The following is a 55,133-nucleotide window of genomic DNA, read 5'->3' on the forward strand; positions in this document are numbered from 1 at the left end:
GGTCAACGCGGAAGATCTCGCACCCGGCGCACAGCCGGGTCGACTGACCGTTTGGACCGAAAGCGCACTCGAGGAGGTGGCAGACCGATGAGCTCGGTTATCGAGCACCCGCTCGTGACGGAGAAGGCGATGAACGACATGGACTTCGAGAACAAGCTCCAGTTCGTCGTCAACCCGGACGCTGCCAAACCCGAGATTCGCGACGAGGTCGAAGAGCGCTTCGAGGTCTCGGTCACTGACATCAACACGCAGGTAACGATGAAGGGCAAGAAGAAAGCAACCGTCAAACTGTCCGAGGACAACGACGCACAGGAAGTTGCCTCGCGAATCGGGGTGTTCTGAGGATGGGACGACGAATTCTTGGACAGCGACGTGGACGCGGGACGCCCACGTTCCGCGCCCCGTCACACCGGTACAAGGCAAAGCTCGAGCACAAGAAGGAAGAAGACGACAACGTGATCCGCGGGACGGTCGTGGATATCGAACACGACCCGGCCCGTTCGGCACCCGTTGCTGCCGTCGAGTTCGAAGACGGCGACCAGCGGCTCGTCCTCGCCCCCGAGGGTATCGGGGTCGGCGAGGAGTTGCAGGTCGGTGTCTCGGCCGAGATCAAGCCCGGAAACACGCTCCCGCTCGCGGAGATTCCGGAGGGCGTGCCGGTCTGTAACGTCGAGGCGAATCAGGGCGACGGCGGCAAGTTCGCTCGCGCCTCGGGGACCAACGCGGACCTGATCACCCACGACCGCAACGCGGCGGTTGTCCAACTCCCAAGCGGCGAGGTCAAGCGCCTCGATCCGCAGTGTCGCGCCACCATCGGCGTCGTCGCCGGTGGCGGTCGCACGGAAAAGCCGATGGTCAAGGCAGGGAACAAGTACCACAAGATGAAAGCGCGGGGCACGAAGTGGCCTCGCGTCCGCGGTGTGGCGATGAACGCCGTCGACCACCCGTTCGGTGGTGGCGGTCGCCAGCACCCCGGCAAACCGAAGTCCGTCTCGCGGGACGCCCCGCCGGGACGGAAGGTCGGTGACATTTCCTCGCGCCGCACTGGTCGAGGTGGAAACAAATGAGTCAGGAGTACCGAACCGGCCGTGAGGGTGAGGAGTTCACCTACCGTGGCCACACGCTCGAGGAGCTGCAGGATCTGGAGCTCGACGAGGTTGCCGAACTGCTGCCCGCACGGAAGCGGCGAAGTATCGAACGCGGACTCTCCGTCGAGAAGCAGAAGCTCCTCGAGGAAGCCCGCGGGAAAGACGAGCAGGAGACGGCGAACGCGCCGATCCGAACGCACCTGCGCGACATGCCGGTGCTGCCGGAGTTCGTCGGACTGACCTTCGAGGTCTACAACGGACAGTCCTTCGAGCGCGTTCGCGTCGAGCCCGAGATGATCGGACACTATCTCGGCGAGTTCCAACTGACCCGAACGTCCGTCGAGCACGGACAGGCGGGGATCGGTGCGACTCGCTCGTCGAAGTTCGTCCCACTGAAGTGATCCACGCATGGGAATCAACTACTCAGTCGACGCGGATCCCGACTCCACCGCGAAAGCGATGCTTCGGGAGCGTCACATGAGCCACAAGCACAGCAAGGAGGTCGCCCGCGAGATCAAGGGCCGAACCGTCGCGAACGCCCAGGCGTATCTCCAGGACGTAATCGACGAAGAACAGTCGGTCCCGTTTAAGTCCCACAACGCCGGTGCGGGTCACCGCTCCGACGTCGACGGCTGGGACGCCGGCAAGTACCCCGAGAAGGTTTCCGGGGAGTTCCTCGACCTGCTCGAGAACGTCACGGCGAACGCGGACCATCAGGGCTTCGACGGCGAGTCGATGGAGATCGTCCACGTCGCCGCCCACAAGGTCGGCGAATCGGTCGGTCGCAAGCCCCGCGCGATGGGGCGTGCCTCGTCGTGGAATACGCCGCAGGTCGACGTCGAGATCGTCGTCGAAGAAGTCGACGAGGAGACAGCAACCGAGGACGCGGAGGGTGACAACTAATGGCTGACGAACAACAGTTCATCGAAAACGGCCTGCAGCGGTCCCAGATCGACGAGTTCTTCCAGGAAGAACTCGGCCGCGCGGGCTACGGTGGCATGGACGTCGCCAAGACGCCGATGGGAACCCAAATCGTCCTCAAGGCCGAAAAGCCAGGGATGGTCATCGGCAAAGGCGGCGAGAACATCCGGAAGGTCACGACGGCGCTCGAAGAGCGCTTCGACCTCGATGACCCGCAGATCGACGTGCAGGAGGTCGACGAACCCGACCTGAACGCACGCATCGTCGCGGATCGCCTCGCCAACGCCCTAGAGCGCGGGTGGTACTTCCGCAAGGCCGGTCACACGACGATCGACCGGATCATGGAAGCCGGCGCACTCGGTGCCGAGATCGTCCTCTCCGGGAAAGTCACGGGTGCACGCTCACGCGTGGAGAAGTTCAACCGTGGCTACATCAAGCACAACGGCGAACCCGCCGCCGAAATCGTCGACGAGGGCCAGGGTGTCGCCGTCATGAAGCTCGGGACGATCGGCGTCACGGTCAAGATCATCCCGCCGAACGCTGAACTTCCCGACGACTTCGAGATCCACGAGGACGCCGATCCGGAAGAACTCGTCCCCGAGGCCGTCGAGGCCAACGAGGCCGAAGGTGTCGAGGAACTTCTCGAAGGCGAACCCGAAGAGCCCGCGGATGCCGAGGCCGCTGACTCCGGCGTCGAAGCGGGAGCCGACGAGACGCTCGAAACCGCAGCCGACGACGACGCCGAACTCGACGAAGAGGTCGTCGAGGAAGTTATCGAAGCGGAAGTCGAAGTTGAAGACGAGTCCGAGACGGACGCTGACGCCGACGATGACACTGACACCGACGACACCGAGGACGATGATGACCTCGATGAACTCGAAGAAGACGTCGAGGCCGAAGCCGAAGAACTCGTCGAGGAGATGGAAGCCGACGCGGACGAAGACGAAGACGAGGGAGGTGACGCCTGATGGCAATCCTCCACGTCAAAGAGATCCGCGACATGACGCCCGCCGAACGCGCGGAAGAACTCGATGAACTCGAGACGGAACTGCTGAACCAGAAGTCCGTTCTCGCCGCCGGTGGTGCCCCGGAGAATCCGGGCCGCATCGGTGAACTCAGTCGCACGATTGCGCGGATCAAGACGATCCAGCGTGAGGAAGGCGACCTGGACGAGGAATAATCGATTACAACGATGGCACTGACACCCGAGACGCTCCCACGACACGAACTCAACGGACTTCCCGTCCGCATCGTCGAGAGTGACGACGCCGAACGGGTTGGCCTCGAGGGCCGCGTCGTCATCGAGACGACCAATACGCTCTCGATCGAGGTTCGAGACGACGGGGAGTCTCGGGTCGTCATGGTGCCAAAATCGGGCTCGGTGTTCGAGTTCACGATCACAGATGACGCCGCCGACGCCGCGAAGGAGTCGGGGACCGCGTCCAAACTGGCCGACACTCAACCTGGTGGAGTCGAGCAATCGGAGACACCAGACGGCGCTGGCGAGGATGTGGCCTACGTTACGGTCGATGGATCACGACTGCTCTCACGACCCGCCCGACGCACGGAAACGAATGGTGACTCACCATGGCAATAGGACTAGACGTTGAAACCCCTCCGGAACCAGAAAACCCGGAGGAATACGACTACGAGAAGTGTCCGTTCTACGGCGAGCTTTCCGTTCGAGGACAGATCCTCGAGGGGACCGTCGTCTCGACGGACATGGACAAGACCGTAGTCGTCGAACGAGAGTATGACGTAGCGGTTCCGAAATACGACCGCTCTATGAAACGTCGCTCGCGCATTCCGGCACACGTGCCGGGCGTGCTCGAGCCGCTCTCGGTCGGTGACACGGTCAAGATCGCAGAGACCCGACCACTGTCGAAGACCAAATCGCACGTGGTCGTCGAAGTAACCGAAGAAGCGACTGCGACAGATATCGCCGAGTTGACCCGCCAGGCAGAGCCTGATCGGGAACTCTCGAGTGGCGATGTCACGCAGGGCGCAGAACCCGAGGCAACCGAGGGTGAGCAGTGATGGAGGCGCTCAAAGCCGACGTCACGCAAGGCCTGAAGAAGGGCTCGCTGATCACGTGTGCCGACAACTCCGGCGCACGCGAACTCAAAGTCATTAGCGTCTCGGGCTACCACGGCACCAAGAACCGCCAGCCGAAGGCGGGTCTCGGTGACAAGGTAACCGTCTCCGTCACGAAGGGGACCCCCGAGATGCGCCGCCAGGTTCTTGAGGCCGTCATCGTCCGCCAGCGGAAGTCGATCCGCCGACCGGACGGTACGCGGCTGAAGTTCGAGGACAATGCGGCGGTCATCATCGACGAGAACGAAGAGCCCCGCGGGACGGAGATCAAGGGACCGATCGCCCGCGAGGTCGCAGAACGCTTCGGAGCAATCGCGTCCACCGCGACGATGATCGTATAGAACCATGAGCAAGCAACCACACAAACAGCGAACGCAGACCGAGCGTGCACCGCTGCACAAGCGACAGAAGCAGCTTCACGCGACGCTCTCCGAGGACCTCCGCGAGGAGTATGACACCCGTCGCACCCGCGTCAACGCGGGTGACACCGTCGAGGTCATGCGCGGTGACTACGCCGGCGACGAAGGCGACGTCATCCGTGCAATCCTCGAAGACGGCGTCATCCACGTCGAGGACGTGACGGTCGAGACGGCAGACGGCGAGGAAGTTCCGCGCCCACTTGACCCCTCGAACGTTCGTATCACTGAACTCGATCTGGAGGACGAGCGTCGCGAGGCACGCCTCGAAGGCGATACAGAAGGTGATAGTGAATGACGAAACACCAGAAGCGACTGTCAGTACCGAAGTCCTGGCCGGTCGAGCGCAAGACCGAGGTCTTCACGGTCAAGGCTGACGCGGGTCCGCATGGCGAGGAGGGTGTTCCCCTCGTCGTTCTCCTGCGGGACGTGCTCGGCTACGTGGACTCGGCGAAGGAAGCGCGGTACGCCCTGTCGGAGGACTCGATCATCGTCAACGGCGAACCGATCAACGACGAGCAGCGACCGATCGGAATCTTCGACATTCTCGCGTTCCCCGGTCGTGGCGAGTTCTACCGCGTCTTCCCCGACGAGGGTGGCCGTCTCGCCCTTACCGAAATCGACGAGGAGTCGGCGGATAGCCGCCTCGGCAAAATCGACGGGAAACAGCAGGTTCCGGGCGGCGACACGCAGCTGACGCTGCACGACGGGACGACCGTCCTCGTCGATGACGAGTTCAGTGCGAAGGACTCGGTCATCGTCGATAACGAAGACAAGTCGATCGTGGCCCACTTCCCCTACGAAGAGGGCGCGCTCGTGACGGCTATCCGTGGCAACCACGGTGGCAAGATCGGCGAGGTCGAATCGATCGACGTCACGCCCGGAAGCGGCTCGAACACCGTTACCGTCTCGACGGACGACGGTGCGTTCGAGACCGTCGAGGAGTACGTTGTCGTCATCGACGAGAACTTCACGGGTGAGGACTCCGACGCGGAGTCCGAGGAACGTCAGGCCGCGTCTGACGGCGGTGATGACGAATGAGCGACGCTGAGACCGGCGAGTTCCACGAGATGCGCGAACCCACCGTCGAGAAGGTCGTCGTCCACATGGGCGTCGGACAGGGTGGTCGCGAACTCGGTCGAGCGGAGGACATCATCGAGGAAGTCACCGAACAGGAGAGCGTCCGCACGCAGGCAAAGCGGACCGAACCTGACTTCGGGATTCGACAGGGCGATCCGATCGGTACGAAGGTCACCCTTCGTGGCGACGACGCCTACGAGTTCCTCGAGAAGTCGCTGCCGCTTGCGGATCTGTCGGCGACGCAGTTCGACGATACGGGCAACTTCAGCTTCGGGGTCGAGGAGCACACCGAATTCCCGAGCCAGGAGTACGACCCGAACGTCGGTATCTACGGACTGGACGTGACCGTTAACCTGGTTCGTCCGGGCTACCGCGTGGCCAAGCGGGATAAGGCGACGCGGCCGATCCCGTCGAATCACCGACTCACCCCCGAGGACGCCATCGCGTACCTCGAGGCGAACTTCGACGTAACCGTCTCCGCGGAGGAAGAAGACGATGAGTGAAAGCGAACAGGAACCGGAACCAGAACCGGACGAAGACGTCGCAAGCGAGCGCACAGGCGAGCACGCGGCAAAGCGAACTGGCCAGATCGAAGAGTGCCAGCGCTGTGGCCGCAAGCAGGGGTTAGTCGGCAAGTACGACATCAACCTCTGCCGGCAGTGCTTCCGTGAGATCGCCCGCGACATGGGATTCAAGAAGTATCGATAATATGACTGGAAACGATCCACTCAGCAACGCGCTCTCGGGGCTCGACAACGCCGAGAGCGTGGGGCATCTCACCCACGAGGTAACACCCGCCTCGAACGAAATCGGCAGCGTACTCGAGGTCTTCTACGACCGCGGGTACATCGACGGCTTCGAGTTCGTCGACGACGGCAAGGCCGGTCAGTTCGAGGTCGAATTGAAAGGAGCGATCAACGAGTGTGGCCCCGTCAAGCCCCGCTACAGCGTCGGTTCCGAGGACTTCGAGAAGTGGGAGAAGCGATTCCTCCCGGCTCGAGACTTCGGTGCGCTGGTCGTCACGACGAGTGACGGCATCATGAGCCATTACGAGGCTCGTGAGAAGGGGATCGGTGGCCAGGTGATCGCATACGTCTACTAACCATGCGAGTCGAACTGGACATCCCTGACAACGTAACCGTCGAGATCGACCACCTCGATGTGACCGTCGATGGACCGGAAGGCACCGTTTCCCGGCGTCTCTGGTACCCCGACGTGACCGTCGACGTGGAGGATGACACCGTGGTCATCGAGAGCGAGGCCGAGGACGCAAAGACGAACGCGACCGTCGGCACCTTCGAGAGCCACGTTTCGAACGCTTTCCACGGCGTGACCGAGGGCTGGGAGTACAAGATGGAAGTCTTCTACTCTCACTTCCCGATGCAGGTCCGCGAGGAGAGCGAGGAGGTCGTCATCGAGAACTTCCTCGGCGAGAAGGCAGCGCGACGTACGACTATCCACGGTGAGACCACCGTCTCCGTCGACGACGAACGAATCGTCCTCACTGGTCCCGACAAGGAAGATGTCGGCCAGACGGCGGCGGACATCGAGCAACTGACGAAGGTCAGCGGCAAGGACACCCGCGTCTTCCAGGACGGGGTCTACATCACCGAAAAACCCGCCACCGAAACCGGAGGTGCCTGATAGATGGCAGACGAACAACCACAGGAACTCGAAGACATCAGTGGCGTCGGTGCGAGCAAGGCAGACGCCCTTCGCGAGGCCGGCTTCGAGTCCATCGCGGACGTCAAGGAAGCCGACCAGGACGACCTGGCCGAAGCCGACGGCGTCGGCAACGCGCTCGCAGCGCGTATCAAGGCCGACGTCGGCGATCTCGAGGTCTCTGAGGAGACCGAGGCCGAGATCGAAGACGAAGGTGCCGAGGAGGAAGCGGAACCTGCCGAAGACGTCGAAACCGAACTGCAGGCCCGCGGCCTGACCGAGAAGACGCCGGACCTCTCCGAGGATGAACAGCGCCTTCTCAACCGCCGCAAGAGCGAAGGTAAGCCGCAGTTCAACCGGCAGGACTACCACATGAAAAAGCGAACGCCGGAGTCCTGGCGACGCCCGCGCGGTCAGCTCTCGAAGCAACGCAAGGGCATCAAGGGCAAGGGCCCGAAAGTCGAAGCCGGCTACCGCACACCCACCGACGTTCGGGGGAAACACCCGAGCGGCTTCGAAGAGGTCTACGTCGAGAACGTCGATGACCTCGAGGGTGTCGACGGCGACACGGAAGCAGTCCGTATCGCCTCCGCCGTTGGCGCACGCAAGCGCGAACGCATCGAGGAGGTCGCCGAAGACGAGGGCGTTCGCGTCCTGAACCCAACCTACGAAGAGGTCGAGGTGGAATCCAATGACTGATCTTTCCGCACAGAAACGACTCGCTGCCGACGTCTTAGACGTGGGCAAGAATCGTGTCTGGCTCGACCCCGAAGCCCAGGCCGACATCGCCGAGGCCATCACCCGCGACGAAATCCGTGAACTCGTCGACGAAGGCCGCATTCAGGCTGATGACGCCAAAGGGAACTCTCGCGGTCGTGCACGCGAACGGAACGAAAAGCGTGCCTACGGCCACCAGAAGGGCCCGGGCAAGCGCCGCGGCAAGAAAGGCGCACGCCAGAACGAGAAAGAAGAGTGGCAAAACCAGATTCGCGCACAGCGACGGAAGCTGCGTGAACTTCGCGACAAGGGCGAACTGACGCCCACGCAGTACCGCGAGCTCTACAAGAAGGCTGGCGGTGGCGAGTTCCGTAGCGTCCGGTACCTGTTGAACTACGTCGACGAGAACTACGGTGACCAATAATGGCGACAGGACCACGATATAAAGTGCCAATGCGGCGTCGCCGTGAGGTCCGGACGGATTACCATCAGAGGTTGCGCCTGCTGAAATCGGGCAAGCCCCGCCTCGTTGCTCGCAAGAGTAACAAGCACACTACGGCGCAGCTGATCGTTCCCGGACCTCAGGGGGACGAGACGCTCGCAAGTGCACACTCGAGCGATCTCGAGGAGTACGGTTGGGACGCGCCCACGAGTAACATCTCTGCAGCCTACCTGACCGGCCTGCTGGCCGGCAAACGGGCAGTCGAAGCCGATATCGAGGAGGCAGTCCTCGACATCGGCCTCAACACGGCAACGCCCGGAAACAAGGTGTTCGCAGTGCAGGAGGGCGCAATCGATGCCGGCCTCGAAATCCCGCACAACGACAGCGTGCTCGCAGACTGGTCGCGTACTCGCGGCGAACACATCGCCGAGTACGCCGAACAGTTAGACGAGCCGCTGTACAGCGGTGACTTCGACGCAACCGAACTCCCAGAACACTTCGACGAGGTACGAGAGGCGATTCTCGAATGAGTGGAAACAACTACAACGACAACGGATGGGAACCCGTTACCCGTCTCGGCCGGAAGGTCCAGGAGGGCGACATCGATACGATGGAAGCCGCCCTCAACTCGGGACTCCCGCTCAAGGAACCCGAACTCGTCGACCAGCTCCTCCCCGGACTGGACGACGAAGTGCTTGACATCAACATGGTCCAGCGCATGACCGACTCCGGGCGACGCGTGAAGTTCCGTTGTGTCGTCGCCGTCGGCAACCGCGACGGCTATATCGGCTATGCGGAAGGCCGAGACGACCAGGTCGGGTCTGCTATCCAGAAGGCAATCGGTATCGCGAAACTGAACATCATCTCGGTCCCGCGCGGCTCCGGGTCGTGGGAGGACCGCTCGGACCGTCCACACTCGCTGACCCGCCAGACGACCGGCAAAGCCGGCTCCGTCGAGGTCGAGGTCATCCCGGCCCCCGAAGGGCTCGGACTCGCCGCGAGTGACACGGTCCGTGCCGTCCTCGAACTGGCCGGTATCGAAAACGCCTGGACCAAGAGCCACGGCAACACGCGAACGACCGTCAACCTCGCGAAAGCGACGTTCAACGCGCTCGAGAACGCCTCGCAGTCTCGACACCCGCGGGCACGCGAGACCACCCGTGACGAAGCGGAGGTGACCGAGTGATGAAGGCAGTCGTTCAGGTCCGTGGCGAAGTAAATCGCCAGCAGACCGTCCAGGACACCCTGGAAATGCTCAACATTCACGGCGTCAACCACTGCGCACTCATCCCCGAAACCGACACCTACCGTGGCATGATCACGAAGGTTAACGACTACGTCGCACACGGGGAACCCGATGCCGACGTGCTCGAAACGGTGCTCGCAAAGCGAGCGGAACCGCTCGAGGGCCGCCAGTCCGACGTCGACGAGGAGTGGCTCAGCGAGAACACCGAGTTCAGCGACTTCGCTGCACTCGCCGAGGCGCTACTCGACGAGGAAACGACGCTTCGCGAGGAGGGACTGTCGCCGACGCTGCGACTGCACCCGCCACGTGGCGGTCACAATGGGATCAAAAAGCCAACCGCGGAGGGCGGCCAACTCGGAAAACATACAACCGAGGACATTAACGTCCTGTTAGAATCGATGCGATAACAATGACGAGCAAAAAACGACGCCAGCGTGGATCGCGAACCCACAGCGGCGGCTCCCACAAAAACCGACGTGGGGCCGGACATCGTGGTGGACGCGGCCGCGCCGGGCGAAGCAAACACGAGTTCCACAACTACGAACCGAAGGGGAAACACGGCTTCAAGCGACCGCAGGACATCCGCGATGATGTTGCCGAGATCGACGTTCAGAAGTTAGACGAGGACGCGATCCTGTACGTCGCCGACGATCTTGCCGAGGAAACCGACGACGGATATGAACTCGACGCTCGCGATATCGTCGAGGACGGCCACGAGGTCGATGTCGTCAAGGTCCTCGGATCGGGACAGGTACGCAACGCACTCGACGTTACTGCAGATGCGTTCTCGGAAGCAGCTCGCGAGAAGATCGAGACGGCCGGCGGTGAGGCGATCGTCTCGGAGCGAGGACAAGAGCGGGCGGAAGCTGACGAAACTGCGTCCGATCAGGAAGCCGAAGAACAGAACGAGGAGTAACATATGGGATGGAAGGAAGCTGCTGAACCGGTCTTAACGCGGATGCCCGCAGTCCGCCGTCCGGAGGGGCACGTTCCCTTTAAACGCAAGCTTGCGTGGACGGCTGGCATCCTGATGTTGTACTTCTTCCTGACGAACATCTCGCTGCTCGGGGTGCAGTCCGGTGGCGCAACCGACCTCTTCGGTGAGTTCCGTGCGATTCTGGCCGGTTCACAGGGGTCGCTGTTACAGGTCGGTATTGGACCGATCGTCACCGCGAGCATCGTCTTGCAACTGCTTGGCGGTGCGAACCTACTCGGTCTCGACACCGACGACCCGCGCGACCAGGTCCTCTATCAGGGCCTGCAGAAGCTGCTGGTCGTCGTTATGGTGGTACTGACCGGGCTGCCGATAGTGTTCGCCAGCGGCTTCCTGCCAGCTCAGTCGTCACTGCAGTTCGGGGGACTCACCCTCGACCATATGCAGGTCCAGCTTCTGATGTTCGCCCAGATCTTCGTCGGCGGTATCCTCATCCTCTACATGGACGAGGTCGTCAGCAAGTGGGGCGTCGGCAGCGGGATCGGGCTGTTCATCATCGCCGGTGTGAGCCAGCGACTCGTTACCGGACTCATCCAGCCAACTGCGGGTGGGTTCTTCTACGACTGGTATCAGATCATCACCGGGCAGGTGGCTGTCGGCTCGGTCTTCGCTGGCGATGGACTGTACACCATCCTGTTTCAAGAAGGGCACATCATCGCGCTGCTAACGACGGTCTTGATCTTCGCGATCGTCGTCTACGCGGAATCGGTTCGCGTGGAAATTCCACTCAGCCACGCCCGCGTCAAAGGTGCTCGCGGTCGCTTCCCAGTGAAGCTCATCTACGCGAGCGTCCTGCCGATGATCCTCGTCCGGGCGCTGCAGGCGAACGTCCAGTTTATCGGACAGATCATGTCCTCGCAGCTGGGAGCCAACATGCCCGAGTTCCTCGGGACCTACAACGCTAATGGACAACCCGTGAGCGGGTTCTTCTACTACGTCGCGCCGATCTACTCACCAAACGACTGGATGTGGTGGACCGGCGAAGTCTCCCAGGCGGCATGGATGGTGATGATCCGCGTCTCCATCGACCTGGTATTCATGATCGCCGGCGGTGCGATCTTCGCCATCTTCTGGGTCGAGACCACCGACATGGGTCCGGAATCCACAGCCAAGCAGATCCAGAACTCGGGGATGCAGATCCCCGGCTTCCGCCAGAACGTCGGCGTCATCGAGAAGGTCATGGAACGGTACATCCCGCAAGTGACTATCATCGGTGGTGCACTCGTCGGCTTGCTCGCCGTCTGGGCGAACATGCTCGGCACAATCGGGTCCATCAGTGGAACCGGTCTACTGCTGGCTGTCTCCATCACCTACAAGCTCTACGAAGAGATTGCCGAAGAGCAGATGATGGAGATGCATCCGATGATGCGCCAGATGTTCGGCAAGGAATAGCAGCTGTCGCCGATCTCCGGTTTTTCTTTCTCGCAGTCCGTGATCGGACCCGTAGTAACAACTGCAACGATTCACATCACTCGCACAACCGTCGTGCGACCGGGTATGCTAACTTGCAGTGGCTACTCGTTCCCTCCGATGGCCGTGGAGGTGAGTCCGAGTGTGAACTCTATGCACCGGCTGTCGAGAACAGTGTGCCTGAGTTGTTTATCCTTCCCCAGCGATAAACGCGAGCTGCGCACGCACCCCTATTTAAACCGGAGATTCAGTTACGTGCGGAGACCGTTCGTCATCCCATGGTACCTGAGAGAAGCCGAACCCGGTAGTCTCTACCACCTGTTTTCGCTTTACTCTCCTTTCGCCTCATCCCACGACCCGACTTCGTACACGTCCGTCTGTTCGTCGACGATGGGAAGGTCCGCAAGCGCCTCCGTATCGAGAGCGTCAGCGTTCTCCGCGGCTGCATCTCCAAGATCGTCGACAGCGACGTACGTTTTTCCGACACCGTCGTCCTGCTTAGTCGTCGGTACCAGCTGATCGAGCAGTGCACCGAGATCTTCGAACGTTGCGCCCCCGTGAACGCGTATCGTCTCCCCGTCGAGTTCAACGTTTGTCCGCGTGAGATCGAGATTCCACTCGTCGAGAGCGGAAACGAATGCAGCCCCGTCCGAACCACCGAGCGGGTCGAACTGGACCGACTTGGCCAGATAGTCCGCAGTCCGATTAGCAACGGTTTCCCGTGGCAGTTCGAACTCTCCTTCGAGATCGACGGCGCTGCGATCGGTTGTGATTTCGAGATCAAAGGCGGTATCCGCTCGTGAATCGAGTCCGCGTGCAGTGCGTTCGTCAACGTAGTCGGTCCAGTTCTCGGTCGCGACGGTTACAGTCGCAGTAACACTGTAGCGCCGATCGGACTGTCCCCGCGTGCTCGTGTCGTGTGCTTGATTCGGTGTCGTCTCTCCTTCCGCGTTCCATTTGAGCACCGTTTGGAGGTCCGCCTCCCGCTGCGCATTGAGTCTCGCCTGGAGGTTCGTCTCGGTGTCGGTTGCGTTCGCGGTTCCGTTCGGGTTCGAGGACGCCCTCTCGAGGCGCTCCGGTTCGATAATCGCACGAAGTGCCCGCTCGTAGTTTGCCAGCTCCACGGTCCAGTCAGTCCGAGTCGTCTGCTCCATTCCCCGGTCCGTCTGTATCGATGTCGTTTCCTGGGTGAACTCGGCAGTCTCGATCTCGAGTTCAGCGAGCGCCGTCGTAAGGACACGCTCGTTTTCCGGGGCGGATTGCTGTATACCCTCCGTCGTGGCCCCGTCACTTCCCGTTAGTGTCGTCGACAGCGCGCGTTCGATTCCCTCGTTGAGTCCCGTATAGGTCACTGTGAACTCGAGGTCGAGTTCGTAGTCTGACTGCGCGGCCGTCGAATCGTCCGTCCGATTCGAGTCAGTCGTCGTATTCGATGCCGTTTCCTCTGCTACCAGTGCGTACTGTTCGAGTTCGACGCTGCTCTCGCCGCCGAACTTAGCCGCAATCGAGCCGAACTCCGTCTCGAGGGTATCACTGGCGTTTGCACGTGTCTGCCAGCGGGAGACGGCACTTGAATTGACCCGGGTACGGCGCTCGATGTGCATCTTGTACTCTCCGTCGGTACTCTCGCTCTCGGCGACAGAAACTGACAGATATCGCGGTGTCCCTGTCCCTGTCCCTGTCGTCGAGGACGTGCTCGTGGCCGTCCCGGTCGTTGTGATCGCATCCGGCGTGAGACGGATCTCACCGTTCGTTGATCCCGAAAGGCGCTCTTCCATATGCTCTGTCGGCCCTGTCGCCGAGAGTGCGGCCTCGAACTCGTTTGTGTCCCGACTGGACTCGCCGGACACATCGAGATCGAGCGTCGATCCAGGGGTTGGCTGGTCGAGAACCTGCTCACCGTCAGCGAGCTGTGCCGGCGTCACTGGTATCTCTGTGCCCGCTGTTTCGCGGTCCTGTCCGGCGAGTTCAGTGGTGAGTTCAGTAAGCGCAGTCGCTGCAGTAACGCTCCGTCGAACCGGGCTCTGCGTGTCGTTGAGTGAATCCTCGTAGACGAGGATGGCTCCACCGTCGGCTGTGAGATAGATGTCATCCGCCGAGCCGTGTCTAGCGCCGGCCTCGGCAGGCGTGTCGTAGGTTGGTATATCGTCCGGTAGCTGTGGACCGTTCTCGGAGAGCAGCGAGTCCTGCGGCGTTGAACCGTACATATATGTCAGCCCAAGACTGAACACAGCGAGACAGACGAATCCGATAACGAGAAGGGCCGCAATCGCGTTACTGGCCTGTGTCGTTTCAGTGTCTGTCCATGGCCAGCAATCCATGTCAGATGCTACTGGCTAGATGCGTATAAAGTTCAACAATTAGATGCGGGTCGGCTCGCCCGCAACCGTTGGCTCACTGGATCGAGTATCCAGCGGCGATGACGAGCAGGAACACCATGAATACGGCCGTTGCCATCATGTAACTGATCGCTCGTGGCTCTTCGATCAGGTGCTGATAGTAGCCGGCGATCAGCAGGATCTTTGTGACTGCCAAGACGATTGTCCCGCCGATGGCCGTTGCGTACGCGAAGTTGAACTCGAAGAAGACGAACTTCCCCGTCGCCAGTGCCACCAGGAGGATGTAGATCAGGGTGTACGTTCGAAGGTTGGCCATTAGTGTGGAATGTGGGTGACGGATACTTATACCTTCCTCATACGTACTGCCGCTCCTCCTACCGTGGTTTTATCCACCGAATCGGTTCCGTCTCGGGGGGACCAAATCAGGCGTCGAGTTCGTGACTGGGCCACGCAACGGGTCGAACGAAGACGGTGCCACAGCGACTCAAAACAGGCAGAAAGGAAGCAGTTTCGCATCGCATGCAGACCGGAATCAAGCGGTGTGGCCGCTTGAGTGGTCTACATCAGGTAGAACAGTGGGAACAGGAGCACCCACACGATGTCCACGAAGTGCCAGTAGAGTCCGAAGAACTCCACCGGCCGATGGTCCTCAAGGTACGCATCGATGCTGATGATCCGATAGATCATAAACAGCGCGACGAGGACGCCGAGGATCACGTGTAAGGCGTGGAGGCCGGTCGTCACGTAGTAGATCGAGTACTCGATGCTGTACCACCAGTAGTGGCCGTCGCCCATCTTCTGGGTGTACTCGAAGGCCTTGACGCCCATGAACGCCAGTGCGAGCAACACCGTCGCACTCATCGCACCGAGGAGCCCGCTCTTGTTCTTTCGCTCTGCCATCACCAGCGCGATGATGACGGTAAAGCTCGAGGTGAGCAGGATGTACGTGTTGACCAACCCGGCCATCGTGATCGGGTCGAACTCCCAGTCCATCCAGCCCATGTGGAGGCGCATGAAGATGTACGCGCCGATCGCAGCGCCGAAGACGATGACGTCCGACGCAAGGAACACCCAGATACCGAACTTGGTGTTTCCGATGCCGCCGAACGGCCAGCGCTCGGCGATGTTCATCACGGGTGCATCGAACTTCTCGCGACCGAACTGGAACAGCGTGATCCCCATAATCGCCATCCCGAGCGCGATCAGCACTGGATACATGATATCCGGCTGGGTCTCGAAGCCGACCAGTCCTTCCGGCGGTTCGGCCGTCCCCTCGGCGAAGTTGGCGACGAACGGCGTCAGCCCGGACAGTCCGAGGAAAAACACGAACGTTCCGACGCCGATTCCGAACGGCCAGATACTGGCGTGGTCTGCGTGTTCGGCTTCGTGTTCGACACTCGCTTCAGCCGTGTTGCCCTGTCCGTGTGCAACACCGCCGTCGGTTGCAGCCGGCGAGTCGTCGACGAACTCGAGTCGACCGCTGGCGTAACTCGGCCGTCCGTCCCAGTTCTCGAGCGGTGGCGGCGAGGGGATTGCCCACTCGGCCGTCCGGGAGTACTCCCACGGATTGTCGGGAGCCTTGGGCCCGGAGATCCAACTCTTCGCGAACGTGAAGAACATAATCAGGAACGAGAGCCCGAGGACGAACGCCCCGACAGTTGCGATCTGGTGGTAGATCTGGGCGCTCTCGCCGTAGTGGAAGACGCGCCGTGGCGTTTCCCAGGCGAGGAACATCGGGAAGTACAGCATGTTGAACCCGATGAAGTAGACTGCGAAGTTTAACTTTCCGAGCGCCTCCGAGTACATCTTTCCAGTTATCTTCGGCCACCAGTAGTAGAGGCCGGCGACCAGCGCCGTCACTCCGGAGACCATCACGTAGTGGAAGTGAGCGACGACCCAGTAGGTGCCACGGAACTCGTAGTCGAGCACGACGGCACCAAGGAAGACCCCCGTAATGCCACCGAGGATGAACAACACGAGCGCGCCGAGGCTAAAGAGGAACGGCGTCGTGAACCGAACCCGTCCCTTGACCATCGTGTAGATCAACGAGAAGACCATCAAGTCGAACGGGAGCGAAATCCCGATCGTCGTGGCCATGTACAGCGTCTTGATCTCCAGGTTGATCGTCGTCAGGAACATGTGGTGCATCCAGACGAGGAACGACTGGACCGCCACGAGAACCATCGCGATGATGACCCATTTGCGGCCGACGAGGCGCCGTCCAGTAAAGGTCTGGAACGTCTCGAACATGATCCCTAACGCCGGGAAGAAGACGATATACACCTCTGGATGGCCGAAGAACCAGAACAGGTGCGCCCACAAGAGGCTCGACCCCTGATCCGTCATGAAGTACTCAGTCAGGAACAACCGGTCGATCGAGAGCAACAACAGTGCTGCGAGCAACGCCGCGAAGGCAAACAGCATCATCCAGGCCGTCAGGAGCCACGACCAGGTGAACATCGGCATGTTCCAGAGGCCGAGTCCTTCCGCACGAGAGCGGTGAATCGTCGTCAGGAAGTTCACCGACCCGATCGTGATCGACATGACGAACAACGTCAGTGCGAGTATCGCTGCGTTATTGCCTGCCGTCGCATCCATTGCAGGCGTGTACATCGGCACGTTCAGTGGCGCGTACAACGTCCACCCGCCGGCGTACGTCTGCCCCTGGAAGAACGAGAGGACGAACAGAATCCCCGAGAATAGGTAAAACCAGTAACTCAGGGCGTTCAGTCGCGGGAACGCGAGATCCTTCGCACCGATCTGGAGCGGCACCAGATAGTTCGCGAACCCGGATGCGATCGGTGAGAGGAACCAGAAAACCATCAACAGTCCGTGCGTCGAGACTGCCTGGTTGAACTGGACTGGTTCGAGAATGCCGAGTCCACCCGGTTCCCAGAGCTGCACGCGGAACAGCAGCGCCATCGCGCCGCCCAGCAGGAGGAAAAACAGCGCTGTCGTGATGTACAGAATCCCAACGTCCTTGTGGTTCGTCGTGACGAGCCAGCGCTTGACGGACGTCATCGGCGGTAGATCACTCATTCGCCGTCACCCCCCGTGTCGTCTTGCTGTTGGTCGGTTTCGTTTCCGGAATCGTCTTCGCCACCGTTCCCGCCATCAGCGTCGTTTGTTCCGTCGTCATTACTCTCTTCACCCTCCTCACCGGAACTCGCTGTTTCGAACGTATAGGTCTCGTCGACTGGTCCGGTGAAATCGACGCTCTCTTCGATCGGTTCGTACTGATCGTCAGTCGGCGTGATCGTCAGGTTGTACTGGCCGCCCTGTTCGATCTCGTCGATGGTGATCGATCCGTTCTCGAACTCATCGGCCGAGTACGTGTAGGTCAGATCCTGCTCGTACTGGTCGTTCTCCTCGTGGACGAGTTCGAGTTCGTAACCGTCGGTCACGCGCTCTTCGTTTTCGTCCTCGACCGTGATCGTCATCGTGAGCTGCTCGTCGACCCACTGTTCGAACTCGTCTTCCGAGAGCACGGTAACGTCGGAGTTCATCCCGGAGTGACCGAAGCCACACAGTTCGAAGCACTCGACCGTGTAGTTCCCGCCTTTGTCCGCCTCAAACCAGGTTTCGTCGGTTTCGCCGGGAATCGCGTCGGCTTTGACGCGTAAGTCTGAGATGCCGAACGTATGCCAGACGTCCTGTGATGTTGTCTCTATCCATATGGGCGTATCGGCAGGGATGACGAGTCCTTCAGTATAACCGTCAGTCTCGATACCGTTCTCGTAGTTAAAGTCCCAACCGAACGCGTATCCTTCGACATCGATCTCGAGCGCGTCCTCGTCGGGGGTGTCCGGGCCGTCTTCGACGACAAGTAGCATGCCGTACGACCAGACGACCAGCGAAATGACGATGATCGCGCTCAGTCCGAACGAGAGGAATAACTTCTTGCCGCCCTGTCCGCCTGTCGGGAGTTCCCCAAGCGTTGGCAGATCCTCATCGGTTTTCGTCTCGCCGTCATCACGATACTTGTACGCGTTGTACAAGGTGTAGGAGATAACGACGACACCGACGAGTGTCCCGAGACCGAGGAACACGAGGAAGATCTCATCGAAGATATCGACTCGGGTCTGCGCCTGCATCGGGGTCGTGTATGCGTTGAAGATCGTATTCACCTCTGTTGAAGCCGTCTATATGTCGGACCGTGGTTTCCGGGACCACTTATCTATTTGGAAACGGGCCGGGGTGCGCTCTTTCCCGTCGTAAACAGGCTCTCTGTGTCCGCCGATGGCCGAAGTCGATCCGGCCGCCCGTGACAGATCCAGCGAGCCCGCTGACATGGTCCTCGGGACTCTTGTTGGAGTCAGTCCTTTTCTTTCTGTCGCTAATTCGCCGCGAGTTCAGTTGCAAAGACGAACGCTCACGCGTACGCAGGTGCATGATGCGAACAGGTTCGGTATGGCGGACGCGGTAGAGACAGCGAGCCGACGAGTTTGCGCTGCTGTGGCGGCGATTCGTGCTCGCGCGCGGTTGGTGTGAGAGGAGTGACTAGTGCGAGTGGGACTGCAATCGCTCTCGAGTGGTCGCTATTAGAGATAGTCGTCGCTAGAGATCGACCACCCAGACGCGGCCGTCCGACGGAAGGTGATACACGGTCTGAAAGACGGCATCGATAAACTGCGCGATCCGGTTTGGGTCCGCCTTCGCGCTCACCCGGACGTTGATGCCAGCCGCGTCTTCGGATCGCGTGAGATCGTCGATCTTGAATACGGGAAATTCGTCGAGGAGTCCCTTGAGCCGGTCGAGTTCGTCGTCGGTGCAGTCGATGTTGATCGTGCCGTCACTGAACTGGAGCCACGGGATGTCAAGAGCAGGATCGAGGTCGTGGGTCGGGGATGCGTCAGGATCGCTCTCTGATTCGGTGTCACGGTCGGAGTGAAACTCAGATCCGGCGTCGGACGCCGACTCGAGTCCGTCTGGATCGACTTCGAACGTCACGAACCCGCTGCCGCGAGTTCGGTGTGCCGTAATCGCATCGCCGTAGAGCTCTTGGCGCGCTTTCGGTGTGGTCGCATCGAACCGGGTCATACCGGGATAGATGTGCCCGTTTCTTTAAGCCTTTATGCGCCGGCGCTGAACGGTTGGATATGGTACAGCCACGAATCTTGATTCTCGGGGCACCCGGGGCGGGCAAAGGGACACAAAGTGCGAATATCGTCGACGAGTTCGATGTCGATCACGTCACCACCGGCGATGCACTTCGGGCCAACAAGGGGATGGATCTCTCCGATATGGACACCGAGTACGACACCCCTGGCGAGTACATGGATCAGGGTGAACTCGTTCCCGACAAAGTCGTCAACGCGATCGTCGATGAGGCGCTCTCACAGGCGGACGGCTTCGTTCTCGACGGCTACCCGCGCAATCTGGACCAGGCCGAAGAGCTCGAGGACATGACCGATCTCGATGTCGTTCTCTATCTCGATGTCGACAAGGAAGAACTCGTACACCGGCTCACCGGTCGCCGTCTGGACCCGGAAACGGGCGATATCTACCACGTCGAGTACAATCCGCCGGAGGACCCGAAAGTCGAAGCTCGACTCGAGCAGCGCGAGGACGACACGGAAGAGACCGTTCGCGAGCGACTCCGGGTGTACGAAGAGAATACGGAACCGGTCGTCGAGTACTACGATGAGAAGGGAACGCTCGAGCGGATCGACGGGAATCAGGCACCGGCTGCAGTTTGGGAGTCCGTCAAGGAGACGATTTCGGACGCAGCCTAACGTCGTCAGTTGTTTTCGACGTCGATTTCGTACTCGGCGATATTGAGGTAGGTGAGCTGTGGTGCCGGTTCGTATCCGGGCGGGATCACCTCGATTTCAGAACTATTCATCGGCTGTTCGTTGACGTCATCGAAGTTGCTTCGCTCGGAAATAGAGTGTGCGATAATCGAACCGTCGAACTCCGGACTCCCCTGCAGGTGGATCTGGTACTCCTTGTCGTTATTCGAGTTCACTTGCCAGCCATCGAACCCGTCCTCACCGGGCGTTTTGTCGCTGGCGGCGTATAACAATCCTTCGACGTAGCCGTTACCGAAATCGACGCCCATCTCCGAGGTGCCGTAGAGTTGGAGATTCGATTCGTCATCGCCACACGTCTGGGTGAACTCGTTGTTGCCGACATCTATATCGCCGGTCGCGTAGATCTTTGCCTGGTTCGATCCATCGGGACCACACGCGTCGACTGTAATATCGTAGCCGGAGATATCATCGTCGACTACGAGTACCGCATTCCCTTCTTCGAGCGAGAAGGTGAGTTCGTCGGCAGCATCTAACGATCCTTCCGCAGCGAAATACGTTCCAGCGGTGATTTCGGACCAGTCGCCGGTGTCAATGTGTGATTCGTTCTCTCTGAAATCGGCTTTCATCTCGGAGATGACACCATCTAACGGTTTGAACTGCTCGCTCCCGATATCATCGAATTCGCCGCCGGATTGGTGGGCGTCGTAGTTGGATTCGTCGCCGAGAGCGACGCCTTTAGAGAACGCGTTATCGATGTCTTCGTAGCCGAGCCGAACCTTCAGCGTTCCATCGTCGTTTGCAGCGTCATAACAGCCCTGTTGTAGCGACGTATCGCCTGCTTCGCTCGTAAAGTGCTGTTCCCATCCCAGACAGTATTCGCTCTCGATTTCGATGAATACGTGGTCATCCTTGATGTAGTTCATCGAATTAGCGTACGCACTGGCCTGTTCAATCGCGATATCGCCCGAGTCGATCGTCTTGTTCTCGGTTAGTTCGACGACCGGAAACGAGAGCGTATTCGTCCGATGGTCGTAATTGATCGGCGGAGTCGACAGTACCCGTGTTTGCGTGCCGGTTTCACGGAATACAGCACCGCCCTCGTAGGCGAGTCGCGTTCCGTCATCGGCGTCGTATTCGATGGTTCCGATCGTTCCGTTCGCGATCGGGGTGGTCGTCCCGCTATTGTTTTCCGCCCAGATTTCGTACGTTGCGGAGTCGTGGTGGGCGATGGCACCGTGTTCACCGGCTTCCAGATTGGAGCCGTGGGTAACGTCGTTGTTCGTCGTCGCCGTCGAAATCTGTTGGCTCAACTCGACGAACGCCTGCTCGACTCGTTCCTGTTCGGACTGTTGTTCCGTCTGCCCGATTCCCTCGCCGGCGACAAGCAAGACGCCGATACTACCGGCTGCCACCATCCCGATCAGGAGGACGATTCCAAGCACGGACGATTGTGCCCGGCTTGATCCCCCCACCGACCGCTCCCTTCGTCGAACCCTCATAGAGACGCAACTCGTGAACGCGAGTATAATATAATCGACCGATCAAATACTTCAATTCCGTTTATATCCTCTATCTATGGCATTATAATAAGAGTTCAGTAGAAGGATATCGGGACAGAGACATCTCCTGTTGATTTCTACCGGCACGAGTAGCTGGCTTCCGAAGATAAACACTTGTATACCGAACCTGCCCTAGCCCTAGTATACCCAGATGACACGGACAGTCGAGAAGATCAATTCCCTCGTCCACGAGGATTCCTCGATGAATGAGGCACTCGAGTCTATCCGCGAGGAAGCCGATGAAAACGGCGGCGAGGTCCAGTGGGGCGATGTTAGCGACGAGCTGACGAGCGGACAGTGGGGACGACTGATCGAGAAAGGGATACTGGTCGATGGCGACGACGGCTTCGAGATCGCCGATCGGGATGCCTACGATGAGGCACTCGACGGTGATGGTTCCAGTAGCGGAGTCAGTACCGATGTCGATATCGATGCCGAGGCATCCAAGTGGTCTCAATGGGACAAAATAGCCGGAGCCGCCTCGCTGCTTTTGATGTTTGGCTACTGGCTCGACCCGATCAAACAGATCGTCGGCAGTACACTCAACAATGCGCTCGGCCCACTCGATGCCGCGTTACCGTTCTACGCCGTTATCCTCTCTATTGCCCTGATAACCGGCCTGTACTCGACGCTATTGCAAGCGAACCTCATGAACCCCGAGATCATGAGCAAGTACCAAGAGCGAATGCAGGCGATGCAGGACAAACAGCAAGACGTTCGCGAACGCAAGGAAGAAGCCGAAGAACGCGGCGCAAGCGAGGCCGAAATCGAACGGCTCGAAGATGAACTCGAAGACGTTCGCGAGGAGCAGATGGAAGCGATGGCGGAGAACATGGGCATGTTCAAAGAGCAGATCCGGCCGATGGTCTGGATTATGCTGTTGACCATTCCGCTGTTCCTCTGGATGCACTGGAAGATCAACGGCGTCGGACTGACCGGAACCGAGGCGACCGTCGTCATGCCGATCGCCGGGGAAGTCCAGTGGACCGAGTCTATCGCCGGTCCGATGCAGGCCTGGATCGTCTGGTACTTCCTGTGCTCGGTCGGCTTCCAGCAACTTCTTCGCAAGTCGCTGAACATCGATATGACGCCATCGGGCACCTGAACGGTCTGACCACTCACCGACTGTCGCCATCGTTCTCACGATTCAAAACCCATTTTACCGACCACACCGCAGATCGGATATGTTACTCACCGTCTCTGGTCCGCCAGGAAGCGGAAAGAGCACAACTGCAGCGTTACTCGCCGATGCGTTCGATCTGGAACACGTCAGCGGTGGCGACATCTTTCGCCAGCTCGCGGACGAACGCGGGTATACTCCTCTCGAGTTCAACAAACTCGCCGAGGAGAACGACCAGATCGATCGCGATCTCGACCGGCGACTTCGGGAGATCGCGGTGGATGAGGACGATCTCGTGCTCGAATCTCGGCTTGCGGGGTGGCTTGCGGCCGAACAGGCGGACTTTCGGTTCTGGCTCGATGCGCCCCCGCGCGTTCGAGGACAGCGGATTGCAGAGCGCGAGGAAAAAGCGCCCGAGCGGGCGACGGAGGAGACCCAGGCGCGTGAGGCAAGCGAAGCACAACGATACGAGGAGTATTACGGCATCGATATCCGTGACTTGACGATCTACGACCTCTCGGTCAATACGGCGCGTTGGGACCCGGATTCCGTGCTCGATATGCTCGTAACTGCCGTCGAGGAGTACGATGCAGCGGCTGACGAGGGACAGGCACAAATCGATCTCGACGACGGGTTCTAGGGATGACACGACGCCTTCGCGGTCCACCTGCTGATCGCTCGCCGGCCGAACTGCTCACCTTCGGTGTCGTCAATCTCGATAAGCCGCCGGGACCGTCCTCGCATCAGGTCAGCGGCTGGTTGCGCGACGCTGTCGCCGAGACGCTTGCCGAACGCGATACCGGCGAAACTATCGACCAGGCTGCTCACGCCGGCACGCTCGATCCCAAGGTGACGGGCTGTCTCCCGACGATGCTGGGGGAGGCGACCCGCCTCGCGCAGGTCTTTCTCGAGGGCGAGAAAGAATACGTCGCCGTCCTCGAGTGCCACGGGACGATACCGACTGACGCGAAATCGATTCTCGCCGAGTTCGAAGGGCCGATTTACCAGAAGCCACCCCGGAAGAGCGCCGTCTCGCGCCGGCTTCGCGTTCGCGAGATTTACGATCTCGATGTGCTCGAACGAGACGGTCGCCAACTTCTCCTGCGGATTCGCTGTGAAAGTGGAACATACGTCCGCAAACTCTGTCACGACCTCGGACTCGCGCTTGGCACCGGCGGGCACATGGGCCATCTGCGTCGCACTGCGACGACGCCGTTCGACGACACGGACTTGTACACGGCCACCGAGTTCCTCGACGCGCTCGCGTTCTGGATCGAGGACGCCGACCCCGAACCGCTTCGGGCCGTCGTCGACCCTGCAGAGCGAATTCTCGAGGGGATTCCTCGACTCACTATCGCAGACAGCGCCGCACGCGAGGTCGCAAACGGTGCACCGGTCTACGCGCCAGGCGTCCTCGATAGCAACGTTTCTCCCGACGATCTGTCGACCGATCGACCGCTCGTTGCCTGCTACACGCCGAACGGTGCCGCCGTCTGTCTCGGTGAACTCGTTGGCGATCCCGAGGCTACATCGGGCGTTGTCGTCGATCTAGAACGAGTACTCGTCTGATTGATGGAGTTACGGCCCGGTAGTCGCGCGGACATCGTCGTAACTGGCAGTCGCTCTTCGATCGACAGCCTCGATCGCCGGCTGTGATGTACTGTCCGTCCTGGTTTCACGGCGTCTTCTTTCCACTCGGTGTGCAGTGGCGAGTTGTGGCATCGGGTTAAAACGACACTCTTAAACGGCAGACACTCGTCCTACCACGTGTGGGACCGTGGGGTAGTGGTATCCTCTGCGGATGGGGTCCGTAGGACCCGAGTTCAATTCTCGGCGGTCCCACTCGAAATTATCTAAGTGTTCAACTCCTAGCGGTTCAGGGGGTTGAAACGCCCGAAAATCCAATTCTCGGTTTCGGTATNCTCGGCGGTCCCACTCGAAATTATCTAAGTGTTCAACTCCTAGCGGTTCAGGGGGTTGAAACGCCCGAAAATCCAATTCTCGGTTTCGGTATATTTCTACATAGTAGACATTATCTCAGGGGGTGGTCTGCGTGACGATCGCCCCGTGGCCAGCCGTCGACCACTCGACGTGCGAACACTGCGGTGCTCACGTCACCGATCGGTTCCGACGCGTCTTCGGTGACGACCAGGACCGCGCCCATCGCTGTGGTGACTGTGATTCCTACGCGCGACTGACCCGCGGGTCTGCAGCCGGCGTCGACGTTCCGATTCCCGATCCGGAAACCTCGCCCGGCCGCCACGGAGGTGAGGTTGATGCGTAAGCCGGCGTTCGTTCCTGCGAGTCGGCTGTACGACATCGAGAGTCAGACGCCCATAGCCCACCCAGCCCACCAAGCGACCGACGCGGAGGTTCGTCGGGCTATCGAAAGCCGAGGTGAGTCGGCGTGAAGAGCGCATTCCCGTATATTGGCGGGAAGACGCGTCTCGCTCACTGGGTAATCGATCACCTGCCACCACACACAGCTTACGTCGAGCCGTTTGGCGGTTCGGCTTCAGTATTGCTGAACAAGCCACGGAGCACTGTCGAAATCTTCAACGACAAAGATAGCGATGTGGTGACGTTCTTCCGTGTCGCTCGGGAGAAACCTGCTGAACTTGCTGAATGGTGTCGGTACACGCCGTTTTCCGAACAGCTCCACGACGAATGGGCTGACGAGTTTTTCGCCGGTGAACGACCGGCTGATAGTGTCGAACACGCCGGAAAATGGTTCTTCCTCCGGTACAGCCAGTATGCAGGGAAAGTCTCTCGGAAAAGTGGATTCAAGCGGGAGAGTCCGCGCGACGAAAAAGGGAGTCGGAATGCAAGAAACTGGGTAAACGCACCAGAGCGAATTGAGCAAGTTGCCGAGCGCTTCCGCGGTGTCTCGGTCGTTCACGAGGATTACCAGGCTGTCGTCGAGCGCTACGATTCACCCGAGACGGTCTTCTATCTTGATCCGCCGTATTACGAGAAAGAAGACCTCTATCGCAAATCTGCCGATCATGCAACCCTTGAACAGACGCTTTGTGAGATCGACGGCTACGCGATTGTCTCTTACACCGATCTCCCGCCAGGACTCTACGACAGTGACGAGTGGCACATCGTTGAGCGCACAGTAACCCACTCGGCTGCAGGAAACGGGAAAACGGCTGATGAACGGCTGATACTGAATTTCGAGCCGTCGACGGATCGCGAGTTCACTCAGCAAACTCTCCTGGATGCCTGCCCGAACGGAGGGGATGCGCTGTGAGCCGTCTCGTCGAATCAGCCGAGTGCGAACGGTGCGGTGATCGGATCACCGGACTTCGCCGACTCTGTACGGACTGTACGCGCGCCGTACGCGACGCGCGGGAGGGACCACTATGAGTTCGCGAGCGTCGGCGCTGGAGAGTTCGAAGGCCAGCGGTGATGCGCTTGAGGCGGCGCTGATTCAGTCGATCGACGCCCTGGAGTTCGTCGGCGATCGGACGGCCACCTGGCACGACGCCAGAACGACGACGCTCCTCGAGCCGGACCAGTCGCTACCGTTCTACGGTATCGTCGTCGTTGAGCGTGGAACGCCGATCGAGATTAAAGGCTGCCAAATCGAGACGAGTAACGGCGACCGATCGACGCGCGGGCGGTTCTATGTCAAGCGAACCGCCCACGAGCAACTGCTCGAAGCCGCCGGGATGTACCTGCTCGTTGTCTACATTCCGCGGCCAGGATTACCCCAGGTTGCCCGCGCGATCGTGCCGGCGACGATCGTCGACGAACTCCTGGCCGGGCGGTGGTACGAGGTCGGCGGGTCGCGTTCCGAACAAGAGGTCGCGAAACTCGCCTGGTCGCACGTCATCGATCCCGCGGGTGTCGATCCGTCGACGACGGTCGGTGATCGACGATGAGTTCCGGCCTCGAGCGCGGAGATCGTGACCTCGCCGCTGAACTCGAGAGTCCAGCGACCGGCCAGGTCGGGATTCCCGTCGACGCGATCTGCACCGGCTGCGGCCGGATTCATGTCAAGCGGTCGCCCCTCGAAGCCGTTCGCGAGGCTTCCACCGATACCGAACCGACTGAACTCGAGGTACGGGACCTCACGTCGTTCAAGCACGTCTGTCACCGCTGTCAGACCGCGACGTGGTGGAATCCTGTGGCAGTCCTCTCGGGACTGCTCGAACACGAGGGAGGTGAATAGCGGTGTCACAAGTCGAGACGACGCCGCACGAGTGCGAAGGCCGGTGGAAGTGGCCCGACTGGGGCCGCGGCCCTTACGACGCGCTGTCGTCGGTGATGCTCGGTGCTCCGTTCGAGGGCTACCTCGAACTGGATACCGAGATCGACGGCGAGCCCTGGCATCTCGTAGTGAAGTACAGCAAGTCGGGATTCGCGCCGCGACTCTCTGACGGGATCAACGCTGAACGCCTCTACGAGTGGGACATCATCGGTCGTGGACGTGGCGAGAGCAAGGCGACGTTCAATATCTCGCCCCGGTTCCCGAATATGCGCCACTGGGAAACCGGCGACCCGGTGAATCTTCCCTGGGAAAATCAGGTCGGCGAGGTCGACGGCGTCGACGTCGAGTTCCACACGAGCAACATCGAACCCGGGCGTGGGCTCGAATTGCTACCGGAGTTCTTCGCGGCGATCTTCGCCGAGGCGAACGAGCGGATTCACTCGAAGTATTTCCGAACGGATCCCCACGAAGCCAGCCGGATGTGGGCGTACGAGCGATACGTACGTATCCGTCGCGAATGGGCCGAGAAACTGTCTTCGGCCGGTGTTCTGCAGAAAATCGCGCTGCACCTTTCGGACCTGGAGGGAGTCAAAGCCGAGCTGCACATCGACAACGAGGAAGTGATCAACCACCAGAACCGGCTGATACTGAACCCGGCCTCGGCGAAAGAACTCTTCCCGAGCCACACCTACGGCCGCAAGTTCGAGATCTACCAGCTGGCCGATCCGGACGCGGTCTCGAAAGACCACCCGTCGTACCATCCGAAGGTGGAGGTCCTGGTGAACAAGAAGATGAACGGCGGCGAGGCATGGGCATGGGCCGATCGGCACGAAGTCACCGAGCAGATCGAGGAGACGCTACTGAACGCGCTACACTGGGAAGACATCCCGCTCGGGCCGGACGGCAACGGCGTTTACATCGCCGACGATCACTTCGACGCGGTCGCGCGCGACGAGCCAGTTGAACTCTACGACGATCCGACGCCGCGGCTCGAGGCGAAGACCGATCACCTACTCATGACGACGCTGCGGGACATGGGCGATACGCCGCGGGAGGTGACCGAAGAGGTCGCCACCGACGGCGGGTCGACCGTCGACGAACTCGCCGAACAACTCGGCAAGCACCCCGCCACGATCTACCGTGCGATTCAGGACCTCGGCGAGATCTTCGAACTCGACCAGGGCGACGTATCGTTCCGGGTGCGGAAGCATCGCGAGGAGTTACGCGCGCTCGTCGAGTCAGCCGAGTACGCGATCGAGAGCTTCGCCGATCGGATTCAGCACGTGATGGGCCTGGCCGATCACGTCGCCGAGTCCTCGCCGTTCCAGCAGTGGCTCGCCGAGAACGGCGCCGAGATAGAATATGACGAGACGGGGAATCCGAAGAAGCTCCGTATCGATTCGGTTCTGTCGCTGCTGAAAGGCGATAGCTTCGAGAACGCCCGTCAGGTCGCCCAGGAAGCGATAGACGCTTGGCGGCACTCAGGGAACGACGTAGTGCCGTTCAGTAAGGTGTCGATGGTCTGGCGGACGCCTGGCGGCAGGAAAGACAGCCACCGCGTGGGTTCGATCGCCGACTGGTAGCGCAGCCCTCGTGAGTGGCAACACTCTCTCGACACTTCTTTTCAGCAACTCAGTTTGTATTCTATCGGTGACTGTCCAGTTCTGGTTGTAGTCCTCGGCTCGAGGCCGGGGCCGGCAGCCCGATCGCGCCGCACCGCATGCGGGTCGGTTTCGCGCTGCGCGCGAAACGCCCCTTGACGGGTGTCCCCAAGGGGACAGAGCTAAAAAATTACACTGCCCCGCCCCCAGCTCCGCACGCTGAACTCCAGTTGAAGCACATGAAACAGGGGTTACTTTGCCCCTTCAAACTCCAATACTCGCGGACACACGGGGGTTCATTGGAATGTATTATATTTGTCTATATGTAAGTTCTATCTTGAATATATATAAATACAGACCAGACCCAACAATCCACAATACTGCAAAAATAACAGCAAAAATCAGATCAATATATGGTATGTCTCCTTTCGATACTGCAAAAAGCATTGAAATAGGTAGTAGAATGGTTGAAATAACAGTGTACCAAAAGTGGACTATTAATGATCTTGGAAAAGACCCTTTCGTCAAACAATTTCGATATTGGTCAGTCTCCAATAATGGGAGTAGAGCCATCAAGCAAGCTAAAGCAAACGATAGAATGAATAGTAAGGTGGAATTCTCATTTAGATATTCCACTAAAGATATATAATACGTCATAAAGAGCAATAATGAATTTAGTGTGTGGACTATGGAGAACTTACCTATATTTGGAAGGAATAACAGCAGTCCGCTGCTTTGTGACGATATCTTTCTCAGATCAATGTTTTCAGTTTTATTACTCAGTTCGATAACTACCAGAAGAATTATTGACAGGAATACGAGAGTTGATTCGACAGCCACAATATTCGATAGCGATAGAGTAATAAAAAGATACATGAGATAGATGTCGAACTAGGCTGCTATCCTGAACACTGTGGCTAAGACCAAGATCGCAAATCAACCGCCCTGCCATCGTTATTCCGTTCGAAACAGGCAAATACTCCTTGCAGTGTGAGGAATTTCGATTTTTACCAATACACCGCGATTGGTTCAATGACTGCTGTGTGGCCTTGAACCTCAAAATCCTCATCTTTGATTGAAATATTCAACTCTTCGCCAGATTCCTTAAAGTCATCTTGGAATTCTTCTACAGACTCCTCCTCAGAGACGTATTTATCAATTATATTTAGAGCAAGGAATGGATTCCATGTCTCGTTTCCCTTCACATATTTTTTCACTCTACCTACTAGAGTGAATTTCTCATTTTCTACGAATGCATCAAAAACAGGCTGTCGCATGAAATCCCTTTTCAGTTCTGTACAATATTTTGAACCTCCTGATTCAATACGTAGTGGATACATATCTCCTGTGAAACTCTCCATGAGTGTTCCTACCGCTTCCATTTGCCTTTCTTCGTCTTTAGTAAAGGGAGTTGGTTGATCAATAGCATGAAATGCTTCTTGGATATCATCTCCAGTAAATTCAGAAAAAGCACCGATAGCCATTTCAAATTTCAAAAGAGACATCGGGTAGACATTTCCCTCTATTCTCACGATCTCACCACGAGAGAGACCACGTGGGTCCGGATTCTCTTTCATTTCAACCCCTCTGCTATCTAATTCGTCGAGAAACTCTTGGAACCTATATGGTGCTGTGATATCAAGCGTTGTCTCAACTTGTTCACGGTCTAAATTTGCGTAGTTTCCTTCGCCACCAATTCCTGCCACTCGTGCACCAGCCCCACCGCTCTTTTCGGTCTGGTCTTCAGTAGCATGGGTGATCTCTGACGGAATTCCTTTTCCTAAGGATGAAAGGTTACTATTCAAGCTATCATTGTCGATGTAAACGAATTCACGGAGCTGTGCCATATGGTAGAGACAAGACATGATAAAGTCAAGAATGTTGGCACCCAGAGGGTGACCCCATACAGTTCGATCTTGTTCTTTTGCTCTACTCTCAGGGGTTGCACGTCGACAAAATCGGTTTCCCGAATATGCACACGAGTTCCAGCAGGCCGTGTGCATATCTCGTGTCGATCGACCTCGCGAAACCGGATTCTTCTCTGGTGGGCCGATAGGTTCGCCCGGTTTTGGGCCGATATGGGCCGTTCAGTGAGTCGAAAAAACTAGGATTTCGGGGGTCGTGTGTACGAGTATGCGAATCCGAACCGATGGCGATTATGCGTATCGACGAGACGCTATCGAACGCGCAGCAGACTTCTACGACTGTAACAAGACGAAAGCGGTCGTGAGTGCCTGCGACGACGTTCCCCATTTCGTCCAGGCGGCTCGCCAGGTACTCACCCGTGATGATCTTACCCTCGAGCAGCGCCGGGAGATCGCCGAGACGCTATCGACGAGAGCAGTGAGTTTCGAGGTCGACACCGAGATCGTCGTCGACACCGATTAAAAAATAGAGTCGATCGAGATTTTCGCCTGTTTCGTGTCCCGGTGATCACCACCGCCGTGCCACGTGAGCAGCGGGAGATTCGACGCTTTGCACATCTTGTCCTTGACGATCGTGCAGCCGGACCGTCCATGCGGCCGGTAGACGACGAAACAATACCAGCCGTTGTGTCGACGCAACGTGTCGTGATAGGCTTTGTAGACCTTGAAATTCCCCGGCTGGCCGTCTGAGTGTTCGAGCATGGTCGATTTGATTTCGACCGGCGTTCCGTTCTGAAACCGCGCGTCGTGCCAGCTGGCCCGCTCGAGAGAGAAGCGCCGCTTTTTCGCCATCCGTTTCTCACACGCTGTGCCGAAGTGGTTCGCGCGTTTCGATCGGTTCATTTCTCACCTATCGATACTCCGATTGTTCACGCGTCGCGCTCGTCGCGCGTCTTTATTTATTTCTCCGCTTGGTGTCGGGAACGAATAGCAGGCGATGGGCTGCGGTACGCGGCCCTTTCGGGCCGCGCCCATAGCTACAGTAAAGGGGTGGCTGTTGCCGTTGGCAGGTTGCCAACTGGACGCCCTCATGCGATTACCTCCTCGACCTTGCCAAGGGTTTCAGCGTGCTTTCCCTCTTCCCGATATTCGTTCCAGCGAGTTCGGACCCATTCGCGGCTGTACGGCACAAATTTCTCGACTTCGCGGTTTGGCATTCCCTCCTCTTTGCACCTGATGACGGTCCAGATTGCCGTCTGTCGGGCCGCCTCGCCCGCCTCCATTTCCTCGGTTTCGTCGCCGTACTGCGACCAACTCCAATCGCTCGCTTCCTTCGTGTTGTACCGGAAGTCCGTCGGCGGAACGCCTTCGATCTCTCCCTCGATGTCAGCCAGTTGCGCGTTCCGAATCGAGTCGGCGATGACGGCCTTCTTCTTGCTCACCTTCTTGACGATCGTCCCGACGCGCCAGAGCATCGGATGGATCGACCGCTCGCCGTGTGCGATGTAGATGAGTGCACCGCCGTACTTCCGGATCTTGTAGACCAGCGGGGCCATTTTCTTCCGCGTCTCATGTCCCTGCTTGCCCGTCCCGCTGGCGGCGCTCGAGAACTCGTCGCCGATGTACAGTTTGTCTCGTTGGCTGTGCTCAAGTGGGTCACCGTCCTGCTCGACCCATTCCATGAGTGTACCGTAGTCTCCGATCCAGCCGTCCTGTACGTCGCCGTCGTCGTCTACCCAGCGGTCTTTCTCCTCTAGCGACTGGATGTTCGTCCCGAGGAGGGAGTTCTCCTGATGGAGCGCTCGCCACCGCTGTGCGAGCAAACAGGCGAAGTCGGTCTTTCCCGCGCCCATCTCGCCCAAGACGACGATTACCGGGGCCGGGCCGTTGATAAGTTCGTCTACTGTTCCGATCGCCTTCAGTCCGCTCACGTCCGCTCGCTTGGATGTGTCTCCGACGATGTGCTTGATAGTCGGCATATCGCCGTTTTCCATCGCTCTTCGGAAGGTTTCAGTTCCCTCTACCAGCCGGATCTGACGGTGCTTTTCGAGGTCTTTGCACTGACCGGGCATCTTGTCTGGCCGGTCGGCGTCGGTCGGATCGTAGTGAATCGATCGAACCGACATTGCTCGAGAGATATTTTCGTCTCGAACGATACCGCCGTGGTCGGCGATTTCGCGGTTCTCTCGCTCTCCGTAGCCATCCTGATATTCCCGTGCTTCTCCGGTGACGTGTAATGCATTGTCATCAGTCATGTGCTGGCCCTCCATCGGTAGCAGCCGCCTGCTGGCCCTGCTGGCTCTCCTGATCGAACGTGATGGGGTCAGGGTCTGTTGGATCAAACTCCTGCTCGTACTCGCCGAGGTCGCTGATCTCGTCGCTACTCCACTCGTTGGCGTCCTCCTCGGCCGCCTCGAATCGGTCCTTCACACTTGTCTTCTGGGTCATCAACCCGCGTTCGTCCGCCTCCGCGTGCGCGTTGATCGTGTCGCGTTCGATTTCGATTCCCATCCGGCTGATTCGCCCGCGCAACTTGTTGTAGGCGATTGCCGTCTCGACCAGTTCGCCGTGGATGTCCTCGAGCATGGCTTTCACCGTGACCAGTTTCGAGTCTGAGAGTTGTGAGAAGTAACATCCAGTAACGATGAGCGTGCCGTTCTTACCCTGGTCCGGGTGCCAGTCGAACTCTCGAACCTCGTATGCAGATTCGTCGTTACAGCGGTACGGAGACGGTCCCTCGACCGTCTTCTCATCCCACACGCCTGGTTCGACGTACAGTTTCCGCCGGACATCGTCGACGGCGTTGATGTGGTGCACTTCGACCATATTCCGGTTGCGGAGCCGACGCGCTCCTGTAATGAACAGCCCGAGCAGCGGCGGCCCAAGAAGCAACAGTGCCGCGAAGATTCCCTTCGTAACTGGCGGCATTCCTGGGATCTCCGGGCGAATCCAGAGTAGCGCCGCGCCGAGTGAGACTGCAAGGCCGGCGACGAGTAGCTGGCCTTCGGCGAGCAGGTAGGTCAACCGGTCCGACCAGCTGCCGAACGTTGAACTCGTGTCCCCGCTCATGCCTCGATCACTCCGCTATCCTCGCTGCGGACGACGTACGCGGCACCGAGGGCCGCGAGTCCGGTTGTCATAATGACGCCGGTGAATAACCCGGACTCACCGCCGAACGTTCGGAACGGATTCGATTCGGCCGTGCCCACACTTACAAACGCGCCGGTACCCTGTTGGAGTGACCGCCGCGTCGCGATCGCGACGCCCGCGCCCTGCCGATCGGTGACCGGCATGGTGACCGTGTTCGAACCCTCGTCTAACTCCGTTTCTTGGTAGTTGAAGCTCCCAGTCCCTTCTTCGAAGTCGCCGGCTTCGGTCATCGACACTTCCGTTTCCGATTCTGCCTCGATCTCGATCGTGAACATTCCTGGCGCGTATTCCCAGTCGGTGATTCGAGTGCCGCTGTCGATCTCTTGGAGATACTCGTCGGTCGCTTCGGCTGTCGTTTGGTTGTCCTCGAGCGACTCGTTGCCCTGGTCGCTCGTGTTGCCGGGGTCCTCCTGCGCCGCGATCGGGACGGCCGCCACGCCCATGCCCATCGCGAGCGCCACCGCTGCCACTGTTACGAAAACGAAAATCCGTCTCATCTCACTCACCCAGTCCCGGAATCATGTCGGTCACGAACCCGACGACAGCGAGCACAGCGACGGCGATAATTCCGAGTCCGATCAATCCACCGCCGTCGCCACCGAAGAACGTCGGCAGTCCGAGACCACCATCACCTCCTGTTTCCTCGATGATGACTTTCGTCGTCTCCTCGCGCGTCTCCTGTTCGCGGTCGGCCGCGTCCTCGGATCTCTCCTTGTACGTCTGGAAGTCGTCACTCGGCTCGACTTGATCGGGCACGTTGAACTCGAGGTACTTGGCGTCCGGTTTCTCGTTAACTCCGAGAACCGTGAACGAGTCTTTCAGATGGGGTACGACAACCGTCCCCTCGTCCTCTGGCGTTATCGTGTCGTCCGCGAACGGATCAACTTGATACGAAGATGAGTCAGACCCGTCGTGAGTGATCTGAACAGAGTCTCCGTCAGCTATGTCCATCGAGACGGCCGTTTCCGAGGTCGTCCCATCCTCGTCGGTGACGTAGAACGTCGTATGGCCTGCAGAGACATCGATCGTCGCCTCTCCGTCCGAGTTGACCGAGTGCGTGGTATCGCCGCCCTTCACGTCGATCAGAGCATCCGATATCGCAGTCCCTGCCCCATCGACAACTGTTATCGTCACTGTTGCCGTCTCTGATTGCGTCTCAGGGACTGTCCGCAACTCTCCAGCCATGTAGAGACGACCAATCGTGTTATCGGGGTTGATTGAGTCTCCTACCGGCAGTCCTTCGTCTGCCGGATCTGTCCAGAATAATTGACCCTCGATTTGGACGCCGTTCTCGAGTTCGATCACCGCGGCGTCGCTGGCCTCGCCCATCCACATCGCCCGGAAGATCCCTGCGGCTTCCTTCCAGCTCGACAGGTCGCCGTCGCGGGCTTCCTCAAGGATTGCCGAACCGCTTGAAATCGAATGCACGTCTATCTCGCCGTCGACCGCGGGCTGATAGAGGTTCGAGACCATCGTCTCGACGTGGGTCAGTTCGTCGTCGAGAATCGTCAGAAGCTCGTCGTGAATTTTCCACCACTCATAAGAGTCGAGCATATCGATGGTATTGCCTGACTCACGGTCTTTCGCTGTCAGGCCCCAGTAATAGTTGGAGGCCGATCCGGTGTAATTCCCGTCAGCATCGAAGTTTTGGAGCGGACTGACTGACGGGGAGGTTGATCCAGATGCCTCCGACCACGGGACAAGAGTTGATCCAGCGGTCCCGACGTTTATGATCGACACCGGGTGAGTCTCGCCATTGACGAGTTCAGCAGTGCCTTCGTAGTCCGTAGATGTCGATTCCTTGGTAATCTCCTCCGAATTCGACTCGAGGTCTCCATTCCCGACCCATCGGAACACGTCGAAAACCTCGAGATTCGAGTCGTCCGCGACTAGCGGAGATCGGTTCAGGACTTTCGTCACTTGCGCCGAATAGGCGTCGAAAAAGTTCGCCTCGACTTTCGCGAACGCATTCCGCACGGCATCCTTCGCGTTCGATTGAGCGGTTGACTCCCCAGCCTCATCGGAGGCAGCCTGCATAATCTCGAATGCAGCATCCGAGCGGGATAGTTGCCGGAGCGACGACACGTCTCCCTCCAGTGATTCCATCATCGGTTCTTGGACCATTTGCATCTCGTTCGCATCCGTCCAGATCCGATCATGGAGCTCATTCGACCGCTTTTCGAGAATCTGCTCGGTCGAATCGTCGCTGCCGGTTGCGATCGCGCCGACCACAATCCCCGCGATCGCCGCACCCGACGCGAGTGTCGCGGCCGTCGCCAGCGCGATCGCTCGCGCTCTCCCGATCGGCGAGAACTGGGGAACAACCCGATCGCCGACGAGCATCATGCCGCCTAGGGCGGTCCCAGTAGCCGCCGTCCGGCGGAACAGGTCACGCCGAGTGAGTGAGACCGATTCGCCGGACTCGACCTCGTGATCCGTGGGCTGTGGGCCGGCCGACATCAGGCACCTCCCGCGCGCAGACGAGTGGCTAGTGCTACGCCGATCGCCGAGATCGCGGCGAACGCCCCGAAGCCGGGCGACCCGTCGAGCCCGCCATCGAACCATCCGCCACCGATCGACTCGTCATCGGCCGCGACGTAGGCGCTGTCAACGTTATTCTCGTTGCTCACCGTCAGAATCGCCCGATAGTCGCTCTCTTGCTCCAGATTCACCGAGGAATCGCTCAGGTTGTATTCCTCGGTCACCGTGTCGTCAGGGTTGGCAGTCCACGAGTCTTCCAGGACGGGCGTCGCGCTGGTCCCGCTCTGATTGAACGAACTCGCGTCGTAAATCGCCAGGTCTGCCGTCTCGCTCGAGGCGTTTTCGAACGTCCCGGCGAACGCAATGTCGACCTCGACGGACTCGGTTTCGTTACTCGTTTCGACGGTTCGGTTCTCTATTTCATCGGCTGCGTTTTGGGCCGCCCCGACTCCAGCGAAGCCGGCAACGGTGATCGTAACGAGAGCCAATACCGCGACGACTGCGACCGTATGTGCTTTTGAAAATTGCATTGTAAGCCTCCGAGTCGGTTACTTATAGGCGATCAGATAGAACGCGGCTCCGTTCAGAAAGACGGTGAACCAGCCGACGTACCACATCGACTCGAGCGCGATTGCGACGGCCGGGACCAGTGCCCCGAGTACGTTCAGGATCACCGCCAGCAGCATCACGACCGTCTCAACCTCGGTGTAGTCCTCAGGCGTGTTCTCGTTGGTTAGCCACCCGATCACCAGGACACCCATCGAAATGATGAACGCGTAGGTGACCTCGGTCCCGTGGGCCGCATAGAGCGCGTCCGAGAGCGAGAGGTTCAGTGGTTCGCTGAACTGCAGTGTTCCAACCGCCCCGATCGAGAACGACGCCAGGACGAAGATTGGCGCGAGAATGCTGTCCGTCAGGTCGATACCGTCTTCCCGACGAATCGTGTCGGGAACGTACTTCTGCGGTAGGCTTAGTGCCATCCATCCCGCGTGGAACCCCCCTGCACGAAAACCTCAGCAAAACCGTGGCACAGCCTTGGTGACACCTTGGTATCGCCGATAGTCACCAACCTTTATACTAAGGCGGGTTGCCCGCCGGATATGGCGCTGAACAAACTCCGAAAACTCGATCAGAACTCGCTTGGCGTGACGCTCCCGAAGGACGATCTTCGTGTTGAAGGTCTGCTCAATGAAAACGGAGAACTACGAGATGAACATCACATTCACATTCGCCACGTCAACGAGGGCGAATGGAAACTTGAACTCATTAGATGATAAAATAGTAATCGAGCAGATATTATATAAATATTGGCTTCTATAGTGGGTTAGTTCCCGTCGATGTCAGAAGTGATTGAATATGTAGAGAGTGTTGAACTACTATCTTCGTTCTCCCAAACTAGGTTGATCTCATCAGTCTCAGCAAGTGACGTGTCACCTGAATTGATACCACTACTTTGTAGCTCTACTTCAATGACTTCCCCAGCAGAGATTCGATCAGGAGTGTTACTATTGATTTCAAGATCACTACTACTAGCATCTCCATCACCAGATGTAGTTATTGCTAATCTGCTCTTTTCAATGGTTTCCCCACTGTCATGAGTGAAATGGACGACAACGTGATCACTGCTTGGATCAACACCGCCATCTTCCACCTGCTCTCCGCCGAAAGTTGCACTAGGTGCTGCATTGCCAATATTGTCCCCCATATCTAGCACGAATGCTGCAATCACAGCCGCGAGAATGACAGTGATTGCGACCATTAAGATAACCCCGATAACGGGCGATACTGCGCGCTCTTCTTCGTTGCCAATCAGCTTGGCGCGGTATTTTGTAAGATCCATTGTTTGCTTNCATTAAGATAACCCCGATAACGGGCGATACTGCGCGCTCTTCTTCGTTGCCAATCAGCTTGGCGCGGTATTTTGTAAGATCCATTGTTTGCTTTGGATTTCGTTTGCGCACCCACCAACGGTGAGAAGACTTATTCCGGAAACCCTGGTAGGCACCCGGTGACGTTCGAAGGGGTTGGAGATCGTATCCTTGATCGTCGTCTTCTCGTCGTCTTCTGGTGCTGATAGCAACCAGTAGAGTACCGGTATATATAACTAATCGATAGTGTACTCTTTTGGGTCACATCAGGAACTCCATGGGTTTCAGATCTGATAATCAGTGGTCCGCAGAAATCCTACAGCCCCCCCTTGAACCGACTCCCTCTTGCGGTTTGGTGATTTGACGAGAGAACGGTAATACCAAAGCCAGTTCAGTCCTACGAGTTCCACATGACAGAGACTGTGTTCGTGACCGCTCGCGATCTCGCGCGCACCTATGATGGCGGGGCCTACGAGAACGCGTGGGAAGCGGTCGAGCAGTACCGCGAGGCAACCCGCTATGCGAACACACACGATGCCGGCTCAGGCGCTACCGCGTCGGCATTGGATCTTCCGCGTGGTCGGCTTCGCACCTGGATCGACGACGGTGGGGCACCGGATGTCGTCCACGGGATCGACACCGCACGCGAGTATGGGTGGCTCGAGTGCACGCTCAACGACGACGTGTTCACCGGGCTGAACGCGCTGGTTGCGAATATCTTCTCGGGCGGCGCGATTGCCGAACAGTACTATCGACCCTCGTTCGCGCTGAACCACTACGGCGCGGACTCGCACGTGATCGACGCACTCGAGCTGGTCGGCGTCGACTACGAGATCGTCGATGATCGGGACGGCCGCGCTGACGAGGCTCGTCCAACAGCGGATGGGACTGTCCTTGGGCGCGTACTCGCCGTACTCGGTGCTCCTGTCGGGCCGAAAACCAGCCAGCAACTCTCACTCCCGAGCTATCTCGTGGCCGGTTCCGAAGAGGTCAGTGAGACGTTTGTCTACGCGTATCTCGAGAACCGGGCCGTCTATCACGACGGGAAGGACACTCTGACGATCACCGAGGAACGAAACGATTCGTACCTGTCTGGACTGGCAGCGCTCATCAACGAGATTGCAGGCGGCGGCGTCACACGCGGCGAGGAATCGATCACGATCTCGGCTGACGCAGCTCGGTCGCTCGGCACAGTTCGGTAGTACGATTGAACCGGCTTCCACAAGCGAAAGCGTAGCTACACCAAGTGCCCGGATCTATTCTTCTAGGTCCTCGGCGTCGAGTTCTCCCGTGAGATACGCCCGGCCACGGTCAGTAATTCGATAGTAGCTTCCGTTGACCTTCTCGATGAGGCCAGCCTTCTGGAGCTTGCTCATTCGTCGCGAAACCCAGTTTCGCGAATAATCTAAATTGATCGCTGTCACCGCGGGAGAGAGAATGAGATCGGACTCATCGAGTATTTCGAGAATCCGATTATCGGTCTGGTTCATCCACTCGACCCGCGGACGCATACCCGCTCATCGTAGTCTCGCATTTAACAGATAGCGAAACCTGTTTCACCAAATTACGTTCGGTGTTCGATAGAACACGGATTGTTGGGTTAGAGTTAAGTTCCCCCCGTGTCTGGATCGGAGCAACGGAAGTCAGACGGACCCGCCGGTACCCGGTCGGGTTCTCGTCAGAAACGCGGACCCGATGCTTGGGACATCGGCCCGCCTGGCCTCCGTAGATCAGGTACGGAAGCATGCAATCGCTCGACGTAACGGGGGATAAAGCCCCCGATCGGCAGTATCGATTAGGCTACGGCCCACAGCCCACGGCCGAGTCAAACGAGTTCAGAAACACTTCTGGAAACGGAATCGGAAAGAATCGGAAATTATCGGAAACGCGCGAGAGCGTTCAGAACGGACGAAATTCAGGAATACTGATTTATCGGAAAGAATCGGAAACGACCCTGCAACGATTAAGAAGTACCCGTCCCTTCGCTCTAATCTACCGACGGACAGCGACCGCGCGCGCCCCCAAGTACCAATCAACGGCGCGCACGGTGAGTCCGCGGTCCCACAAGTGTGAGACCATGACGAACCAGACACGCGACCACAGTAAGCGTATCGCATTTTGTAACCAGAGCTGCGCGTCCGGGGTGAATCGATGAGCACTGACCTCGAGCCGATGGCGCCGCGCGAAGCGGTCAACATGTGGATCGATCGGTTACAGTCCACGCGGGCCGACGAGACGCTAAAGAGCTACCGTTACCGGTTGAAGCCGTTCCTCGAGTGGTGCGAAAAAGAGGGAATCGATAATTTGAATGACCTCACTAGTCGCGACGTTTTCCAGTTCGATTCGCACCGTCGCGCTGATGGGCTACAAGTATCGACACTAAACAACCAGATCGGTACTCTCAAGCAGTTCATCCAGTTCTGTGAACGGATCGATGCAGTCCCGGCTGGGCTTCCGACGAAGGTCGAAGTCCCATCCGTTGACCTAGCCGAACGGGTCAACGACGAACTGCTATCTGCCGATCGCGCCGCAACGATCCGTGAGAACCTCCACCGATACGAGCGCGCATCTCGCCGACAGGCGATGTTCGAACTGCTGTGGCACACCGGGTGCCGACTCGGTGGGCTTCGCGCGCTCGATCTCGGCGATTGCTTCTTCGATGAGTCGGACCTCGAGCGGCTTCAGCATCAGGACGACATCGAGGGTGCCGCCCTCGATGCGGTTGAGGTTCCGTTTGTCTACTTCCGGAATCGACCGGAAACGCCGCTGAAGAACAAACGAGAAGGAGAGCGCCCGGTTGCAATCGATCGGGACGTAGCGGACAGAGTACAGGAGTATATCGGCGTGAACCGGGTTCATCGACCCGGTTCGAACGACCGCCAGCCGCTGTTCACGACGGAAAAGGGAGACAACGCCAGGGTATCGAAGTCGAGTATCCGGCGTGAGATCTACATTCTGACGCAGCCGTGCCGGTGGGGTCGCTGTCCGCACGATCGTGACACGACGAACTGCGAAGCCCTGGAACACGGGAAAGAAGCGCGGTGTCCCTCGAGCCGGTCCCCGCACCCGTTGCGTACCGGTTCAATCACACACATGCGCGACCAGGGTTGGCCGCCCGAAGTTGTTGCCGAGAGAGTGAACGCTACCCCTGAAGTGATCAGGGAGCACTACGACCACCCCGACCCGATTCGGCGGATGCAATCCCGCCGCGAGTTCCTTACGGAGGATTCAGAATGAGTACAACCATCGATCAGAGTAGCGTGCGCAAAAGGCGAATTGTTGACCTCGGCGGTCCCACTCGAAATTNCGCCGCGAGTTCCTTACGGAGGATTCAGAATGAGTACAACCATCGATCAGAGTAGCGTGCGCAAAAGGCGAATTGTTGACCTCGGCGGTCCCACTCGAAATTTTGTAACTCGCCAACTCCTGGGGCCTCAACCCCCTGAGACGTCCGAAAATCCAATTCTCGCTTTCGAGATATTTCTACATAGCAGACAATACAAGAGGGGTGACCGGCGTGACGATCGCGCCGTAACTAATCGACTGCTGCTCCCCTGTGACTTGATTAGAAACCCATTCCGCCGCTCTATCACTCCTGCAAACGCAACTGGTGAACGGTTCGTCTAGTCGCTGTTATCATAAGTTCCTTCGACGCTCCATCCGTAGACGCTCCATGGCACAGGACGTATTAGATGAGACTGACCGCGGCATTCTATATCTGCTCCAGTAGAACGCACGGGAGACGACGGCAGCTGAAATCGCTGAAGCAGTCGGGGTGTCTGCGGGAACCGTTCGAAATCGAATCGATCGACTCGAAGAACAGGGGGTTCTCGAGGGGTATATTCCGGATATCGATTACGAAACGGCAGGCTTCGGGCTCCATATTTTGTTCACGTGCACGTCCGAAACCCAGCCGACGACCGAGTTGCCGCCGCTGTACGAGACCATTGATCCCGCTGCGATCACTGGTCTCTTCGGATCGACACCGACACACTCACGCCCCACCGGACGGCTCACGTTCGACTACTGCGGGTACCGTATCGCGGTCGAGGCGAGAGGGTCGATTTCGATTACACCGTGTGGGTGACCCGCCTGTCAGTGTCGGGGCCGTGGCTGTTTCCTCGCTTCCGCGTAGTCGTTCACTCGGAAATATCCCCCTCGTCCATCGCTCGCGTTTCCGAGGCGACGAATTTTGCGAGTTTGCGTTTCGTATGGGCTGAGACGAGATGCTCCTCGAGTTCTTGCTCTTGCACCGGAGATTCACGGCACAGTGGACATTCGATGGGTGTTCTGGACGCCATAGCAGAGACACGGTCGTCTACAGGAAAAGCGTTCGCCGGTCGTCTGGATCGAGTGGTTTAATCTGTTACTGCTCGTACTGAGAGGAACTGATGACAGTCGTCCTCGCTGGGGTCGGTGCCGACAGTACGAACCTCGGTGCACTCGGGCCGCTGTACGACGATGGCCGCTTTGAATACGTTCCCATTCCGGAGAAGACTCGGAACACGAGCGAGACAGCGACACTCGGATCGTGGACCCTCCGCTATGATGATCGGGTCGCCGCAGACCTGACGACTCGGATCGAGCCACAACCGATCCGAAACGGTGTTGACACGGTCTCCGGCGCTGCACTCGCGGAGTGGCCGCTGCACCGTGATCCGAACTTCGAGGCGCTAACCTACGGTGAACATCGATCCAACGGCTACGTCTCCCGTCTTCGCTCGCTCGAACCGGGCGATATCGTTGGCTTCTACGCCGGCCTCCGCCGCCCGGAGGGAGATCGCGCACACCGGTACTTAATCGGCTACTTCACCGTCGATAACGTCGCCGTTGTCACTCCCGAAATGTGCGAGACGGACCGCGAGTCGATTCTCGCGGCCAACCCGGAGAACGCACACGTAAAACGCGCACGGGAACGAGACGGTGAACTCTATCGGCAGGACAAACCGGTTGTGATCGTCGCCGGCCGCGAACCAGGCGGCCTTTTCGACCGCTATCCCATCCGTCTCAGCGAGTACTACGTCAAACCGGGCAACGTACAAGCACAGTATTATCTTCGTGAGGAAATCGAAACGGACTGGAACGTCCGCGCGGGTGGGCAGAACATGCTCTTCAAGCCGGCCTACCGATGTGAACTCTCGAGCGAGGCGTTCCGGAAACTGGTCGGCCCCCGTACTGATCGAACGCCAGCCGACACGGTGGATGACAGTTCGGCCAGCACGTAACCCGACAGCGGCCGGTGAGTGACCCGTGTTAGAATCGGTCAGTTTCTTGTAGTACTTGACCGACAACCCAGACGTGACAGCCGATAACTCCCGTTCCCGCCACGACCGCATTCGACGCCACCCCACGCCCGGCGTTCGGAACTCGCTTGCTCACTGGACGAGCGCAAAGCACCCGCTTCGGGTTGCGCTCAACTACCTCTTCGTCTGGTTCGCTCGCATTTCTCCAAGCCTCCGCCTGCGGCGGTGGTGCTTGCGTCGACTCGGTGTCACCGTTGAGCCTGGTGTTTCCTGGGGACTCGAGGCGACGCCTGATGTCTTCTGGCCGGAACTGATCACGATGGAGAAACACGCAATCGTCGGCTACGACGCAACGCTGCTCTGTCACGAGTTCTTGCAGGACGAGTATCGGACGGGTGAGATCGTCGTCGGCGAGCGAGCGATGATCGGTGCTGGGGCGATCGTGTTGCCGGGCGTCGAGATCGGTGCGGATGCAAGCGTCGCGGCGAACTCGCTGGTGACGAGGGATGTCGAACCGGGGACCACCGTCGCGGGTGTACCGGCACGGAAGATGGGGGGTGGGAGTGAGAGTCAGAGTGAGAGTCAGAGTGAGAGTCAGAGTCGGATCCGGGACCGGAATCAGACAGAGTGCACGGCAGATCAAAAGCGAACGGAGTGGGGGGAAGCGGGTGTTGCAGGCGGAGATAACGGAAACGGCAACGGATCCGGAGACGCCGAAGAAAACGAGGAGTCCAGCAACGCGTAATCGGCCGTGTCGAGTTCAGTGCGGGCGTCGATATGTGCTGGGTGCTGGGTGGCAGGTGGCGAGTGGTCGTCGACTACAGTGCCGACCAGGATTTGCGGGCTTCGTTCCAGGAGGTGATGTCGGCGATCCAGCGGGCAGCGATCATTTTCTTCAGGTTCTTTGCGGGGACGCCACCAAAGGTGTCGACGGGCAGTGAGATGCCAAAGGCCGGTTTGACTTCGTGCGCGACTGCCTTCTCGCCGACGGAGATAACGGTCCCCTTGTCGTCGTATTCCCAGGTTTTGAGCGGGCGGTTTTCGATCGCACGGGAGATGTTTTCGCCGACGATCTCGGCGGCCTGCCAGGCGGCCTGTGCGGTCGGCGGCGCGGGCTGGTCGCCTTGATCGATGAGCGCCGAGTCGCCGATCGCGAAGACGTTGTCGACGGAGGTCTGGAAGTTCGCCGCGACGGTGACGCGGTTGTGTTCCTTTTCGAGTGCGGCGTCGTCGAGTGCGTCGCGGCCGGTGATGCCGCCGGTCCAGATGAGCACGTCGTGATCGAGTGGCTCGCCTTCGTCGAACTCGATGACCTCGTCGGTCGCTTCGGTAATCGGGTCGTCCGTGTGGATGCGAACGCCGGCATCTTCGAGAAGGTCCCGGAGGGCCTGCTGGATTTCCGGGTCGTTGCCGGGGAAGATTTCGTCGAGCGCTTCGACGAGGTGGATTTCGATCGGCGCGCGGTGGGCATCGCGGAACTCGGCGATTTCACCGGCGGTCTGGATGCCGGAGAGTCCGGCACCGCCGACGACGATCTGTGCGGGTTCACCGCGGGTGGCGTCCTGGCTTGCTTCTTTGACGGCGTCGTGGATTTCCAGGGCGTCGTCGAGACTTTTCAGCGTAAGCGAGTGCTCCTCAAGCCCAGGGATGCCGTAGTAGGCGGTCTGGCTGCCCATCGCGACGAGGACGTAGTCGTATTCGACGGGATCGCTATCCGCGAGTTCGACGAGTTGGTCGTCGACATCGAGTCCGACGACTTCGTCCTGAATGAATCGGGTCGACGGATCGGCAACCTGGGTAACGGGGAACGTGATGTCGGATTGCACGTCCGGGTCACGGATCACGCGGTGGGACTCGTGTAAGACGAGGTGGTAGTCGACATCAGCGATCCAGGTCAATCGTGCGTTGCCGCCGAGTTCCGACTGGAGCTTGCTGATCGCGCCGGTACCAGCGTACCCGGCACCGAGCACGACGACGTTTTCAGTCATACCTCACAGTCTGAAACACTACGATACAAAGGTGTTGGAACTCGTATCAGTGTGTTTCACGTTGTCACGGGAGGTGATAGAGCGCAGTAGCTGTGATCGTCGGTCGTCTCGGACTCGGCGGGGACCGTCGTCGACAGGTTTAGGGTTAGATGGGTCTAAATCGGTGTACGATGATGCTGAGCGACGTGATGGAGGATTACCTCAAGGCGATCTATCAGCTCCAGGGTGAGCACGAGGAACGGATCAAGACCTCCGCGATCGCCGATGCGCTCGAGGTCACGTCGCCGACCGTTACCAGCATGCTCGAGAAATTAGAAGACCGCGGGCTGGTCGACCGCGAGAAGTACCGCGGCGTCACGCTCACGGACGAAGGTGAAACCGTCGCTCTCGAAGTCGTCCGTCACCACCGCTTGCTCGAGGCCTACCTCACCGAACATCTCGACTATGATTGGTCCGAAGTCCACGCCGAGGCGGATCGTCTCGAACACCATATCAGCGAGGACTTCGAGGCCCGCGTCGCAGATGCCCTCGACGAACCGGAGGTCGATCCGCACGGCTCGCCGATTCCGAGTGCCGATCTCGAACCACCTGACCGCTCGGCGGGCAAGTCAGTTACCGAGTTCGCCGAGGGCGATGTCGTCGTCGTCGAAGAGGTCGCCGACCACGACCCGGAAGTCCTGTCGTATCTCGCCACTCACGGTGTCGAACCCGGCGTCGAACTCGAAATTCTCGAAGTCGCTCCCTTCGGAATGGTTACTGCACGGTCGAGCGAGACTGTCGACGACGTTTCGTTACCGGAGGGTGTCGCCCATCACGTCCGCGTTACACCCCTTCCGCAAGCGGAGTCGTAACGACTCTTGCAGTCGAGTCGGTTCTCGATAGCCTCTCGAATCACCAGTGTACGTTCGTTCGGGGCTATACTGGTATGCTTTTGCACGTCAAAACCGACTCAACGGCCGACCGTACCCGCCGGGTTTAAGGAATTCAACTACGAATAATCCGCTATGTCATCAATCGAGCTGACCCCCAGTCAGAAGAAAATCCTGCGCGCACTGACGAATCTCCACAAAGAATCCGAAGACGCCATCAAAGGCGAGGACATCGCCGAACAGGTAGACCGAAACCCGGGGACCATCCGCAACCAGATGCAGAGTCTCAAGGCGCTCCAGCTCGTCGAAGGTGTCCCCGGTCCCAAGGGTGGATACAAGCCGACCGCTGCCGCCTTCGAAGCGCTTGAAATCCAGCAGATGGACGATCCGGCCTCGGTGCCGATCAAACACGAGGGCGAACCGATCACCGATGTCATCGTCGAAGAAATCGACCTCTCGAGTGTTCACCATCCTGAACTCTGTCGCGCGGAGATCCACCTGCAGGGCGCTATCAGCGGTATTCACGAGGACGACGCCGTCACCGTCGGCCCGACACCGCTCTCGAAGCTCCTCATCGACGGCCGTGTCGACGGTAAGGACGACACGAACAACATCCTCATTCTGCGCATCGAGGATATGGTCGCTCCTGCCGAAGAAGCCGCACACTGAGGGGTCACGGAGCGAATTCGTTCTCTCATCTGCCGTTTTCTCGTTCCGCACAGCGACGCGACCGTTACTGTTGCTCGGGTACATCGAAGAGCCGACCGCATTGGCTCCGGTGAACGCGTCCTCCGGGCGTACTCTCAGTGAGCTTTCCATCCGCTGATTTCGTGATGACACGTGCGCGAACGTATACCCGAGTAAAGCTAGCCTGAAACCACCGACGGCGCTGGTTACGTGTTCGCTTGGAACGTCAACCCGCTATCCGATGACCAGCACCGCGACGGCGAAGAGACCGATCGCAATCGCTCGTCCAATACGGATGCGTAGAACAATACACGGCCTCCCCGATTCAACCGTTGAATCGAACGAGTCGTCGGGGACGGCTCAGTTCGGCGCGTCTGCTTCAGCCGTCTCGGTTGCGTCGTCCGTTTCTCCCACCGATGCCGGAATCACGTCGACGCTTGCGACCGCATCGTCGGCCTCGACGTCCATCACGATCACGCCCATCGTGTTGCGGCCGACCTCCGAAATTTCGTCGACGCGCGTGCGGACGATCTGCCCGCGCTCGCTCATGAGCACGGCTTGGTCATCTTCCGACACCGCCTTCGCGGCCGTCACGGGACCGTTTCGATCGCCGGTCTTGATGTCGATCAGCCCCTTGCCGTACCGCGACTGGGTGCGATACTCCGACAGCGGCGTCCGCTTCCCGTAGCCGTTGCGCGTGACGGTCAGCAGATCCTGCTCGTCGCCCTCATCGGTCGCGACCAAGCCGGCAACGGCATCGTCGCCCTCGAGTTCAATGCCGTTGACGCCGCGGGCGTTGCGACCCATCGACCGGACTTCGTCCTCGTCGAACCGGATCGTCATGCCGCCTTCGGTAGCGATGACGAGGTCCTGGCTGCCGTCGGTAACCTCGACATCGACGAGTTCGTCGTCCTCCTGCAGGTCGGCTGCGATGATCCCGGTCGAGCGGATGTTGTCGAACTCGGAGCCGGCGGTCCGCTTGACGTAGCCGTGCCGGGTCGCCATCGTGACGAACTCGTCGTCGCCGAAGGCGTCGGTATCGACGATCGCCGTGATGTCCTCGCCTTGGTCGAGATCGAGAATGTTGACCGCCGATTTTCCGCGTGCGGTGCGGCCCATCTCGGGGATTTCGTAGGTTTTGAGCTGGTAGACTTTGCCCTGATTCGTAAAGCAGAGCAGGTAGTCGTGGGTATTCGCGCGGAAGACGGTCGACACGCGGTCGTCCTCTTTGACATCCGCGCCGATGATCCCTTTGCCGCCTCGACCCTGGGGGTCGAAGGCCTCGATCGGCATCCGCTTGACGTAGTCGTCTTCGGTCATGACGACGACGACCTCTTCTTCGGGGATGAGGTCCTCGTGGGTAACTGTGCCCTGATCCTCGATGATCGATGTGCGCCGATCGTCGCCGTACTCGGCTTTGATCTCGCGGAGTTCGTCTTTGATGACGCCCAGCAATTCGGACTCGCTCTCGAGGATCGTCGTCAGGCGTTCGATCTCAGCCTGCACGTCTTCGTACTCGTCCTCGATCTCGGCGGCTTCCATCGAGGTGAGACTGCCGAGTTGCATCCGAACGATGTGGGTCGCCTGCTCTTCGGAGAACTCGTAGGTCTCCCGCAGCGCCGCCTTCGCGTCGTCGCGCGTCTCGCTGTTTCTGATTAGGTCGACGACATCCTCGGCGTTCTCGACTGCCGTCAGCCGTCCTTCGAGGATGTGGACGCGATCCTCGGCTTCGGCGAGGTCGTACTCGCTGCGTCGGCGCACGACTTCGCGGCGGTGGGCGATGTACTCCTCTAAGGTTTCCTTGAGCGAGAGCACTTGTGGCTGGCCGTCGACCAGCGCGAGATTGATAACGCCGAAGGTCTTCTCCAAGTGGTTCTCGAGGAGTTTGTTCTTGACGACCTCGACGTTCGCGCCGCGATTGCACTCGACGACGATACGGACGCCGTCGCGGTCGGACTCGTCGCGCAGGTCCGAAATCCCCTCGATATCGCCCTCGGTTACGTCCTCGGCGATGCGCTCGACGAGGCGAGCCTTGTTGGTCTGGTAGGGCAGTTCGGTGATGACGATTCGCTCGCGGCCCGACTGCCACTCCTCGACGTCGAACTCGGCCCGGACGCGGATGCGCCCGCGGCCGGTCTTGTAGGCGGAGTAGATGGCGTCGCGGCCGACGATATTCGCCCCGGTCGGGAAGTCCGGTCCCTTCACGTGGTCCATCAGGTCCTCGACCGTCGCCCCGGGGTCGTCGATCAACTCGATCGTCGCGTCGATGACCTCTCCGAGGTTGTGCGGCGGGATATTCGTCGACATCCCGACGGCGATCCCCGAGGAACCGTTGACCAGGAGGTTCGGAAACGCCGAGGGCAACACCTCGGGCTCTTGCAGGCGATCGTCGTAGTTCGCGGAGAAGTCGACCGTGTCCTTATCGATATCGGAGAGTAGCTCCTCGGAAATCGGAGACATCCGCGCCTCAGTGTATCGCTGAGCGGCCGGCGGATCGCCGTCCATCGAGCCGAAGTTGCCCTGGCCGTCAACCAGCGGGTAGCGCATCGAGAAGTCCTGGGACATCCGGACCATCGCGTCGTAGATCGGGCTGTCGCCGTGTGGGTGGTAGTCACCCATCGTCTCCCCGACGATCGAGGAAGACTTGCGGTGGGAAGAGCCCGAGGTGACGCCCATTTCGTGCATCGCGTACAAGATGCGCCGGTGGACGGGCTTGAGACCGTCCTCGACGCGCGGGAGCGCACGACCTGCGATGACGGACATCGCATAGTCGATGTAGCTCTGCTCCATCTCGTCTTCGATACGGATGTTTTCGACCGAACGAGCCTCTACGTCTGTCGGATCGGGTACGTCTGAACTCATATCTCTCTCACCACTAGATGTCGATCCACTCTGCCTCCGGCGCGTTCTCCTTGATGAACTGCTTTCGCGGTTCGACCGCGTCACCCATCAGCACCGAGAACATCTTGTCCGCTGCCGCGGCATCCTCGATCGTGATCTGCTTTAAGATGCGGTTGTCCGGGTTCATCGTCGTCTCCCAGAGCTGTTCGGGATTCATCTCCCCCAGTCCCTTGAACCGCTGGACCTGCGAGGGATTGCCGTTGCACTTCTCCTCGACGATTTCGTCGCGTTCCGCGTCCGTCATCGCATCGTATGTCTCGCCGCGATAGCGGATGCGATAGAGCGGCGGCTGGGTCGCGTAGACGTATCCGCCCTCGAGCAGCGGTCGCATATGCCGGTAGAAGAACGTCAACAGGAGCGTCCGGATGTGCGCGCCGTCAACGTCGGCGTCCGTCGCCATGATGATCTTCTTGTAGCGGACGTCTTCGACGTTGAACTCGTCGCCGATCCCCGCGCCGATCCCGGTGATCATGTTCCGGATTTCGTCGTTCTCCAGTATCCGATCCAGGCGGTGTTTTTCCACGTTCAGGATCTTCCCTTTGATCGGGAGGACAGCCTGGAACTCCGGATTCCGCGCCTGCTTTGCACTGCCACCGGCGGAATCACCCTCCGCAATAAACAACTCCGCCTTTTCCGGGTCTTTCGTCTGACAGTCCGCGAGTTTCCCCGGCAAGGACGTGGAATCGAGGGCGGATTTCCGACGTGTCAACTCCTCGGCTTTCTGAGCCGCCTTCCGTGCCTTTGCGGCCTCGACGGCCTTCATCACGATAGCCTGGGCTGTATCGGGATGTTCCTCGAAGTACGTGCCGAGACCGTCGTGCATCGCGCCCTCGACGACGCCGCGAACCTCCGAGTTCCCCAGTTTCGTCTTCGTTTGGCCTTCGAACTGCGGATCGGGGTGTTTGACCGAAATAACGGCCGTCAGCCCCTCGCGGATGTCCTCGCCCTTGAGGTTCTCCTCTATGTCCGAGAGCAGATCGTTCTCGTTCGCGTAGTCGTTCACGACGCGCGTGAGCGCCGTCTTGAACCCGGTCAGGTGAGTGCCACCCTCACGCGTGTTGATGTTGTTCGCGAACGCGTGAATTGAGCCCTGCAGTTCCTGAGTTGCCTGCATCGCCACCTCGACGCGGACGTTCTGATCCTCGTCCTCGAAGTAGATCACGTCCTCGTGCATCGCCGACCGAGTCTCGTTCAGATACTCGACGAACTCGCGGATACCACCCTGGTACTCGTACGTTTCCGCGAGTTCATCGCCGTCTTCGGTCGCGGACTCGCGCTCGTCACGGAGCGTGATCCGGACGCCCGAGTTCAGGAAGGCGAGTTCGCGAAGCCGATTCGACAGTGTCGAGAAGGCCATGTCGGTCGTCTCGAAGATGTCGGTGTCCGGCCAGAACCGGATCGTCGTCCCGGTTGCCTCGCCGGGCTCCATGTCGCGGACGCGTTCCATATCGCCGGCGGGTTCGCCGGTCTCGAACGTGTGTTCGTAGACACCCCCGTCGCGTTTGACCTCGGTCTCGAGGCGAGCGGAGAGGGCGTTGACAACGCTCACGCCGACGCCGTGGAGGCCGCCGGAGACCTGGTAGGACTTGTTGTCGAACTTGCCGCCGGCGTGGAGGACGGTGAGAATCACCTCGAGTGCGGGGCGGTCGTACTCCTCGTGTGTGTCGACGGGAATTCCCCGGCCGTCGTCCGTGACGCTGACCGAGCCGTCTTCGTGGATCGTGACAGTAATCTCGTCGCAGTACCCGGCCAGTGCTTCGTCGATCGAGTTGTCCACCACTTCGTAGACGAGATGGTGGAGCCCTCGAGAGTCGGTAGAACCGATGTACATTGCCGGCCGTTTTCGTACGGCTTCCAGGCCTTCGAGGACCTGGATCTGTCCGGCACCGTACTCGCTTTCCTGGGACATATAACTCTAAAACCTGCTTTCGCATAGCGGCCGGTCACTAATAAAACTCACGTACGCGCGCGAGCGCGACCGCCACGTACGGTTCGTCTCCACCGTCGGAGCAGCCGTTTCCAGTCCCTCGTGTGGAGGCGTCTCACCGCTCCAGTAGCTCGATTCGAACGTAGTGAGTGGTGGTGTAGACGAATGTAGTGAATGGTGGTATGTATGACTGAACCCAGACTCGTTTTGCGCGGGCCTGCAGCCGTGGGCAGCAGACTCTTTTCGACCACGGAGTGAACCAGGTACGACCAATGACCAGACCAACCTGGGATGCCAGTGAGCACGAGCAGACCGCAAAACACGACGAGCGTGGCCGGGATGCTGACGCCGTCGCCGCTCGAGACGTGATCGAACACGAACCGAACTCGGAACGGCGGGGAACGTGGCTTTCGGCGAGTATCGTCCTCTTGGGAGCTATTGTGATCGGACAGGCAATCGCTGTCGACAGTGCGACGGGACAACGCTGGAACGCGTTTCTCACCGGAGCGGCGCTGATAGTCGCTGGAGGGTACAATTACGCTCGTCGGGCAGATAGAGACCTGGGAAGTACCGGTGTCGCCGCGCTGAGTACAATCGTCGGAGTCTGGCTCGTTGTATCGCCGCTCGTAATGGGTCCAAACAGTGGGCGCAGTGCAGCGACCGAGTTCAGTATGGCGGCTATGATTGGTAGTGGACTCTTGGTGGTCGTGATCGGGAGCTATAGCGCGGTTGTGATCCGCAAACGCCGCCGGAACGCCGGGATGCGCCGGACGGCAGTGTACGATCGTCGGGGGCAGTGAGGTTGTACGGTGGGAGCCATGCGGACCACTGGAGGCTGCGGTCGCCAACGTTCGAGACGGTAAAACTGTGCAGTATAGTGTGGTCGACGGTGGTCTCGTGTGGGTACTGGTCAGCGGGACGGTCCCGATAAAAGTGGTAGTGACTGGTGAGCGAACGGTGTTACCCGTGGATTCCCATCGCTTCGATCTGTTCTTGGTACCGGTTGCGGATGGTGACTTCGGTCACCTGGGCCACGTCTGCGACCTCGCGCTGGGTCTTCTTTTCGTTACAGAGCAGTGACGCAGCGTAGATCGCGGCAGCGGCGTAGCCAGTCGGTGATTTCCCGGAGAGGAGCCCTTCTTCGGCCGTCTTCTCGATGATTTCGTTGGCCTTGGTCTGGACTTCTTCGGAGAGTTCGAGTTCAGAACAGAAGCGGGGGACGTATTTTTTCGGGTCGACGGGTCGCATCTCGAGGCCGAGTTCCTGCGAGATATAGCGATACGTGCGACCGATTTCCTTTCGTTCGACGCGTGAGACTTCCGAGATTTCTTCGAGGCTGCGTGGGATTCCCTCCTTTCGACAGGCGGCATACAGCGCCGAGGTGGCGACGCCCTCGATCGATCGGCCGCGGATGAGATCTTCTTTGAGTGCGCGTCGGTAGATGACCGAAGCGACTTCGCGGACCGACCGCGGGACACCCAGTGCGGACGCCATTCGATCGATTTCGCTGAGTGCGAACTGCAGATTCCGTTCGCCAGCATCCTTGGTGCGGATCCGTTCTTGCCACTTGCGCAGCCGGTGCATCTGACTGCGCTTTTTGGACGAAATAGAGCGCCCGTAGGCGTCTTTGTCCTTCCAGTCGATCGTCGTCGTCAGTCCCTTGTCGTGCATCGTCTGGGTCGTCGGCGCACCGACGCGGGACTTCTCCTGTCGTTCCTGGTGGTTAAACGCCCGCCACTCAGGGCCAGGGTCGATTTTCTCCTCTTCCACGACGAGCCCACAGTCCTCACAGATGAGCTCACCCCGGTCGGAGTCCTTTACGAGATTGTCCGATTCACACTCGGGGCAGGCACGTACCCCCTCCTGATCCTCGGTCTCGTCCGTCTCACGCGTTCGCTCCCGCTGGCGGGTGGACCGTGTCATCGCACTTTTATAGTAGCATCACGATAGTATATAAACCTTTGGTAACCTGTTTCGACTATTGACGGAAAATGCGGAATATCGCCCGATATAGCGCGTCAGAACCGCAGTTTGTGATTTGAAACCGGAAAACCTTTATCCGGAACTGGCCGATCACAGGACCGAATGCCGGTTCTCGAGTGTGACGTCGACGCCGCGCGTGACCGCCTCACAGACGCCGGTGTCGCCGTCGAATCCGGAAATACGGATCACGAACGCTGGCGTGCGAGTCGCGGCGGCGCAACAGCCGTGGCCTACGACGACAAAATCGTCATCCAGGGCAGCGATCCGCGTGAACTCGAAGCCCTGCTCCGCGAGGGTGGCGGACGCGCCCACGTCTACTTCGACGGCGGCGCACGCGGTAACCCCGGTCCCGCTGGAATCGGCTGGGTGATCGTCACGGGCGATGGTATCGTCGCCGAGGGCAGTAAACGGATCGGTCGTGCGACGAACAACCAGGCCGAGTACGAGGCACTTATCGCCGCTCTCGAGGCCGCGCGCGACTACGGCTACGACGAACTCCACGTCCGCGGCGACTCCGAACTCATCGTCAAACAAGTCCGCGGTGAGTACAACACGAACGATCCAGACCTCCGCGAGAAACGCGTCACCGTCCACGAACTGCTGACCGAGTTCGACGAGTGGACCCTCGAACACGTCCCCCGCGAAGTCAACAGCCGCGCGGATGAACTCGCAAACAAAGCGCTCGATCAGGGATGATTCGGTTTCGGTTCTCGATGTCCGCGCGTCGTACCTGACGGCGAATCGACGACAGGGAGACCAGCAAGCGGAAAGCCTTCCACCGCGAACGACTCGATATGAGCGATTCGAACGGAACCGAACGCGATGGGGCGTCGTCCCGGAGTGACGACACCGCCGTAGCTGACGCTGCTTCCGCCGCAACCGACACCGATCCTGCCGCGGCAGAAACCGACGATGAACTCCCCGCCGATATCGTCGACGAGGCCGAACGTCTCACGCGACTCGCGCGCAAGACCCCCGACGAAAACGAGGCTACAGCCTACGAAAACCGACGCGCCGACCTTCTCGCTGACCACGACTTCAGCGCGCGCGTTCGCGAGGAGGCCGATGCAGTGCTCGTCTGCCACCCCGATGAGTGGCACGACGACGATGCCGGCGTTATCAGGACCGATCGGATCGACGACCTCTCGCGCGCGATCGAAATCCCGCTCGAGGGCACCGGCGATCCGGACGACTGGGACGCGGTCGACGCGCAGAATCGTGACCTCGTCGCACAGGTCCGAGCCGCCCACGGTGACACCCACGGCGAGAACGCACGCCTCCTCGCCGATTTCGCGGGCAACCACTACGCCAAGCCGATCCAGTCGCTGACGGCCGCTGAACTCGAGGAGTTCCTGACGGAGTACGTCGTCCGCAACGCCTGGCCCTCGGACGCACAGCAGGCCCTCCTCGGTGAGTCAGTCGAACTGGCTTTCGAGACCGCTGGCGAGTCCGTGACGATCGATGGAGCCGTCTCGGAAGACGCAAGCAGTGTACGAGTGACGCGCGAGGAGAA

At 59.3% G+C, this 55,133-nt stretch carries 64 protein-coding genes, 1 tRNA gene and 1 pseudogene (2 of these 66 only partly in view); 46 read left to right on the forward strand and 20 right to left on the reverse strand.

Going from position 1 to position 55,133, the window contains the following annotated elements; translation table 11 throughout:
* The 23 genes in view from rpl4p to secY are tightly spaced (at most 12 nt apart) and all read left to right on the forward strand, a layout consistent with a single transcriptional unit that may run on beyond the window.
* Window positions 1–91 carry the final stretch of a 50S ribosomal protein L4 gene (gene rpl4p, locus C484_RS11090; protein ID WP_006108962.1) on the forward strand. Its footprint begins 662 nt before the window's first position, so only the last 91 of its 753 coding nucleotides appear in the window; the start codon falls outside the window, past its left edge; it ends in the stop codon at window positions 89–91.
* Complete coding sequence (locus C484_RS11095) at window positions 88–342, forward strand: 50S ribosomal protein L23 (RefSeq protein ID WP_006108961.1); 255 nt, start codon at window positions 88–90, stop codon at window positions 340–342. The genes rpl4p and C484_RS11095 overlap by 4 nt, the downstream gene beginning before the upstream one ends.
* 2 nt (window positions 343–344) lie before the next feature.
* A complete protein-coding gene (locus tag C484_RS11100; RefSeq protein WP_006826040.1) occupies window positions 345–1,067 on the forward strand; it encodes a 50S ribosomal protein L2 in 723 nt (240 codons plus the stop codon).
* Window positions 1,064–1,489, forward strand: coding sequence for a 30S ribosomal protein S19 (locus tag C484_RS11105; protein ID WP_006826041.1), 426 nt, complete (start codon window positions 1,064–1,066; stop codon window positions 1,487–1,489). Before C484_RS11100 ends, C484_RS11105 begins: the two co-directional genes overlap by 4 nt.
* A gap of 7 nt (window positions 1,490–1,496) precedes the next feature.
* Window positions 1,497–1,991: a 50S ribosomal protein L22 gene (locus tag C484_RS11110; protein WP_006826042.1), complete on the forward strand. Its 495-nt coding sequence runs from the start codon at window positions 1,497–1,499 to the stop codon at window positions 1,989–1,991.
* On the forward strand, window positions 1,991–2,977 hold the full coding sequence (locus tag C484_RS11115) for a 30S ribosomal protein S3 (protein ID WP_006826043.1): 987 nt from the start codon (window positions 1,991–1,993) through the stop codon (window positions 2,975–2,977). Before C484_RS11110 ends, C484_RS11115 begins: the two co-directional genes overlap by 1 nt.
* Complete coding sequence (rpmC, locus tag C484_RS11120) at window positions 2,977–3,189, forward strand: 50S ribosomal protein L29 (protein ID WP_006666651.1); 213 nt, start codon at window positions 2,977–2,979, stop codon at window positions 3,187–3,189. Before C484_RS11115 ends, rpmC begins: the two co-directional genes overlap by 1 nt.
* 12 nt (window positions 3,190–3,201) lie before the next feature.
* On the forward strand, window positions 3,202–3,606 hold the full coding sequence (locus tag C484_RS11125; protein ID WP_006826044.1) for a ribonuclease P protein component 1: 405 nt from the start codon (window positions 3,202–3,204) through the stop codon (window positions 3,604–3,606).
* The gene (locus tag C484_RS11130) at window positions 3,597–4,046 is read left to right on the forward strand and encodes a 30S ribosomal protein S17 (RefSeq protein WP_006826045.1); all 450 of its coding nucleotides are present in this window, start codon (window positions 3,597–3,599) and stop codon (window positions 4,044–4,046) included. Before C484_RS11125 ends, C484_RS11130 begins: the two co-directional genes overlap by 10 nt.
* The gene (locus C484_RS11135; protein ID WP_006826046.1) at window positions 4,046–4,444 is read left to right on the forward strand and encodes a 50S ribosomal protein L14; all 399 of its coding nucleotides are present in this window, start codon (window positions 4,046–4,048) and stop codon (window positions 4,442–4,444) included. The genes C484_RS11130 and C484_RS11135 overlap by 1 nt, the downstream gene beginning before the upstream one ends.
* 4 nt (window positions 4,445–4,448) lie before the next feature.
* Window positions 4,449–4,817 carry a 50S ribosomal protein L24 gene (rplX, locus tag C484_RS11140; protein WP_006826047.1) on the forward strand — a complete coding sequence of 123 codons (369 nt, stop codon included), beginning with the start codon at window positions 4,449–4,451 and terminating at the stop codon, window positions 4,815–4,817.
* Window positions 4,814–5,560: a 30S ribosomal protein S4e gene (locus C484_RS11145; RefSeq protein WP_006826048.1), complete on the forward strand. Its 747-nt coding sequence runs from the start codon at window positions 4,814–4,816 to the stop codon at window positions 5,558–5,560. Before rplX ends, C484_RS11145 begins: the two co-directional genes overlap by 4 nt.
* Window positions 5,557–6,102, forward strand: a complete 546-nt coding sequence (locus C484_RS11150) for a 50S ribosomal protein L5 (RefSeq protein WP_006108950.1) — start codon at window positions 5,557–5,559, stop codon at window positions 6,100–6,102. Before C484_RS11145 ends, C484_RS11150 begins: the two co-directional genes overlap by 4 nt.
* Window positions 6,095–6,307: a 30S ribosomal protein S14 gene (locus C484_RS11155; protein WP_006108949.1), complete on the forward strand. Its 213-nt coding sequence runs from the start codon at window positions 6,095–6,097 to the stop codon at window positions 6,305–6,307. Before C484_RS11150 ends, C484_RS11155 begins: the two co-directional genes overlap by 8 nt.
* A gap of 1 nt (window position 6,308) precedes the next feature.
* The gene (locus C484_RS11160; protein WP_006108948.1) at window positions 6,309–6,701 is read left to right on the forward strand and encodes a 30S ribosomal protein S8; all 393 of its coding nucleotides are present in this window, start codon (window positions 6,309–6,311) and stop codon (window positions 6,699–6,701) included.
* Between the two features lie 2 nt (window positions 6,702–6,703).
* The gene (locus C484_RS11165) at window positions 6,704–7,243 is read left to right on the forward strand and encodes a 50S ribosomal protein L6 (protein WP_006826049.1); all 540 of its coding nucleotides are present in this window, start codon (window positions 6,704–6,706) and stop codon (window positions 7,241–7,243) included.
* A 3-nt stretch (window positions 7,244–7,246) separates the two neighbouring features.
* Window positions 7,247–7,960, forward strand: coding sequence for a 50S ribosomal protein L32e (locus C484_RS11170; protein WP_006826050.1), 714 nt, complete (start codon window positions 7,247–7,249; stop codon window positions 7,958–7,960).
* A complete protein-coding gene (locus tag C484_RS11175; RefSeq protein ID WP_006826051.1) occupies window positions 7,953–8,402 on the forward strand; it encodes a 50S ribosomal protein L19e in 450 nt (149 codons plus the stop codon). The genes C484_RS11170 and C484_RS11175 overlap by 8 nt, the downstream gene beginning before the upstream one ends.
* Complete coding sequence (locus tag C484_RS11180) at window positions 8,402–8,950, forward strand: 50S ribosomal protein L18 (RefSeq protein WP_006108944.1); 549 nt, start codon at window positions 8,402–8,404, stop codon at window positions 8,948–8,950. Before C484_RS11175 ends, C484_RS11180 begins: the two co-directional genes overlap by 1 nt.
* On the forward strand, window positions 8,947–9,606 hold the full coding sequence (locus C484_RS11185; RefSeq protein ID WP_006826052.1) for a 30S ribosomal protein S5: 660 nt from the start codon (window positions 8,947–8,949) through the stop codon (window positions 9,604–9,606). The genes C484_RS11180 and C484_RS11185 overlap by 4 nt, the downstream gene beginning before the upstream one ends.
* Entirely contained in the window at window positions 9,606–10,073 is a 468-nt protein-coding gene (locus C484_RS11190; protein WP_006666641.1) for a 50S ribosomal protein L30, read from the forward strand. The genes C484_RS11185 and C484_RS11190 overlap by 1 nt, the downstream gene beginning before the upstream one ends.
* Before the next feature lie 2 nt (window positions 10,074–10,075).
* Entirely contained in the window at window positions 10,076–10,582 is a 507-nt protein-coding gene (locus C484_RS11195) for an uL15m family ribosomal protein (RefSeq protein ID WP_006826053.1), read from the forward strand.
* Between the two features lie 3 nt (window positions 10,583–10,585).
* The gene (gene secY, locus C484_RS11200) at window positions 10,586–12,052 is read left to right on the forward strand and encodes a preprotein translocase subunit SecY (protein ID WP_006826054.1); all 1,467 of its coding nucleotides are present in this window, start codon (window positions 10,586–10,588) and stop codon (window positions 12,050–12,052) included.
* 347 nt (window positions 12,053–12,399) lie between these two features.
* Here secY and C484_RS11205 read toward each other — a convergent pair whose 3' ends face one another.
* From C484_RS11205 to C484_RS11225, 5 genes are all read right to left on the reverse strand, one after another.
* Complete coding sequence (locus C484_RS11205) at window positions 12,400–14,391, reverse strand: hypothetical protein (protein WP_049915337.1); 1,992 nt, start codon at window positions 14,389–14,391, stop codon at window positions 12,400–12,402.
* Window positions 14,392–14,464: 73 nt separating this feature from the next.
* On the reverse strand, window positions 14,465–14,725 hold the full coding sequence (locus C484_RS11210) for a cytochrome C oxidase subunit IV family protein (protein ID WP_006666637.1): 261 nt from the start codon (window positions 14,723–14,725) through the stop codon (window positions 14,465–14,467).
* Window positions 14,726–14,967: 242 nt separating this feature from the next.
* The gene (locus C484_RS11215; protein ID WP_006826056.1) at window positions 14,968–17,448 is read right to left on the reverse strand and encodes a cbb3-type cytochrome c oxidase subunit I; all 2,481 of its coding nucleotides are present in this window, start codon (window positions 17,446–17,448) and stop codon (window positions 14,968–14,970) included.
* On the reverse strand, window positions 17,445–18,503 hold the full coding sequence (gene coxB / locus C484_RS11220; protein ID WP_049915389.1) for a cytochrome c oxidase subunit II: 1,059 nt from the start codon (window positions 18,501–18,503) through the stop codon (window positions 17,445–17,447). Before coxB ends, C484_RS11215 begins: the two co-directional genes overlap by 4 nt.
* 463 nt (window positions 18,504–18,966) lie before the next feature.
* A complete protein-coding gene (locus C484_RS11225) occupies window positions 18,967–19,449 on the reverse strand; it encodes a hypothetical protein (protein ID WP_006826058.1) in 483 nt (160 codons plus the stop codon).
* Window positions 19,450–19,508: 59 nt separating this feature from the next.
* Here C484_RS11225 and C484_RS11230 point away from each other — a divergent pair, with 59 nt between their 5' ends.
* Window positions 19,509–20,144 (forward strand): adenylate kinase, encoded by a 636-nt coding sequence (locus tag C484_RS11230; protein WP_006826059.1) that lies wholly within the window; start codon window positions 19,509–19,511, stop codon window positions 20,142–20,144.
* 5 nt (window positions 20,145–20,149) lie between these two features.
* Here the strand turns inward: C484_RS11230 and C484_RS11235 are convergent, their stop codons facing one another.
* Complete coding sequence (locus tag C484_RS11235; protein ID WP_449289173.1) at window positions 20,150–21,661, reverse strand: DUF7289 family protein; 1,512 nt, start codon at window positions 21,659–21,661, stop codon at window positions 20,150–20,152.
* A gap of 211 nt (window positions 21,662–21,872) precedes the next feature.
* Here C484_RS11235 and C484_RS11240 point away from each other — a divergent pair, with 211 nt between their 5' ends.
* From C484_RS11240 to C484_RS11280, 9 genes are all read left to right on the forward strand, one after another.
* Complete coding sequence (locus tag C484_RS11240) at window positions 21,873–22,826, forward strand: DUF106 domain-containing protein (protein ID WP_006826061.1); 954 nt, start codon at window positions 21,873–21,875, stop codon at window positions 22,824–22,826.
* A 79-nt stretch (window positions 22,827–22,905) separates the two neighbouring features.
* Window positions 22,906–23,481: a (d)CMP kinase gene (cmk, locus tag C484_RS11245; protein ID WP_006666630.1), complete on the forward strand. Its 576-nt coding sequence runs from the start codon at window positions 22,906–22,908 to the stop codon at window positions 23,479–23,481.
* Between the two features lie 2 nt (window positions 23,482–23,483).
* Window positions 23,484–24,410, forward strand: coding sequence for an RNA-guided pseudouridylation complex pseudouridine synthase subunit Cbf5 (locus C484_RS11250; protein ID WP_006826062.1), 927 nt, complete (start codon window positions 23,484–23,486; stop codon window positions 24,408–24,410).
* A 202-nt stretch (window positions 24,411–24,612) separates the two neighbouring features.
* Window positions 24,613–24,683, forward strand: a tRNA-Pro gene (locus tag C484_RS11255).
* A gap of 202 nt (window positions 24,684–24,885) precedes the next feature.
* Window positions 24,886–25,125, forward strand: coding sequence for a DUF7563 family protein (locus tag C484_RS11260; protein WP_006826063.1), 240 nt, complete (start codon window positions 24,886–24,888; stop codon window positions 25,123–25,125).
* 123 nt (window positions 25,126–25,248) lie between these two features.
* A complete protein-coding gene (locus C484_RS11265) occupies window positions 25,249–26,094 on the forward strand; it encodes a DNA adenine methylase (RefSeq protein WP_049915339.1) in 846 nt (281 codons plus the stop codon).
* A gap of 112 nt (window positions 26,095–26,206) precedes the next feature.
* On the forward strand, window positions 26,207–26,728 hold the full coding sequence (locus C484_RS11270; RefSeq protein WP_006826065.1) for a hypothetical protein: 522 nt from the start codon (window positions 26,207–26,209) through the stop codon (window positions 26,726–26,728).
* Entirely contained in the window at window positions 26,725–27,018 is a 294-nt protein-coding gene (locus tag C484_RS11275) for a hypothetical protein (protein WP_006826066.1), read from the forward strand. The genes C484_RS11270 and C484_RS11275 overlap by 4 nt, the downstream gene beginning before the upstream one ends.
* 2 nt (window positions 27,019–27,020) lie before the next feature.
* The gene (locus C484_RS11280) at window positions 27,021–28,640 is read left to right on the forward strand and encodes a helix-turn-helix domain-containing protein (RefSeq protein ID WP_049915342.1); all 1,620 of its coding nucleotides are present in this window, start codon (window positions 27,021–27,023) and stop codon (window positions 28,638–28,640) included.
* Between the two features lie 1,025 nt (window positions 28,641–29,665).
* Here the strand turns inward: C484_RS11280 and C484_RS11285 are convergent.
* Entirely contained in the window at window positions 29,666–30,505 is an 840-nt protein-coding gene (locus C484_RS11285) for a DUF6414 family protein (protein ID WP_049915343.1), read from the reverse strand.
* A gap of 286 nt (window positions 30,506–30,791) precedes the next feature.
* Between C484_RS11285 and C484_RS11290 the strand changes: the two genes are divergently transcribed.
* On the forward strand, window positions 30,792–31,046 hold the full coding sequence (locus C484_RS11290) for a DUF7692 domain-containing protein (protein ID WP_006826069.1): 255 nt from the start codon (window positions 30,792–30,794) through the stop codon (window positions 31,044–31,046).
* Here C484_RS11290 and C484_RS11295 read toward each other — a convergent pair.
* The 7 genes from C484_RS11295 to C484_RS11325 all read right to left on the reverse strand — a co-directional run bounded on the left by C484_RS11295 (window position 31,043) and on the right by C484_RS11325 (window position 37,134).
* Window positions 31,043–31,426 carry a hypothetical protein gene (locus C484_RS11295; protein WP_006826070.1) on the reverse strand — a complete coding sequence of 128 codons (384 nt, stop codon included), beginning with the start codon at window positions 31,424–31,426 and terminating at the stop codon, window positions 31,043–31,045. The two genes, C484_RS11290 and C484_RS11295, sit on opposite strands and share 4 nt — an antisense overlap.
* A 185-nt stretch (window positions 31,427–31,611) precedes the next feature.
* Window positions 31,612–32,778: a hypothetical protein gene (locus C484_RS11300; protein ID WP_006826071.1), complete on the reverse strand. Its 1,167-nt coding sequence runs from the start codon at window positions 32,776–32,778 to the stop codon at window positions 31,612–31,614.
* Window positions 32,771–33,592, reverse strand: coding sequence for a hypothetical protein (locus C484_RS11305; protein WP_006826072.1), 822 nt, complete (start codon window positions 33,590–33,592; stop codon window positions 32,771–32,773). Before C484_RS11305 ends, C484_RS11300 begins: the two co-directional genes overlap by 8 nt.
* Entirely contained in the window at window positions 33,589–34,170 is a 582-nt protein-coding gene (locus C484_RS11310) for a hypothetical protein (protein ID WP_049915346.1), read from the reverse strand. The genes C484_RS11305 and C484_RS11310 overlap by 4 nt, the downstream gene beginning before the upstream one ends.
* Window position 34,171: 1 nt before the next feature.
* Window positions 34,172–36,133 (reverse strand): hypothetical protein, encoded by a 1,962-nt coding sequence (locus C484_RS11315; protein ID WP_006826074.1) that lies wholly within the window; start codon window positions 36,131–36,133, stop codon window positions 34,172–34,174.
* Entirely contained in the window at window positions 36,133–36,684 is a 552-nt protein-coding gene (locus C484_RS11320) for a hypothetical protein (protein WP_006826075.1), read from the reverse strand. Before C484_RS11320 ends, C484_RS11315 begins: the two co-directional genes overlap by 1 nt.
* An 18-nt stretch (window positions 36,685–36,702) precedes the next feature.
* Window positions 36,703–37,134 carry a hypothetical protein gene (locus tag C484_RS11325; RefSeq protein WP_006826076.1) on the reverse strand — a complete coding sequence of 144 codons (432 nt, stop codon included), beginning with the start codon at window positions 37,132–37,134 and terminating at the stop codon, window positions 36,703–36,705.
* A gap of 120 nt (window positions 37,135–37,254) precedes the next feature.
* On the opposite strand from C484_RS11325, the gene C484_RS23665 reads away from it, so the two are divergent.
* Window positions 37,255–37,428 (forward strand): hypothetical protein, encoded by a 174-nt coding sequence (locus C484_RS23665; protein ID WP_006826077.1) that lies wholly within the window; start codon window positions 37,255–37,257, stop codon window positions 37,426–37,428.
* Between the two features lie 50 nt (window positions 37,429–37,478).
* On the opposite strand, the gene C484_RS11330 is transcribed toward C484_RS23665, so the two are convergent.
* Complete coding sequence (locus C484_RS11330) at window positions 37,479–37,994, reverse strand: type IV pilin (RefSeq protein WP_049915349.1); 516 nt, start codon at window positions 37,992–37,994, stop codon at window positions 37,479–37,481.
* A gap of 438 nt (window positions 37,995–38,432) precedes the next feature.
* Between C484_RS11330 and C484_RS11335 the strand changes: the two genes are divergently transcribed.
* Window positions 38,433–39,224 (forward strand): hypothetical protein, encoded by a 792-nt coding sequence (locus C484_RS11335; RefSeq protein WP_006826078.1) that lies wholly within the window; start codon window positions 38,433–38,435, stop codon window positions 39,222–39,224.
* 54 nt (window positions 39,225–39,278) lie between these two features.
* Here C484_RS11335 and C484_RS11340 read toward each other — a convergent pair whose 3' ends face one another.
* Complete coding sequence (locus C484_RS11340; RefSeq protein ID WP_006826079.1) at window positions 39,279–39,533, reverse strand: winged helix-turn-helix transcriptional regulator; 255 nt, start codon at window positions 39,531–39,533, stop codon at window positions 39,279–39,281.
* Between the two features lie 640 nt (window positions 39,534–40,173).
* On the opposite strand from C484_RS11340, the gene C484_RS11345 reads away from it, so the two are divergent.
* The 5 genes and pseudogenes from C484_RS11345 (at window position 40,174) to C484_RS11360 (ending at window position 44,010) form a co-directional block, all read left to right on the forward strand.
* Window positions 40,174–41,259: a tyrosine-type recombinase/integrase gene (locus C484_RS11345; RefSeq protein WP_049915350.1), complete on the forward strand. Its 1,086-nt coding sequence runs from the start codon at window positions 40,174–40,176 to the stop codon at window positions 41,257–41,259.
* 508 nt (window positions 41,260–41,767) lie between these two features.
* Window positions 41,768–41,845: pseudogene (locus C484_RS24630) on the forward strand (AsnC family transcriptional regulator); the annotation flags it as partial.
* A 27-nt stretch (window positions 41,846–41,872) separates the two neighbouring features.
* Window positions 41,873–42,109: a HalOD1 output domain-containing protein gene (locus tag C484_RS24635; RefSeq protein ID WP_338041835.1), complete on the forward strand. Its 237-nt coding sequence runs from the start codon at window positions 41,873–41,875 to the stop codon at window positions 42,107–42,109.
* A 304-nt stretch (window positions 42,110–42,413) separates the two neighbouring features.
* On the forward strand, window positions 42,414–43,247 hold the full coding sequence (locus C484_RS11355; RefSeq protein ID WP_006826082.1) for an Nmad3 family putative nucleotide modification protein: 834 nt from the start codon (window positions 42,414–42,416) through the stop codon (window positions 43,245–43,247).
* Window positions 43,248–43,320: 73 nt separating this feature from the next.
* Window positions 43,321–44,010 (forward strand): acyltransferase, encoded by a 690-nt coding sequence (locus C484_RS11360; RefSeq protein WP_394295309.1) that lies wholly within the window; start codon window positions 43,321–43,323, stop codon window positions 44,008–44,010.
* 73 nt (window positions 44,011–44,083) lie between these two features.
* Here C484_RS11360 and C484_RS11365 read toward each other — a convergent pair whose 3' ends face one another.
* Entirely contained in the window at window positions 44,084–45,253 is a 1,170-nt protein-coding gene (locus tag C484_RS11365) for an NAD(P)/FAD-dependent oxidoreductase (RefSeq protein ID WP_006826084.1), read from the reverse strand.
* Between the two features lie 170 nt (window positions 45,254–45,423).
* Here C484_RS11365 and C484_RS11370 point away from each other — a divergent pair, with 170 nt between their 5' ends.
* Together C484_RS11370 and C484_RS11375 are read left to right on the forward strand one after the other, a co-directional pair.
* A complete protein-coding gene (locus tag C484_RS11370; protein WP_006826085.1) occupies window positions 45,424–46,104 on the forward strand; it encodes a metal-dependent transcriptional regulator in 681 nt (226 codons plus the stop codon).
* Between the two features lie 153 nt (window positions 46,105–46,257).
* Window positions 46,258–46,791: an Rrf2 family transcriptional regulator gene (locus C484_RS11375; RefSeq protein WP_006108918.1), complete on the forward strand. Its 534-nt coding sequence runs from the start codon at window positions 46,258–46,260 to the stop codon at window positions 46,789–46,791.
* Between the two features lie 378 nt (window positions 46,792–47,169).
* Here the strand turns inward: C484_RS11375 and gyrA are convergent, their stop codons facing one another.
* A complete protein-coding gene (gene gyrA, locus C484_RS11380) occupies window positions 47,170–49,671 on the reverse strand; it encodes a DNA gyrase subunit A (RefSeq protein WP_006826086.1) in 2,502 nt (833 codons plus the stop codon).
* Window positions 49,672–49,684: 13 nt separating this feature from the next.
* Entirely contained in the window at window positions 49,685–51,619 is a 1,935-nt protein-coding gene (gyrB, locus tag C484_RS11385) for a DNA topoisomerase (ATP-hydrolyzing) subunit B (RefSeq protein WP_006826087.1), read from the reverse strand.
* Between the two features lie 290 nt (window positions 51,620–51,909).
* Here gyrB and C484_RS11390 point away from each other — a divergent pair, with 290 nt between their 5' ends.
* Window positions 51,910–52,437 carry a DMT family transporter gene (locus C484_RS11390; protein WP_006826088.1) on the forward strand — a complete coding sequence of 176 codons (528 nt, stop codon included), beginning with the start codon at window positions 51,910–51,912 and terminating at the stop codon, window positions 52,435–52,437.
* Between the two features lie 160 nt (window positions 52,438–52,597).
* Here the strand turns inward: C484_RS11390 and C484_RS11395 are convergent, their stop codons facing one another.
* The gene (locus C484_RS11395; protein ID WP_006108914.1) at window positions 52,598–53,560 is read right to left on the reverse strand and encodes a transcription initiation factor IIB; all 963 of its coding nucleotides are present in this window, start codon (window positions 53,558–53,560) and stop codon (window positions 52,598–52,600) included.
* Between the two features lie 162 nt (window positions 53,561–53,722).
* Between C484_RS11395 and rnhA the strand changes: the two genes are divergently transcribed.
* Both rnhA and C484_RS11405 read left to right on the forward strand, forming a co-directional pair.
* Window positions 53,723–54,316, forward strand: coding sequence for a ribonuclease HI (gene rnhA / locus C484_RS11400; protein WP_006826089.1), 594 nt, complete (start codon window positions 53,723–53,725; stop codon window positions 54,314–54,316).
* 98 nt (window positions 54,317–54,414) lie between these two features.
* Window positions 54,415–55,133 carry the 5' portion of a DUF7108 family protein gene (locus C484_RS11405; RefSeq protein ID WP_006826090.1) on the forward strand. Its footprint extends 7 nt past the window's final position, so the window shows 719 of its 726 coding nt (coding positions 1–719); the start codon lies at window positions 54,415–54,417; its stop codon lies off the right edge, out of view.

The sequence above is a fragment of the Natrialba taiwanensis DSM 12281 genome, from assembly GCF_000337595.1.
GTDB lineage: Archaea > Halobacteriota > Halobacteria > Halobacteriales > Natrialbaceae > Natrialba > Natrialba taiwanensis.

Coding starts and splice junctions, on each gene's coding strand:
- coxB (WP_049915389.1), bottom strand. CDS start 18,503: ATGCAGGCGCAGACCCGAGTCGATATCTTCGATGAGATCTTCCTCGTG.
- rpmC (WP_006666651.1), top strand. CDS start 2,977: ATGGCAATCCTCCACGTCAAAGAGATCCGCGACATGACGCCCGCCGAA.
- cmk (WP_006666630.1), top strand. CDS start 22,906: ATGTTACTCACCGTCTCTGGTCCGCCAGGAAGCGGAAAGAGCACAACT.
- C484_RS11370 (WP_006826085.1), top strand. CDS start 45,424: ATGATGCTGAGCGACGTGATGGAGGATTACCTCAAGGCGATCTATCAG.
- C484_RS23665 (WP_006826077.1), top strand. CDS start 37,255: ATGGCGCTGAACAAACTCCGAAAACTCGATCAGAACTCGCTTGGCGTG.
- C484_RS11235 (WP_449289173.1), bottom strand. CDS start 21,661: ATGAGGGTTCGACGAAGGGAGCGGTCGGTGGGGGGATCAAGCCGGGCA.
- C484_RS11190 (WP_006666641.1), top strand. CDS start 9,606: ATGAAGGCAGTCGTTCAGGTCCGTGGCGAAGTAAATCGCCAGCAGACC.
- C484_RS11145 (WP_006826048.1), top strand. CDS start 4,814: ATGACGAAACACCAGAAGCGACTGTCAGTACCGAAGTCCTGGCCGGTC.
- C484_RS11270 (WP_006826065.1), top strand. CDS start 26,207: ATGAGTTCGCGAGCGTCGGCGCTGGAGAGTTCGAAGGCCAGCGGTGAT.
- C484_RS11215 (WP_006826056.1), bottom strand. CDS start 17,448: ATGAGTGATCTACCGCCGATGACGTCCGTCAAGCGCTGGCTCGTCACG.
- C484_RS11170 (WP_006826050.1), top strand. CDS start 7,247: ATGGCAGACGAACAACCACAGGAACTCGAAGACATCAGTGGCGTCGGT.
- rplX (WP_006826047.1), top strand. CDS start 4,449: ATGAGCAAGCAACCACACAAACAGCGAACGCAGACCGAGCGTGCACCG.
- C484_RS11195 (WP_006826053.1), top strand. CDS start 10,076: ATGACGAGCAAAAAACGACGCCAGCGTGGATCGCGAACCCACAGCGGC.
- C484_RS11250 (WP_006826062.1), top strand. CDS start 23,484: ATGACACGACGCCTTCGCGGTCCACCTGCTGATCGCTCGCCGGCCGAA.
- C484_RS11395 (WP_006108914.1), bottom strand. CDS start 53,560: ATGACACGGTCCACCCGCCAGCGGGAGCGAACGCGTGAGACGGACGAG.
- C484_RS11295 (WP_006826070.1), bottom strand. CDS start 31,426: ATGAACCGATCGAAACGCGCGAACCACTTCGGCACAGCGTGTGAGAAA.
- C484_RS11375 (WP_006108918.1), top strand. CDS start 46,258: ATGTCATCAATCGAGCTGACCCCCAGTCAGAAGAAAATCCTGCGCGCA.
- C484_RS11180 (WP_006108944.1), top strand. CDS start 8,402: ATGGCGACAGGACCACGATATAAAGTGCCAATGCGGCGTCGCCGTGAG.
- C484_RS11175 (WP_006826051.1), top strand. CDS start 7,953: ATGACTGATCTTTCCGCACAGAAACGACTCGCTGCCGACGTCTTAGAC.
- C484_RS11320 (WP_006826075.1), bottom strand. CDS start 36,684: ATGCAATTTTCAAAAGCACATACGGTCGCAGTCGTCGCGGTATTGGCT.
- C484_RS11095 (WP_006108961.1), top strand. CDS start 88: ATGAGCTCGGTTATCGAGCACCCGCTCGTGACGGAGAAGGCGATGAAC.
- rnhA (WP_006826089.1), top strand. CDS start 53,723: ATGCCGGTTCTCGAGTGTGACGTCGACGCCGCGCGTGACCGCCTCACA.
- C484_RS11315 (WP_006826074.1), bottom strand. CDS start 36,133: ATGTCGGCCGGCCCACAGCCCACGGATCACGAGGTCGAGTCCGGCGAA.
- C484_RS11300 (WP_006826071.1), bottom strand. CDS start 32,778: ATGACTGATGACAATGCATTACACGTCACCGGAGAAGCACGGGAATAT.
- C484_RS11355 (WP_006826082.1), top strand. CDS start 42,414: ATGACAGTCGTCCTCGCTGGGGTCGGTGCCGACAGTACGAACCTCGGT.
- C484_RS11310 (WP_049915346.1), bottom strand. CDS start 34,170: ATGAGACGGATTTTCGTTTTCGTAACAGTGGCAGCGGTGGCGCTCGCG.
- C484_RS11225 (WP_006826058.1), bottom strand. CDS start 19,449: ATGACCCGGTTCGATGCGACCACACCGAAAGCGCGCCAAGAGCTCTAC.
- C484_RS11130 (WP_006826045.1), top strand. CDS start 3,597: ATGGCAATAGGACTAGACGTTGAAACCCCTCCGGAACCAGAAAACCCG.
- C484_RS11275 (WP_006826066.1), top strand. CDS start 26,725: ATGAGTTCCGGCCTCGAGCGCGGAGATCGTGACCTCGCCGCTGAACTC.
- C484_RS11165 (WP_006826049.1), top strand. CDS start 6,704: ATGCGAGTCGAACTGGACATCCCTGACAACGTAACCGTCGAGATCGAC.
- C484_RS11160 (WP_006108948.1), top strand. CDS start 6,309: ATGACTGGAAACGATCCACTCAGCAACGCGCTCTCGGGGCTCGACAAC.
- C484_RS11290 (WP_006826069.1), top strand. CDS start 30,792: ATGCGAATCCGAACCGATGGCGATTATGCGTATCGACGAGACGCTATC.
- C484_RS11155 (WP_006108949.1), top strand. CDS start 6,095: ATGAGTGAAAGCGAACAGGAACCGGAACCAGAACCGGACGAAGACGTC.
- C484_RS11210 (WP_006666637.1), bottom strand. CDS start 14,725: ATGGCCAACCTTCGAACGTACACCCTGATCTACATCCTCCTGGTGGCA.
- C484_RS11230 (WP_006826059.1), top strand. CDS start 19,509: ATGGTACAGCCACGAATCTTGATTCTCGGGGCACCCGGGGCGGGCAAA.
- C484_RS11330 (WP_049915349.1), bottom strand. CDS start 37,994: ATGGATCTTACAAAATACCGCGCCAAGCTGATTGGCAACGAAGAAGAG.
- C484_RS11340 (WP_006826079.1), bottom strand. CDS start 39,533: ATGCGTCCGCGGGTCGAGTGGATGAACCAGACCGATAATCGGATTCTC.
- C484_RS11135 (WP_006826046.1), top strand. CDS start 4,046: ATGGAGGCGCTCAAAGCCGACGTCACGCAAGGCCTGAAGAAGGGCTCG.
- C484_RS11110 (WP_006826042.1), top strand. CDS start 1,497: ATGGGAATCAACTACTCAGTCGACGCGGATCCCGACTCCACCGCGAAA.
- C484_RS11285 (WP_049915343.1), bottom strand. CDS start 30,505: ATGGCACAGCTCCGTGAATTCGTTTACATCGACAATGATAGCTTGAAT.
- C484_RS11185 (WP_006826052.1), top strand. CDS start 8,947: ATGAGTGGAAACAACTACAACGACAACGGATGGGAACCCGTTACCCGT.
- C484_RS11105 (WP_006826041.1), top strand. CDS start 1,064: ATGAGTCAGGAGTACCGAACCGGCCGTGAGGGTGAGGAGTTCACCTAC.
- C484_RS11115 (WP_006826043.1), top strand. CDS start 1,991: ATGGCTGACGAACAACAGTTCATCGAAAACGGCCTGCAGCGGTCCCAG.
- C484_RS11335 (WP_006826078.1), top strand. CDS start 38,433: ATGACAGAGACTGTGTTCGTGACCGCTCGCGATCTCGCGCGCACCTAT.
- C484_RS11205 (WP_049915337.1), bottom strand. CDS start 14,391: ATGGATTGCTGGCCATGGACAGACACTGAAACGACACAGGCCAGTAAC.
- C484_RS11240 (WP_006826061.1), top strand. CDS start 21,873: ATGACACGGACAGTCGAGAAGATCAATTCCCTCGTCCACGAGGATTCC.
- C484_RS11305 (WP_006826072.1), bottom strand. CDS start 33,592: ATGAGCGGGGACACGAGTTCAACGTTCGGCAGCTGGTCGGACCGGTTG.
- C484_RS11325 (WP_006826076.1), bottom strand. CDS start 37,134: ATGGCACTAAGCCTACCGCAGAAGTACGTTCCCGACACGATTCGTCGG.
- C484_RS11390 (WP_006826088.1), top strand. CDS start 51,910: ATGACCAGACCAACCTGGGATGCCAGTGAGCACGAGCAGACCGCAAAA.
- gyrA (WP_006826086.1), bottom strand. CDS start 49,671: ATGAGTTCAGACGTACCCGATCCGACAGACGTAGAGGCTCGTTCGGTC.
- gyrB (WP_006826087.1), bottom strand. CDS start 51,619: ATGTCCCAGGAAAGCGAGTACGGTGCCGGACAGATCCAGGTCCTCGAA.
- C484_RS11345 (WP_049915350.1), top strand. CDS start 40,174: ATGAGCACTGACCTCGAGCCGATGGCGCCGCGCGAAGCGGTCAACATG.
- secY (WP_006826054.1), top strand. CDS start 10,586: ATGGGATGGAAGGAAGCTGCTGAACCGGTCTTAACGCGGATGCCCGCA.
- C484_RS11125 (WP_006826044.1), top strand. CDS start 3,202: ATGGCACTGACACCCGAGACGCTCCCACGACACGAACTCAACGGACTT.
- C484_RS11150 (WP_006108950.1), top strand. CDS start 5,557: ATGAGCGACGCTGAGACCGGCGAGTTCCACGAGATGCGCGAACCCACC.
- C484_RS11100 (WP_006826040.1), top strand. CDS start 345: ATGGGACGACGAATTCTTGGACAGCGACGTGGACGCGGGACGCCCACG.
- C484_RS11365 (WP_006826084.1), bottom strand. CDS start 45,253: ATGACTGAAAACGTCGTCGTGCTCGGTGCCGGGTACGCTGGTACCGGC.